Source organism: Shinella sp. (genome assembly GCF_035998705.1).
GTDB lineage: Bacteria > Pseudomonadota > Alphaproteobacteria > Rhizobiales > Rhizobiaceae > Shinella.
This window is the reverse complement of the sequence record NZ_DASYHH010000025.1, coordinates 114102-170172: the sequence shown is the minus strand read 5'-3', so window position 1 is coordinate 170172 and position 56071 is coordinate 114102. Positions and strand designations below refer to the sequence as shown.

General features: G+C 65.1%; 54 protein-coding genes (1 of these 54 running past the window's edge). 26 read left to right on the top strand and 28 right to left on the bottom strand.

Annotation, left to right across the window (positions count from 1 at the left end; translation table 11 throughout):
• Window positions 1-33 precede the first annotated feature (33 nt).
• Both VGN93_RS22165 and VGN93_RS22160 read right to left on the bottom strand, forming a co-directional pair.
• Window positions 34-684 carry an isochorismatase family cysteine hydrolase gene (locus VGN93_RS22165; protein WP_327509180.1) on the bottom strand — a complete coding sequence of 217 codons (651 nt, stop codon included), beginning with the start codon at window positions 682-684 and terminating at the stop codon, window positions 34-36.
• A complete protein-coding gene (locus VGN93_RS22160; protein ID WP_327509179.1) occupies window positions 674-1489 on the bottom strand; it encodes an N-formylglutamate amidohydrolase in 816 nt (271 codons plus the stop codon). Before VGN93_RS22160 ends, VGN93_RS22165 begins: the two co-directional genes overlap by 11 nt.
• A 146-nt stretch (window positions 1490-1635) precedes the next feature.
• Here VGN93_RS22160 and VGN93_RS22155 point away from each other — a divergent pair, with 146 nt between their 5' ends.
• The 3 genes from VGN93_RS22155 to VGN93_RS22145 all read left to right on the top strand — a co-directional run bounded on the left by VGN93_RS22155 (window position 1636) and on the right by VGN93_RS22145 (window position 4245).
• On the top strand, window positions 1636-2532 hold the full coding sequence (locus VGN93_RS22155; protein ID WP_327509178.1) for a MurR/RpiR family transcriptional regulator: 897 nt from the start codon (window positions 1636-1638) through the stop codon (window positions 2530-2532).
• The gene (locus tag VGN93_RS22150; protein WP_327509177.1) at window positions 2522-3835 is read left to right on the top strand and encodes a glutamine synthetase family protein; all 1314 of its coding nucleotides are present in this window, start codon (window positions 2522-2524) and stop codon (window positions 3833-3835) included. Before VGN93_RS22155 ends, VGN93_RS22150 begins: the two co-directional genes overlap by 11 nt.
• Window positions 3836-4011: 176 nt before the next feature.
• Entirely contained in the window at window positions 4012-4245 is a 234-nt protein-coding gene (locus VGN93_RS22145) for a DUF2171 domain-containing protein (RefSeq protein WP_319314307.1), read from the top strand.
• Between the two features lie 47 nt (window positions 4246-4292).
• On the opposite strand, the gene VGN93_RS22140 is transcribed toward VGN93_RS22145, so the two are convergent.
• A complete protein-coding gene (locus VGN93_RS22140; RefSeq protein ID WP_327509280.1) occupies window positions 4293-5054 on the bottom strand; it encodes a DeoR/GlpR family DNA-binding transcription regulator in 762 nt (253 codons plus the stop codon).
• Between the two features lie 301 nt (window positions 5055-5355).
• Here VGN93_RS22140 and VGN93_RS22135 point away from each other — a divergent pair, with 301 nt between their 5' ends.
• From VGN93_RS22135 to dmeF, 7 genes are all read left to right on the top strand, one after another.
• Window positions 5356-6255 carry an ABC transporter substrate-binding protein gene (locus tag VGN93_RS22135; RefSeq protein WP_327509176.1) on the top strand — a complete coding sequence of 300 codons (900 nt, stop codon included), beginning with the start codon at window positions 5356-5358 and terminating at the stop codon, window positions 6253-6255.
• Between the two features lie 98 nt (window positions 6256-6353).
• On the top strand, window positions 6354-7370 hold the full coding sequence (locus tag VGN93_RS22130) for a betaine/proline/choline family ABC transporter ATP-binding protein (RefSeq protein ID WP_327509175.1): 1017 nt from the start codon (window positions 6354-6356) through the stop codon (window positions 7368-7370).
• A 4-nt stretch (window positions 7371-7374) separates the two neighbouring features.
• Window positions 7375-9405, top strand: coding sequence for an ABC transporter permease (locus VGN93_RS22125; protein ID WP_327509174.1), 2031 nt, complete (start codon window positions 7375-7377; stop codon window positions 9403-9405).
• Entirely contained in the window at window positions 9405-10316 is a 912-nt protein-coding gene (locus tag VGN93_RS22120) for a choline/ethanolamine kinase family protein (RefSeq protein ID WP_327509173.1), read from the top strand. Before VGN93_RS22125 ends, VGN93_RS22120 begins: the two co-directional genes overlap by 1 nt.
• The gene (locus VGN93_RS22115; protein ID WP_327509172.1) at window positions 10313-12754 is read left to right on the top strand and encodes an FAD-dependent oxidoreductase; all 2442 of its coding nucleotides are present in this window, start codon (window positions 10313-10315) and stop codon (window positions 12752-12754) included. Before VGN93_RS22120 ends, VGN93_RS22115 begins: the two co-directional genes overlap by 4 nt.
• Before the next feature lie 84 nt (window positions 12755-12838).
• Window positions 12839-13111, top strand: coding sequence for a metal/formaldehyde-sensitive transcriptional repressor (locus VGN93_RS22110; protein ID WP_327509171.1), 273 nt, complete (start codon window positions 12839-12841; stop codon window positions 13109-13111).
• Window positions 13112-13137: 26 nt separating this feature from the next.
• Window positions 13138-14043, top strand: coding sequence for a CDF family Co(II)/Ni(II) efflux transporter DmeF (gene dmeF / locus VGN93_RS22105; RefSeq protein ID WP_327509170.1), 906 nt, complete (start codon window positions 13138-13140; stop codon window positions 14041-14043).
• A gap of 5 nt (window positions 14044-14048) precedes the next feature.
• Here dmeF and VGN93_RS22100 read toward each other — a convergent pair whose 3' ends face one another.
• Window positions 14049-14690 carry a class I SAM-dependent methyltransferase gene (locus VGN93_RS22100; protein WP_327509169.1) on the bottom strand — a complete coding sequence of 214 codons (642 nt, stop codon included), beginning with the start codon at window positions 14688-14690 and terminating at the stop codon, window positions 14049-14051.
• A gap of 80 nt (window positions 14691-14770) precedes the next feature.
• On the opposite strand from VGN93_RS22100, the gene VGN93_RS22095 reads away from it, so the two are divergent.
• The 10 genes from VGN93_RS22095 (at window position 14771) to VGN93_RS22050 (ending at window position 28022) form a co-directional block, all read left to right on the top strand.
• Complete coding sequence (locus VGN93_RS22095; protein WP_327509168.1) at window positions 14771-15676, top strand: phosphotransferase family protein; 906 nt, start codon at window positions 14771-14773, stop codon at window positions 15674-15676.
• A gap of 203 nt (window positions 15677-15879) precedes the next feature.
• Entirely contained in the window at window positions 15880-16908 is a 1029-nt protein-coding gene (locus VGN93_RS22090) for a substrate-binding domain-containing protein (protein WP_319314325.1), read from the top strand.
• A gap of 216 nt (window positions 16909-17124) precedes the next feature.
• Entirely contained in the window at window positions 17125-18651 is a 1527-nt protein-coding gene (locus tag VGN93_RS22085; RefSeq protein ID WP_327509167.1) for a sugar ABC transporter ATP-binding protein, read from the top strand.
• A 22-nt stretch (window positions 18652-18673) separates the two neighbouring features.
• Entirely contained in the window at window positions 18674-19663 is a 990-nt protein-coding gene (locus VGN93_RS22080) for an ABC transporter permease (protein ID WP_327509166.1), read from the top strand.
• 1 nt (window position 19664) lies between these two features.
• Complete coding sequence (locus VGN93_RS22075; RefSeq protein WP_327509165.1) at window positions 19665-20672, top strand: sugar-binding transcriptional regulator; 1008 nt, start codon at window positions 19665-19667, stop codon at window positions 20670-20672.
• Window positions 20669-21664, top strand: coding sequence for an aldo/keto reductase (locus VGN93_RS22070; protein ID WP_327509164.1), 996 nt, complete (start codon window positions 20669-20671; stop codon window positions 21662-21664). Before VGN93_RS22075 ends, VGN93_RS22070 begins: the two co-directional genes overlap by 4 nt.
• A gap of 12 nt (window positions 21665-21676) precedes the next feature.
• Window positions 21677-23425, top strand: a complete 1749-nt coding sequence (locus VGN93_RS22065) for a glycerol-3-phosphate dehydrogenase/oxidase (RefSeq protein ID WP_327509163.1) — start codon at window positions 21677-21679, stop codon at window positions 23423-23425.
• Window positions 23398-24240: a class I fructose-bisphosphate aldolase gene (locus VGN93_RS22060; RefSeq protein WP_327509162.1), complete on the top strand. Its 843-nt coding sequence runs from the start codon at window positions 23398-23400 to the stop codon at window positions 24238-24240. Before VGN93_RS22065 ends, VGN93_RS22060 begins: the two co-directional genes overlap by 28 nt.
• 28 nt (window positions 24241-24268) lie before the next feature.
• Window positions 24269-25798 carry an FGGY-family carbohydrate kinase gene (locus VGN93_RS22055; protein WP_327509161.1) on the top strand — a complete coding sequence of 510 codons (1530 nt, stop codon included), beginning with the start codon at window positions 24269-24271 and terminating at the stop codon, window positions 25796-25798.
• A gap of 211 nt (window positions 25799-26009) precedes the next feature.
• The gene (locus VGN93_RS22050) at window positions 26010-28022 is read left to right on the top strand and encodes a putative bifunctional diguanylate cyclase/phosphodiesterase (protein ID WP_327509160.1); all 2013 of its coding nucleotides are present in this window, start codon (window positions 26010-26012) and stop codon (window positions 28020-28022) included.
• A 77-nt stretch (window positions 28023-28099) separates the two neighbouring features.
• Here VGN93_RS22050 and VGN93_RS22045 read toward each other — a convergent pair whose 3' ends face one another.
• Complete coding sequence (locus VGN93_RS22045; protein WP_319314337.1) at window positions 28100-28762, bottom strand: GntR family transcriptional regulator; 663 nt, start codon at window positions 28760-28762, stop codon at window positions 28100-28102.
• Between the two features lie 243 nt (window positions 28763-29005).
• On the opposite strand from VGN93_RS22045, the gene VGN93_RS22040 reads away from it, so the two are divergent.
• From VGN93_RS22040 to VGN93_RS22020, 5 genes are read left to right on the top strand one after another with little or no spacing between them, the layout of a single operon-like run.
• Window positions 29006-30268, top strand: a complete 1263-nt coding sequence (locus VGN93_RS22040) for an NRAMP family divalent metal transporter (protein WP_327509159.1) — start codon at window positions 29006-29008, stop codon at window positions 30266-30268.
• Window positions 30269-30282: 14 nt separating this feature from the next.
• The gene (locus VGN93_RS22035; protein ID WP_327509158.1) at window positions 30283-31050 is read left to right on the top strand and encodes a 5-oxoprolinase subunit PxpA; all 768 of its coding nucleotides are present in this window, start codon (window positions 30283-30285) and stop codon (window positions 31048-31050) included.
• Between the two features lie 9 nt (window positions 31051-31059).
• Window positions 31060-31869, top strand: coding sequence for a putative hydro-lyase (locus VGN93_RS22030; RefSeq protein WP_327509157.1), 810 nt, complete (start codon window positions 31060-31062; stop codon window positions 31867-31869).
• A 6-nt stretch (window positions 31870-31875) separates the two neighbouring features.
• Window positions 31876-33468, top strand: a complete 1593-nt coding sequence (locus tag VGN93_RS22025; protein WP_327509156.1) for a 5-oxoprolinase/urea amidolyase family protein — start codon at window positions 31876-31878, stop codon at window positions 33466-33468.
• A gap of 17 nt (window positions 33469-33485) precedes the next feature.
• Entirely contained in the window at window positions 33486-35207 is a 1722-nt protein-coding gene (locus VGN93_RS22020; RefSeq protein WP_327509155.1) for an acetyl/propionyl/methylcrotonyl-CoA carboxylase subunit alpha, read from the top strand.
• 24 nt (window positions 35208-35231) lie between these two features.
• On the opposite strand, the gene VGN93_RS22015 is transcribed toward VGN93_RS22020, so the two are convergent.
• From VGN93_RS22015 to VGN93_RS21925, 19 genes are all read right to left on the bottom strand, one after another.
• Complete coding sequence (locus VGN93_RS22015; RefSeq protein ID WP_327509154.1) at window positions 35232-36077, bottom strand: cupin domain-containing protein; 846 nt, start codon at window positions 36075-36077, stop codon at window positions 35232-35234.
• 16 nt (window positions 36078-36093) lie between these two features.
• Window positions 36094-36657, bottom strand: coding sequence for a TetR/AcrR family transcriptional regulator (locus tag VGN93_RS22010; protein WP_327509153.1), 564 nt, complete (start codon window positions 36655-36657; stop codon window positions 36094-36096).
• 31 nt (window positions 36658-36688) lie between these two features.
• Complete coding sequence (locus VGN93_RS22005; RefSeq protein WP_327509152.1) at window positions 36689-37774, bottom strand: Gfo/Idh/MocA family oxidoreductase; 1086 nt, start codon at window positions 37772-37774, stop codon at window positions 36689-36691.
• Between the two features lie 13 nt (window positions 37775-37787).
• A complete protein-coding gene (locus VGN93_RS22000) occupies window positions 37788-38627 on the bottom strand; it encodes a carbohydrate ABC transporter permease (protein WP_327509151.1) in 840 nt (279 codons plus the stop codon).
• Between the two features lies 1 nt (window position 38628).
• The gene (locus VGN93_RS21995; RefSeq protein WP_327509279.1) at window positions 38629-39522 is read right to left on the bottom strand and encodes a sugar ABC transporter permease; all 894 of its coding nucleotides are present in this window, start codon (window positions 39520-39522) and stop codon (window positions 38629-38631) included.
• Window positions 39523-39532: 10 nt separating this feature from the next.
• A complete protein-coding gene (locus VGN93_RS21990; protein WP_327509150.1) occupies window positions 39533-40606 on the bottom strand; it encodes an ABC transporter ATP-binding protein in 1074 nt (357 codons plus the stop codon).
• Window positions 40603-41529 carry an ROK family protein gene (locus VGN93_RS21985; protein WP_327509149.1) on the bottom strand — a complete coding sequence of 309 codons (927 nt, stop codon included), beginning with the start codon at window positions 41527-41529 and terminating at the stop codon, window positions 40603-40605. The genes VGN93_RS21990 and VGN93_RS21985 overlap by 4 nt, the downstream gene beginning before the upstream one ends.
• The gene (locus tag VGN93_RS21980; protein WP_327509148.1) at window positions 41526-42311 is read right to left on the bottom strand and encodes a 6-phosphogluconolactonase; all 786 of its coding nucleotides are present in this window, start codon (window positions 42309-42311) and stop codon (window positions 41526-41528) included. Before VGN93_RS21980 ends, VGN93_RS21985 begins: the two co-directional genes overlap by 4 nt.
• Window positions 42308-43183, bottom strand: coding sequence for a sugar phosphate isomerase/epimerase (locus VGN93_RS21975; protein WP_327509147.1), 876 nt, complete (start codon window positions 43181-43183; stop codon window positions 42308-42310). The genes VGN93_RS21980 and VGN93_RS21975 overlap by 4 nt, the downstream gene beginning before the upstream one ends.
• 24 nt (window positions 43184-43207) lie before the next feature.
• The gene (locus tag VGN93_RS21970) at window positions 43208-44476 is read right to left on the bottom strand and encodes an ABC transporter substrate-binding protein (protein ID WP_327509146.1); all 1269 of its coding nucleotides are present in this window, start codon (window positions 44474-44476) and stop codon (window positions 43208-43210) included.
• A gap of 96 nt (window positions 44477-44572) precedes the next feature.
• The gene (locus tag VGN93_RS21965; RefSeq protein ID WP_327509145.1) at window positions 44573-45748 is read right to left on the bottom strand and encodes a glycerate kinase; all 1176 of its coding nucleotides are present in this window, start codon (window positions 45746-45748) and stop codon (window positions 44573-44575) included.
• Between the two features lie 143 nt (window positions 45749-45891).
• A complete protein-coding gene (locus VGN93_RS21960; protein WP_327509144.1) occupies window positions 45892-47292 on the bottom strand; it encodes an SLC13 family permease in 1401 nt (466 codons plus the stop codon).
• A gap of 111 nt (window positions 47293-47403) precedes the next feature.
• Window positions 47404-47769, bottom strand: coding sequence for a hypothetical protein (locus tag VGN93_RS21955; RefSeq protein ID WP_327509143.1), 366 nt, complete (start codon window positions 47767-47769; stop codon window positions 47404-47406).
• Window positions 47770-47947: 178 nt separating this feature from the next.
• Window positions 47948-48664 carry a DUF6065 family protein gene (locus tag VGN93_RS21950; RefSeq protein WP_327509142.1) on the bottom strand — a complete coding sequence of 239 codons (717 nt, stop codon included), beginning with the start codon at window positions 48662-48664 and terminating at the stop codon, window positions 47948-47950.
• Window positions 48665-48748: 84 nt separating this feature from the next.
• Entirely contained in the window at window positions 48749-49042 is a 294-nt protein-coding gene (locus VGN93_RS21945; RefSeq protein WP_327509141.1) for a DUF6958 family protein, read from the bottom strand.
• The gene (locus VGN93_RS21940) at window positions 49035-49571 is read right to left on the bottom strand and encodes a GFA family protein (RefSeq protein WP_327509140.1); all 537 of its coding nucleotides are present in this window, start codon (window positions 49569-49571) and stop codon (window positions 49035-49037) included. Before VGN93_RS21940 ends, VGN93_RS21945 begins: the two co-directional genes overlap by 8 nt.
• A gap of 1 nt (window position 49572) precedes the next feature.
• Window positions 49573-50205, bottom strand: coding sequence for a TetR/AcrR family transcriptional regulator (locus VGN93_RS21935; protein WP_327509139.1), 633 nt, complete (start codon window positions 50203-50205; stop codon window positions 49573-49575).
• A 138-nt stretch (window positions 50206-50343) separates the two neighbouring features.
• Window positions 50344-51069, bottom strand: coding sequence for a hypothetical protein (locus tag VGN93_RS21930; RefSeq protein WP_327509138.1), 726 nt, complete (start codon window positions 51067-51069; stop codon window positions 50344-50346).
• Complete coding sequence (locus VGN93_RS21925; RefSeq protein WP_327509137.1) at window positions 51066-51608, bottom strand: RNA polymerase sigma factor; 543 nt, start codon at window positions 51606-51608, stop codon at window positions 51066-51068. Before VGN93_RS21925 ends, VGN93_RS21930 begins: the two co-directional genes overlap by 4 nt.
• An 87-nt stretch (window positions 51609-51695) precedes the next feature.
• On the opposite strand from VGN93_RS21925, the gene VGN93_RS21920 reads away from it, so the two are divergent.
• Window positions 51696-53081 (top strand): S8 family serine peptidase, encoded by a 1386-nt coding sequence (locus VGN93_RS21920; RefSeq protein ID WP_327509136.1) that lies wholly within the window; start codon window positions 51696-51698, stop codon window positions 53079-53081.
• Between the two features lie 3 nt (window positions 53082-53084).
• Here VGN93_RS21920 and VGN93_RS21915 read toward each other — a convergent pair whose 3' ends face one another.
• The 4 genes from VGN93_RS21915 to VGN93_RS21900 form a co-directional block, all read right to left on the bottom strand.
• Window positions 53085-53951, bottom strand: a complete 867-nt coding sequence (locus VGN93_RS21915) for an ABC transporter permease (protein WP_327509135.1) — start codon at window positions 53949-53951, stop codon at window positions 53085-53087.
• Window positions 53952-53953: 2 nt separating this feature from the next.
• A complete protein-coding gene (locus VGN93_RS21910) occupies window positions 53954-54823 on the bottom strand; it encodes an ABC transporter permease (protein ID WP_327509134.1) in 870 nt (289 codons plus the stop codon).
• Between the two features lie 5 nt (window positions 54824-54828).
• A complete protein-coding gene (locus VGN93_RS21905) occupies window positions 54829-55902 on the bottom strand; it encodes an ABC transporter ATP-binding protein (protein ID WP_327509133.1) in 1074 nt (357 codons plus the stop codon).
• 95 nt (window positions 55903-55997) lie between these two features.
• Window positions 55998-56071, bottom strand: partial view of an extracellular solute-binding protein gene (locus tag VGN93_RS21900; protein WP_327509132.1) — the final stretch only. It continues 1003 nt past the right edge of the window; the window shows 74 of its 1077 coding nt (coding positions 1004-1077); its start codon lies off the right edge, out of view; the stop codon is at window positions 55998-56000.

Below are 56071 nucleotides of genomic sequence, written 5' to 3'. Positions count from 1 at the left end.
CTTGTGTCCGTCCCGTCGGTTCCGTGCGCGGGCTTACTGCCCGATTTCGTTCAGCAGCGCGTCGGTCGAGATCTGCCGGCAATAGCCCTTGATCGTGCGCAGCGAATTGTCGTGGCGCTCCTCGGAATAGGTGCCGCAGGCATCCGGCACGAGGGTCACCAGATAGTTGAGGTCGCAGGCGTCGCGCACGGCCGATTCCACGCACTGGTCCGTCAGCAGTCCACAAAGCACAAGTTGTTTGACGCCGAGATTGCGCAGCACATAGTCGATATGCGTGGAGACGAAGACGCTGGACGAGCTCTTCGGGAAGACGATCTCGTCGTCGAGCGGCGCCAGTTCGTCGATCACCTTGCCGTCGGACGAGCCCTTCGGCACGTTGAAGCCGGTGATCTTGTAGTCGAGGCCGCGGTCGCGGCCGTCCTTGGTGAGGCTTTCGATCGTCGTGTGCAGCACCTCGATGCCGGCCTTGCGGAAACCGACAAGCAGGCGCTGCATGTTCGGGATCGCCACCTCGTGGATGCGCTTGAAATAATAGCCGTACTGGCCCGCAATATCCGCGTCGGAAACGTCCTTGAACTCGCCGCCGTCGCGCCGCACGGAAAAATTCTGCACGTCGATGAAGAGGATCGCGGAGGTGGCCGGGTCGAGCGGCACGTCACGGGTGGTCAGATGGTCAGCGGCCATCGGTGGGTCCTTCGAGGGTTTCTGCGGCGAGAAGCAGGGGGCCGGCCAGTCGGTCGGCCCATTCCTGCTGCCCGCGGGCGTCGTTGATGAGGTCGTTGCGCACTTCGAGAAGCACATGCGCAATGCCGCGCCGCTCGCCGTGCACGGGGATGGTGTAGTCGGAGATGTCGTCGACGTGATAGGGCGCGTTGAGCTTGACGGTGACGTCCGGATTGTCGGCGTGGAAGGTTTCCGCCAGCCGTTCGGCAAGGCGCGCATCGTGATTGTAGAGCAGGCCCAGTTCGAAATCCCGCACCGCGCCGGTGGCACGCATCACCGGCGTGAAACTGTGCACCGAGACCAGGAGAAGCGGCTTGCCGCTTGCCTGCCGCTGGTCGAGCGCCACCGCGATCGCCTCGTGCAGCGGCTGGTGGATTTCCACGTAGCGGCGCTGGCGTTCCTTGTCGGTCACGTCGGCATTGACCGGCACCAGCGTGCCGTCGCTGACGGTGACGATGCAGTCCTTCGCCTCCAGCGGCCGGTTGCAGTCGATGACGAGCCGGCTGTAGCGTTGCAGGATGAGCGCCGCATCGAGCCGTTCGGAGAGCGCGCGAGCGACGCCTTCCGCGCCGACGTCATAGGCGATGTGGCGGTCCATCTCGTCCGCCGCAATGCCGAGATCGCCGAGGGCGGCCGGGACTGCGCGGCCGGCATGTTCGCAGGTGAGGAAAATCGCCGAACGCCCTGCGGAATTGATCCATTCCACGGGATCGGGGTCGCCCGCTTGCAGCAATCTCGTCGTGTCGCGGTCTGCGAAGCTGAGCATGAAATGGGGTCCGTCATGTCGCCCGAGGCACGGGCTTCTATGACGTTCAGTCAAAGAAATTTTCCGATCATAGTCAACCGAATTTTTCCATTTGACTAATTTTTTTCAAGGCGCGAATATTCGTTTCAACAACGGGAATGACGCCAATGAGCGATGGGAAATCGTCGACGACGATCCGCACGAGAATCCGCGATGCCGCAGCGCAGCTGACCGCCAGCGAGCGCAAGATCGCCAATGCCATCCTCGCCGACTATCCGTTCACCGGGCTTGAGAGCATCCAGGAACTGGCGGCGAAGACCGGCGTCAGCGCGCCCTCCATCACCCGCTTCGTCAGCAAGATCGGCTGTGGCGGCTTCCAGGACCTGCAACGCCAGCTGATCACCGAACTGAAGGAGGGGCAGCGCTCGCCGCTCGACCTCAAATCCAGCCAGAAGCCGGTCGGCCATTCGGAGTTCCTGTCGGAATATGTGGCGCGCGTCTCGGCCGTCATGCAGGAAATGACGGCGACTGTCTCGCAGGCGCAGTTCGACATCCTGGCCGATCTGCTCGCCGATCCGTCGCGCAACATCTTCCTGCTCGGCGGCCGCGTCAGCGACAATGTCGCTTCGTTCCTGTCGATCCATCTCCGGCAGATCCGCAGCGGCATCTACCACATGGCCGACAATCCGGAATTCTGGCCGGAGCATGTGCTGCGCATGCGCAAGAAGGACGTGGTGCTGCTGATCGATTTCCGGCGCTACCAGCTCAGCCTCTCGCGCCTTGCCGAGACGATCGCGGAAAAACGCGGCGCGACGATCGTCGTCGTCACGGACAAGTGGATGTCGCCGGCCGCCCGCAGCGCCGATCATATCGTGGCCCTGCCGATCGATGCCGGTACGGCCTGGGATACGGTCGCCGCCGCCATGGCGCTCGTCGAGGCGCTCATCGTGCGCGTCTCCGAGACCGATTGGGAAGCGACGCAGAAACGCATCAAGGATTGGGACGGCATCCGCTTTTCGATGCCGGGTTATGACCAGATCAACGGGGACGCAGATGAAACGTGAGGAAATGATGGTCGCCTGCTGCGGCGACCTTTCGGGCAAGGTGCGCGGCAAGGCCTTTCCGCTGTCGCAGATGGAAAAACGCCTGAAACGCGGCATCGGCTGGACGCCGACCAATGTGCAGATCACCTGCTTCGACAACATCGCCGAAAGCCCGTTCGGCTCGCTCGGCGACCTGGTGCTGATCCCCGATGCCGCGACGAGCGTCAGCATCGAGAGCGAGGAGGGCGCGCCGAACGAAAACTTCGTCATCGGCAACATCCGCTATACCGACGGCAGGCCTTGGGAGTTCTGCACGCGCTCGATCCTCGAGGCCGCCCTTGAACGGCTGGAAAGGGTGGCGGGCGTCACGCTCTACGGCGCTTTTGAACACGAATTCCAGATCAAGCACCTCGTTTCCGAAGTCGGCAAGGCCTTCACGCTCGGCGGTTTCCAGGAGGAGCGCCATTTCTGCGAGGCGATCGTCGCCGCCATGCGCGAGGCAGGCGTCACGCCGGATACGATCCTCAAGGAATTCGGCGCCGGCCAGTTCGAAGTGACGATGGGGCCGCAGAAGGGCGTCACCGTCGCCGACCATTCGCTGATCACCCGCGAACTCGTCCAGCTCGTCGCCCGCGAACTCGGCTACGACCCGACCTTCACGCCGATCCGCGACCCGGCAGGCGTCGGCAATGGCGTGCATGTGCATATCAGCATGCTGGATCCGGCGGGCAATCCGGTCACCTACGACCCGGAGGGCAAACACGAGCTTTCCGACGTCGCCGGCAAATTCGTCGCCGGCATCCTGAAATATCTCGACTCGATCATCGCTATTACCGCGCCCAGCGTCGTCTCCTACCTGCGCCTCACCCCGCACCGCTGGAGCGCCGCCTTCAACAATCTCGGTTTCCGCGATCGCGAGGCGTCCGTGCGCATCTGCCCGGTCTCGGACATCAGCGATATCGCGCGCGCCGCCCAGTTCAACTTCGAATTCCGCGCCGCCGATGGCGCTGCCAATCCGCACCTCGCACTCGCCGCGATCGTGCATGCCGGCGTGCAGGGTATCGAGGAGGGGCTGGCGGTGCCGGAGGCGACGCAGGAGGACCTGTCGCTGCTGAATGTCGAGGCGCTCGCCGCGCGCGGTTACGTGCGTCTGCCGCAGACGCTCGAAGCGGCGCTCCAGCGTTTCCGTGGCAATGCGACGGTCTGCGGCTGGTTCCCGGAAGGGTTTGCCGACGTCTACGTCAAGCACAAGGAAGGCGAAATCGCCTATCTTGCCGGCAAGACGCAGGCCGAGATCTGCGCCGCCTACGAGGTAGCCTATTAGAGTTTGTCAGGGAAAAGTGGGAACCGGTTTTCCCGAAAAGACAAACGAAAACAAAAGAAACTAGAGTATGTCTGGTTCAGTCTGAACCAGAGATACTCTAGGACCGCGGGCGCGGGAACCACGCGACGGTCCCCGCGTTTCTTTCGGGTGACGTTTCATCTGAGAGGAGAAATCCCATGGTCGCTGCAAGCGAAATTCGTGAACATATGGAAGTCCGGGCTGCCGACGGCGGCCATGTCGGCACCGTCGACCACATGGAAGGCGAAAGCCGCATCAAGCTGACGAAGAGCGATTCGACGGATGGCCAGCATCACCTGATCCCCCTCGACTGGGTCGATCACGTCGATGCGCATGTTCATCTGAACAAGGACGCCGAGGAAGTCGAACGGCAGTGGTCGTCGATGAATTGACGGGCATCGAGCGGTCCGGCGGGTCTCCTGCCGGGCCGTTTTTCCGTTCAGCGCGCCAGGACGACGTTGACGCCGGCGGCCTTCAGCGACGACGAGACGTCGCGGGGCGGGGCCTTGTCGGTGAAGAGGTCGGTCAGCGCGCTGAACTCGCACACCCGCACCAGCCCCTGCCGGCCGAATTTCGTATAATCCGTGACGACGATCGCGCGTTTTCCGCGTGACACCACGGCGCGGGCGAATTCCGCCTCTTCCAGGTCATAGTCCATCACGCCGATCCCGGCATCGATCGCGCCCGTGGAAATGACCGCGTGGCCGACGGTGAAATGGCTGATGAATTCGATCGCCGAGACGCCGAAGGCGGCCCCGTTGTCGCTGCGCAACTCGCCGCCCGCCATGTAGACGCGGTTGTCGTTGACCGTCGAAAGCGTGCGGGCGATGTCGGAGGAGTTGGTGACGACGGTCAGACGCCGGTGGCCGAGCAGCTCGCGGGCGAGATAGCTCGTCGTCGTTCCCGTATCGAGCATGATCGAATCACCATCGCGGATCGTGGACGCCATGGCGATGGCGATCGCCTTTTTCGCCTCGCTGTTTTCGCGCATGCGTTTTTCGAAGGGCGCTTCGCCGACCACGGAGGGCAGCGCCACCGCGCCGTGCATCTTCAGCACGGTGCCGTTGGTCGTCAGCGGCTTGATGTCCCGCCGCACGGTTTCGAGCGAAACGTCGAGCTTTTTCGCGAGGTCGGCAATCGTCACCGTGCCTTCCTGCTGGAGCAGCCGGAGAATATCGTTATGGCGCTTTGAGTGGTTCATCGTCGTCGTGTCCGGATGCATTCTCCTGCTTCATAATCCCAGACGGATGATCTGGCAAGAAAGCCGCAAAAACAGTCATAAACACATAAAAAGCCACAGTCGAGGATTGACAGGCGCTTTCATCCCGCGTGAGACTGTCGGCGTGCAAGGGTCGACAGATACAAAAGTACGGGGAACGACATCCTGCTCACGCATATGGCATCGACTTCAAAAGTGCGACCGGGAGATCACGCATATGTTTCAACCTATTCGCCTGTCAGGACTATTTGCCGCGACGGCTCTGTTGTCCGCGGTCCTCACGATGACGCCCGCTACGGCGCAGGAATCCACCGATCCCATCAAGCTCACGCTGCATGACTGGACCGGCCAGCTCATCACCACGGAAATCATGGGCGAGGTGCTGAAGAAGGCCGGTTATTCCATCGAATATGTCCAGGCCGACTATCTCGCGCAATTCGCGGGCCTCGAGACCGGCGACCTGCATGTCGCTATGGAAATGTGGGAAACGACCGGCCGCGACGCGATGGACGCGGCGACCGCGACCGGCAAGGTCGAGAATTTCGGCGAGACCGGCATGCAGGCCAAGGAAGAGTGGTGGTATCCGGACTATATGAAGGAAAAATGCCCCGGCCTGCCGAACTGGGAAGCGCTGAAGAGCGAGGCCTGCGCCGAAGCCTTCTCGATTCCGGAGACCGCGCCGAAAGGCCGGTATCTCGGCGGTCCCGTCACCTGGGGCGGTTTTGACGACGAGCGTGTCGAGGCGCTGGACCTGCCTTTCGAGGTGATCCATGCCGGCACCGACGCCGCCCTCTTCGCCGAACTCGAAAGCGCCTATCAGCGCCAGGCGCCCATCCTGCTCTGGATCTACGCACCGCATTGGGCGCCTGCCAAATACAAGGGCGAATGGGTGGAGTTCCCGCCCTATTCGAAGGAATGCTACACAGACCCGGCTGTCGGCGTGAATCCGGATGCCGCCTATGACTGCGGCAAACCCTTCGGCCCGATCTGGAAGGTCGGCTGGTCGGGCGTCAAGGACAAATGGCCGGGCGCCTATGCGGCCATCAAGGCATTCAACCTCAACAATGACGAGATGGGCGCGATGATCACCAAGGTGGACCTCGACGGCAAGAAGGTCTCGGAGGTGGTCGCCGAATGGATGGCCGCCAACGAGCCGCGCTGGTCCGGCTGGATCAAGAAGTAGAAGCGCCAGGCCCGGCTCCCGCCAGCAGGGGGCCGGGTCGTTTCCTCGAGCGTGCGGTCCGGCAGGGGCCGCGTTTCGATCACGCGACCGGAAGAACGATGGCTTCTCACGAACCGAAACTTGTCTGCCGCGGCGTCTGGAAGATTTTTGGCGCCGGCGGCAAATCCCTGATCGGCACGGCTGCGCGGCCGACGAGCGCGGACCTGCGCGCGGCCGGCGCCGTCGGCGCGGTGCGCGACGTCAATATCGAGGTGCGCGAGGGCGAGATCTTCGTCATCATGGGCCTGTCCGGCTCGGGCAAGTCGACGCTGGTGCGCTGCCTGTCGCGCCTCATCGAGCCGACCTCCGGCGACATCCTCTTCAACGGCGAGAACCTGCTGGCGGCAAGCGAAGCGCGGATGATCGAAATCCGCCGCCACCAGATGGGCATGGTGTTCCAGCATTTCGCGCTGCTGCCGCACCTGACCGTGCTGGCGAACGTCGCCTTTCCGCTCGAAATCCAGGGCATCGAGCGGGCGGCGCGCGAGGAGCGGGCGCGACGCATGATCGACCTGGTCGGCCTTGCCGGCAAGGAGACCGCCTTTCCGCGTGAACTTTCGGGTGGCCAGCAGCAGCGCGTCGGCATTGCCCGCTCGCTGGCGGTGGAGCCGGAACTCTGGTTCCTCGACGAGCCGTTTTCCGCCCTCGACCCGCTGATCCGCCGCGAAATGCAGGACGAGTTTTTGCGCCTGCAATCTGTGCTGAAGAAGACCATCGTCTTCATCACCCATGATTTCGACGAGGCGATCCGCCTTGCCGACCGCATCGCCATCATGAAGGACGGCGAGATCGTGCAGGCCGGCACGCCGGAAGACCTCGTGCTGAACCCGGCCACGCCTTATGTGGCGGAGTTCACGCGCAGCGTCGCGCGCGCCAAGGTCGTCAAGGTGGCCTCCCTCATGCGGCCGCTCAACGGCGTGCTGCCGCCGGCCTCCATCCGGGCCGCCGCACCCATCGCAGAGGCGGCGCCGCTCTTCTCCGCCGGCAACGAGGCGCTTGCCGTTCTCGACGGCGCGGGAAAACCCGTCGGCCTTATCGACCGCACCGCGGTCGTCGACGTGATGATGCGGGGTTGACGGCATGAGCGCCTCCTTCCCCTTCCTCCAGCCCGTCTCCGAACCGATCCCGGAAAACCCCACCATCGCAACGGCGCGGACGCGCTGGCTGTGGCCGGCGGCGCTCGCGGTCTTCGTCCTCTTCTGGCAATTCGGCGAGGGGCTGGCGAAATGGGCTTTCTCCTACCCGCGTGCCTTGGAAATCCCGGCCGCGCGCTGGATCGGCAAGGCAACGAAATGGCTGCTGGACGAGGCGAGTTTCGGGCTCTTCACCTTCACGGACCTCACGCGGTTCGTCGCCGAAATCATCGACCTGCCCTACCGCGTGGCGCTCGGCCTGCTTTCGACCGGGCTGCTCTCGGGGCAGGGGTCGAGCGCCGTGCAGCAGTTGCCGCCGCTCTCCTGGCTGGCGGTGCTCGCCATCGTCGCGCTGATCGGCCATCACGCCGGCGGTGTCCGGCTGGCAGCCCTCGTCACCGCCTGCTTCGGCTTCCTCGTGCTCTTCGGCCAGTGGACGAGCGCCATGGTGACGCTCGCCTCCATCGTCGTTGCCGTGCCGATCGGCGTCGTGGTCGGACTGTCCCTCGGATTGGCCGCCTGGCGCTGGCCGGTCTTCGAGCGGGTGCTGGTGCCGGTGCTCGATCTCATGCAGACCATCCCGGTCTTCGCCTATCTGGTGCCGGTGCTCGTCTTCTTCGGTTTCGGCCCGACGTCGGCAATCGTCGCGACGCTGATCTATGCCCTGCCGCCGATGGCGCGTGTGACCATCCTCGCCATGCGCTCGGTGCCGTCGGAAATCCGCGATCTCGGCAACATGGCCGGGTGCAGCCGGCGGCAGATGACGTGGAAGATCATGGTGCCGTCTGCCAAGGACAGCCTGATGGTCGGCGTCAACCAGGTCATCATGCTCTCGCTCAACATGGTCATCATCGCCTCGATGATCGGCGCCGGCGGCCTCGGCTTCGACGTGCTGGCGGCGCTGCGCCGCCTCGATATCGGTGCCGGGCTGGAGGCGGGCCTGGCGATCGTCGCGCTCGCCGTGGCACTCGACCGGCTCAGTCAGGCCTATGCGGAAAAGGCGGGAAAACCGGCGGTCGGCGTCGCGGCAGGGAGCGGCCTCGTCTCGCGCCACCCCTATCTCGTCGCGGCACTTGCGATCGTCGTCGTCACCTTCCTTGCAGGCCTCGCCGTGCCCGCGCTCCAATCCTTTCCCGAAGCCTGGCAGGTCTCCACCGGCACCTTCTGGTCCGAGGTGGTACGCTGGATCAACATCAACTTCTTCGACGCGCTGGAGGCGATCCGCAACGTCGTCCTGCTGAATATCCTCGTGCCGCTCAAGCGGCTGCTCGGCGACCTGCCCTGGGCCGGCGTCGTGGCACTGCTGGCCTTGGCCGGATACAGGCTGGGCGGGCTGCGCCTCGCCTTGCTGGTCGGCGTGCTGGCCTTCCTGATCGCGGCGACGGGCCAGTGGGAGAAGGCGACGGTCACCGTCTATCTCTGCGGCGTCTCGGTCGTCTTCGCCTGCCTGATCGGCGTGCCGCTCGGCATTCTCGCGGCGGAGCGCGACCGGCTCTGGCGCTGGCTGCAACTCGTCATCGATACGCTGCAGACGCTGCCCTCCTTCGTCTATCTCATGCCGGTCGTCATGCTGTTCCGCGTCGGCGATTTCACCGCGATGATCGCCGTCGTCGCCTATGCCGTCGTGCCGGCGATCCGCTATACGGTGCTCGGCCTCCACCGGGTCGATCCGCGCGTGGTGGAGGCCGGCCGCGCCATGGGCTGCACGCGGCGCCAGATCCTCACCAAGATCAAGCTGAAGCTGGCGCTGCCGGAAATCCTGCTCGGCCTCAACCAGACGATCATGTTCGCGCTGTCCATGCTGGTCATCACGGCGCTGGTCGGCACGCGCGATCTCGGCCAGGAGGTCTATATCGCGCTTACCAAGGCCGATACCGGCCGCGGCATCGTCGCCGGCCTCTCCATCGCCTTCATCGCCATCATCGCCGACCGGCTGATTTCCGCCGGCGCCAACCGCATCCGCGAGAGGGTGAGCTGATGGAGGGACATATCGAGATCAGCCGTGCCGTCGAGGACCGCATCCGCGCTCTGCCCTGCTGGGCGGGCCGCATCGAGATCGCCCCGCTCAAGGGCGGCATCAGCAACGAGAGTTATCTGGTCAGCGACGGGGCGGGGCGTCATGTCGTGCGCTTCGGCCGGGATTATCCCTTCCACCACGTTTTTCGCGAACGGGAGCTGATGACGGCGCGGGCGGCCCATGCGGCCGGCTTCGGCCCGGAGGTTCGCTATGCCGAGCCGGGCCTCATGATCTCCGCCTTCCTCGGCGCAAAAACCTTTGGTGCAGAAGACGTCGCCGCGGAACGCCGGCGCGTGGCGGCGCTGTTGCGCCGGTTCCACACCGAGATGCCGGCGGAGATCAGCGGCGCCGCCTTCCTCTTCTGGCCCTTCCATGTGGTGCGCGACTATGCCCGCACCCTGAAGGACGGCGGCAGCCGCATGAAGCCGCATCTGCCCGGCTACCTCGCGCTCGTCGAGGAGCTTGAGGCAGCGCAAACAGCCTTGCCGATCGTCTTCGGCCACAACGATCTCCTGCCGACCAACATCCTCGACGACGGCGACCGGCTCTGGCTGATCGATTTCGAATATGCCGGTTTCTCCACCGCCATGTTCGACCTTGCCGGCGCCACCTCCAATGCCGGGCTTTCGGCTGATGAGGTGGAGGATTTCCTCGACGCCTATTTCGGCGGTGCGCCCGACCCCGCGATCCGCCGCTCGCACGCCGCCATGCAATGCGCTTCGCTGCTGCGCGAGGCGATGTGGAGCATGGTCTCCGAACTGCATCTCAACGCGCCCGGCGCCGACTATGTCGGCTACACGGCGGACAATCTCGATCGCCTCGACAGGGCGCTCGACCACTACAGAACAAAATACGGGAAACACACCAAATGACCCTGCCATCCCATGCTGAGATCGTTGTCATCGGCGGCGGCATCATCGGCTGCTCGACGGCCTATCATCTCGCCCGCGACCACAAGGCGGATGTGATTCTCCTGGAGCAGGGCACGCTGACCTCCGGCTCGACCTGGCATGCGGCAGGCCTCGTCGGCCAGCTCCGCTCCTCCGCCTCGATCACGCGGGTGCTGAAATATTCCGTCGATCTCTACAAGGGCCTCGAAGCCGAAACGGGCCTTGCGACCGGCTGGAAGATGACGGGATGCCTGCGCCTTGCCACCAACCAGGATCGCTGGACCGAATTCCGCCGCCTCGCCACCACGGCAAAAAGCTTTGGCATGGACATGCACCTGCTGACGCCCCAGGAAGTGAAGGCAATGTGGCCGCTGATGGAGGTCGATGATCTCGTCGGCGCCAGCTGGCTGCCGACCGACGGTCAGGCGAGCCCGTCGGATATCACCCAGTCGCTCGCCCGTGGCGCGCGCATGCACGGCGCGAAGATCGTCGAAAACGTGCGCGTCACGGGTTTCGATATCGAGGACGGCCGCATCCGGCGCGTGCGCACGACGCTCGGTGATATCGCCTGCGAAAAGGTCGTCAACTGCGCCGGCCAATGGGCGCGGCAGGTGGGGGCCATGGCGGGCATCAATGTGCCGCTCCAGCCGGTCAAGCACCAATATATCATCACCGAAAAGGTGCCGGGGCTCGCCACCGACGCCCCGACGATCCGCGACCCCGACCGCCGCACCTATTTCAAGGAGGAGGTCGGCGGGCTGGTGATGGGCGGCTACGAGCCCAACCCGCAGCCCTGGACGACCGGCGACGTGCCCGACGATTTCGCCTTCCGTCTCTTCGACGACGATTTCGACCATTTCGAGCAGCATATGGAACAGGCGATCGCCCGCGTGCCGGCGCTGGAAAAGGTCGGCGTCAAGCAGATGATCAACGGGCCGGAAAGCTTTACGCCGGACGGCAACTTCATCCTCGGCGTCGCGCCGGAATGCAAAAACATGTTCGTCGGCGCGGGCTTCAATGCCTTCGGCATCGCGTCCGGCGGCGGGGCGGGCTGGGTGCTGGCGCAATGGGTCGTCGACGGCGAGGCGCCGCTCGATCTCTGGGTGGTGGATATCCGCCGCTTTTCCGGCATGCACCGCGATCGCCAATGGGTGCTCGACCGCACGCTGGAAGCCTATGGCAAACACTACACGATCGGCTTCCCGCACGAGGAATATGAAAGCGGTCGCCCGCGCATCGTCTCGCCGCTCTATGAGCGGCTGAAGGCGCATGGCGCGGTGTTCGGCTCGAAACTCGGCTGGGAACGGCCGAACTGGTTTGCCCCGAAGGGTGTCGAGCCGAAGGACATCTATTCGATGGGCCGGCAGAACTGGTTTTCCGCCGTCGGCGACGAGCATCGCCATGTGCGCGAGGCGGTCGGCATCTTCGACCAGTCCTCCTTCGCCAAATACGAGATGACCGGGCCGGACGCGCTGAAGGCGCTCGACTGGATCTGCGCCAACGATGTCGGCAAGCCGGTCGGGCGGCTCACCTATACGCAGCTTCTCAACACCCGCGGCGGCATCGAGGCGGACCTGACGGTGGCGCGGCTTGCCGACGAGACATTCTACGTCGTCACCGGCACCGGCTTCCGCACCCATGATCTCGGCTGGATCGAAGACCATATACCCGACGACCTCGATGTGACGCTCCGCGACGTCACGGAGGACTTCGGCACGCTCTCGCTGATGGGGCCGAAGGCGCGCGACGTGCTTGCCGCCGTGACGGATGCCGACGTCTCCAATGGCGGTTTCCCCTTCGGCCATGTGCGGGAAATAGAGATCGCCGGCCATATGGTGCGGGCGCTACGCGTCACCTATGTCGGCGAACTCGGCTGGGAGCTGCATGTGCCGATCGATACCATCGGCACCGTCTTCGACGCGCTGATGGCGGCGGGCGCTCCCTTCCACATCCGCCCGGTCGGCTACCGTGCGCTGGAATCGCTGCGCCTTGAAAAGGGCTATCGCGCCTGGGGCTCCGATATCACGCCGAACGATACGCCGCTCGATGCCGGCCTCGGCTGGGCGGTGAAGCTGCGCAAGAACACCGACTTCCTCGGCCGCCGGGCGCTGGAGGCCCTGCAGGGCGAAAAGCGCAAGAAGGCGCTCGCCGGGTTCACGGTCGACAATCCGGACGTCGTGCTCGTCGGCCGCGAGACGATCCTGCGCAACGGCGAGCCAGTCGGCTACCTCACCAGCGGCGGCTACGGCTACACGCTCGGCAAGAATGTCGGCTACGGCTATGTGCGCAATGCCGAAGGTCTGGACGATGACTTCCTGACGGGCGGCGACTACGAACTCGTCGTCGCCATGGAGCGCACGCCGGCGAAAATCCATCTCGAACCGCTCTACGATCCGGCAGCCGCACGCGTGAAGGCCTGAGGGTCGTCGGGAAGGCCTTCGGGCCTTTCCGGATCGCGGAACATATAGTATAGGGGGGTATACTATAAGGCCGAGGGTAATAACGTGAGCCATACCATCCAGCAGAAGGACAAGCTGATCGCCCGTGTGCGTCGCATCCGCGGCCAGCTCGACGGCATCGAGCGGGCGCTGGAGGGGGAGGCGGGCTGCGGCGAGATCATGCGCCAGCTCGCGTCCGTGCGCGGTGCGCTCGGCGGGCTGACGGCCGAGGTGATGGAGGATCACCTGCGCCACCATGTCATCGCCGCTGAAACGAAGGCCGACAGTCTTCAGGGCGGCGAAGAGCTGATCGATGTCATCCGGACCTATCTGAAATAGCCCGCTCGCGACGAAAGGGGCAAACCATGGCTACGCACGATCATGTCTTCCTCGGTTCCGACCACAGCCGCAACGAACGCAGGGTCTGGCTCGTCATCGCGCTGACGGCGAGCATGATGGTGGCGGAAATCGTCGCCGGCACGCTCTACGGCTCGATGGCGCTGGTGGCGGATGGCTGGCACATGTCCACCCATGCCGGCGCCATGCTGATCGCGGCGCTGGCCTATGCCTATGCCCGCCGCCATGCGCGCGACCCGCGCTTCACCTTCGGCACCGGGAAACTCGGCGATCTCGCGGGTTTCGCCAGCGCCATCGTGCTCGCCCTGATCGCGCTGCTCATCGGCTGGGAAAGCTTCGTGCGCCTCGCCAATCCGGTCGCGATCGGCTTCGAGCAGGCGATCGCCGTCGCCGTCGTCGGCCTCGCGGTCAATCTCGTCAGCGCCTGGCTGCTGCGGGACGATCACGCGCACCATCACCATGGCGACGATCATGACCATCACCACCACCACGCGCAGGACAACAATCTGCGTGCCGCCTATCTGCATGTTCTTGCCGATGCGCTGACCTCGATCCTCGCCATCGTCGCCCTGCTGCTCGGCCGCAGCTACGGCTGGCTCTGGGCCGATCCGCTGATGGGCATCGTCGGCGCGCTGGTGATCGTGCGCTGGTCGTGGAGCCTGATCCGCGAGACGGGTGGCGTGCTGATCGATGCGGCGCCGGAAGGGGCGGGACTCGCGGAAGAAATTCGCGCGACGCTGGAGCGCGGCGAGGAGCACATCACCGACCTGCATGTCTGGCAGGTCGGCCCCGGCCATCATGCCGCGATCGTCGCGCTGTCCTCGCCACATCCGAAAGCGCCGTCCGACTACAAGGCACGGCTTGCCCATCTCGGCGCGCTGTCGCACGTCACCGTCGAGGTCCAGCCGGCCTAAGCCGTTCAGGCGTGGCGCAGCACGTTCAACACCACGCCCCGGCTCGGCACGGTGCCGGTCTCGCCGGGCATGGAGACGTAGGGCACGGTTTCCTCCGCCCGCTCCAGAATGCCCTCCCGCTCCAGCTCGGCCAGCCGGTCGGCGAAGCCGTCGTTCCAGAGCGTGTTCTTTACCGTCAGCACGATGATGCCGCCCGGTTGCGTGATGCGCAGGAGTTCCGGCAGGCCTTCCACGCCGACATGGCCGGAGGTGAAGACGCCGGCCGAGACCACGCCGGCGAAATGCCGGTCCGGAAAGGGCAGGGGGTTGCCCAGCGCCGCGCGGCGCAGGGCGGCATAGACGTTTTTCGCCGCCGCCCGCGCCAGCATGCCTTCGGAAATGTCGAGGCCCTCGACATGGTCATAACCGAGGATCGACAGCCATTCGCCGATGAGCCCGGTGCCCGCACCGGCATCGAGCAGCGGGGTGGCGCCGCGCGGCAGGTGGCGCGCGAGAAGGCCGAGGCAGATCGACGGATGGCGATAGCCGGCGCTTGCCATGTCGGCGTCGTAGGTCTCCGCCCAGCGGTCGTAGAGGGCGGCCACTTCCTCCGTGCCGTTCGCATTGTAGACCGCGCCGAGTGCGCCCTCATGATGTCCGTTTGCCATAGCCTTCCCTCGTGTTTTGGTGATGATAGCGAAAGGCCGAAATCTGTGGAACCGTCATTGCCGGCAAAAGGAGAGTGTTTATGAGCGAAGAGCATGAGGCGCTGGAGGCAATTGCCAAAATCCCGCTGCTGGAAGGCTATGACGGCCCTGTCGAGCGGCTCGGCGGCCTCACCAATCTCGTGTTCCGCGCCGGCGAATGGTGCCTGCGTGTGCCTGGCAAGGGCACGGAGGAATATATCGACCGCGGCAACGAGGCGATCGCGGCAAAAGAGGCGGCACGCGTCGGCGTAGGCCCGGAGGTTTTTCACGCGGATGCGGCGACGGGGCTGATGGTCACCCGCTTCATTCGCGGCGCGACGACGATGACGCCTGAGGGTTTCAAGACCACCGCCGGCGCCCCGGCGCGGGCGGGGGAGGCCTTCCGGCGCTTGCACGACAGCGGCGCCGTCTTCCCGGCGCGTTTCGAACTCTTCGCGATGATCGACGACTACCTCGCCGTGCTCTCCACCAAGGACGTCGCCCTGCCGGAGGGTTATCACGACGGGCTGCGCGAGGCGGAGACGGTGCGCGCAGCACTTGCCGCCCATCCGCTGCCCGTCGTCGCCTGCCATTGCGACCCGCTCTGCGAGAATTTTCTCGATACGGGGGAACGCATGTGGATCGTCGACTGGGAATATTCCGGCATGAACGACCCGATGTGGGATCTCGGCGATCTTTCCGTCGAGGCGGAGTTCGACGCTGCCCAGGAGGAGGCGATGATCCGCGCCTATTTCGGTGGCGAGCCAAAACCCGCTGAGCGCGGCCGCATCGTCATCTACAAGGCGATGTGCGACCTGCTCTGGACGCTCTGGGGCCTTATCCAGCTTGCGAACGCCAATCCGGCCGCCGATTTTCGCGCCTATGCGGATGGCCGCTTTGCCCGCTGCCGCGCGCTGATGGCCGATCCGGTTTTCGCAGCTTCCGTGATGGCTGTTGCCAAGGGGTGAAAGATATTTCAGTCTGCGAGCTTGATTTCACCCTATGAGTATGAAATATATTTCAACTACTGAATTATATTGACATGCACTGCGCGATGCGGTTAGCTGTCCATACCGGACTTCGAGGAGGAGATCCGGATTTCAATGTGATCACCGGCGTCGTTTCGACGCCCACGGGTTTTTGGGAGGGGCTTCGGCCTCGAGGAGGACACTTGCGCACTTTTCTGAGCACGACCGCGATGGCGGTCCTTGCAGCAACGCTTTTTGCCGGTTCCGCAGCAGCCGAGACGGAAAACCCGTTCCGCTGCAAGCCGGGCGAAAAATACGTCATGAACGTCATGGTCTCGGGCGTCGAATATTGGTTCCCGGTCTATGAAATGTTCAAGCAGGCCGGCCAGCAGCTCGGCTGCGAGACGGAATATACCGGCACGCCGGAATATGACGTCAACAAGCAGATCGCGACCTTCGACCAGGCGCTCGCACAGAACCCCGCCGGCATTCTCGTTCATCCGATGAACTCCGACCCGTTCATCGAGCCGATCAACCGCGCCATCGACCAGGGCACGGCGGTCGTGACCTTTGCCGCTGACTCGCCGCTCTCCAAGCGTATTTCCTTCATCACCTCGGACAACACCCGCGAAGGCACCTATGCCGCCGACGCGATCGCCGAGAAGCTGGGCGGCAAGGGCGAATATGCGGTCCTGGAAAATCCGGGCCAGGACAACCACGACAAGCGCATCACCGCCTTCATCGCCCGCATGGAAGAGAAGTGGCCGGACATGAAGCTGGTCGGCCGCGCCGCCTCCAACCAGGATCCGACCAAGGCCTATCAGGGCCTGTCGAGCCTCATCCAGGCCAATCCGAACCTCGGTGCGGTCTTCATGCCGGAAGCCAACTCCGCCATCGGCGCGGCGCAGGCGAACAAGGAATCGGGCGGCAAGGTCCTCGTCATGTGCGCGGACGTCAACGCCAACATCCTCGACATGATCAAGGCCGGCGAAGTGTTCGGCTCGATCAACCCGAACCAGGGCATGCAGGGCTATATGGGCTTCATGCTGCTGTGGCTCGCCAAGCACCCGGAACTGATCGACCCGATGAACGACGCCAAGCGCTCGGGCTTCAACCCGATGAGCATCCCCTTCGTCGACAACGGTCTTTCGATCGTAACCGCCGAAAATGCCGACGACTTCTACTGGGACAAGTACCTGAAGCGTCGCGGCACCAAGGGCATCGAGGAGTAAGCTCCGAATACGCCATCCGCGCCTCTGGCGCGGGAGGGGGTGGGTCAGATGGCGCCACCCCCTCATCCGGCCCTTCGGGCCACCTTCTCCCCGGTGGGGAGAAGGGAAACGAGGTGTCGGCGGTCTTCCCCTTCTCCCCAACGGGGAGAAGGTCCCGGCAGGGGGATGAGGGGGCTGGTTATGGACGGCGGTCTGGTGGACAAAGGAAAAAAGACGATGGCGGAGCCGGTGCTCACCATTCACGGCGTGACCAAGCATTTCGGGGCGGTGAAGGCGTTGACGGATGTCGACTTCACGCTCGAACGCGGCGAGGTCCATGCGCTCTGCGGCGAAAACGGCGCCGGCAAGTCGACGCTGATGAACATCATCGCCGGCGTGCTGCAGCCGACCGAAGGCGAAATCCGCGTCGACGGAAAAGCGGTGCGCATCGCATCTCCTGCCGCCGCCCAGTCGCTCGGCATCGGCCTGGTGCATCAGGAAATCGCGCTCTGCCCGGATGCGACGGTCGCCGAAAACATGTTCATGGCCGCGACCAACCGCCGTCGCACACCCTTCATGAACTACCGCGCGCTGGAACGCGACGCGCAGACGGTGATGAACCGGCTTGCCGCCATCGACGTTCGCCGCAAGGTCGCAGACCTGCCGATTTCCAGCCAGCAGCTCGTCGAGATCGCCAAGGCGCTGACGCTCGACTGCCGCGTGCTGATCCTCGACGAACCGACCGCTGCCTTGACCGAAACCGAGGCCCAGCAGCTCTTCTCGATCATCCGCGACCTCAAGGCGAACGGCATATCGATCATCTATATCAGCCACCGCATGGCCGAGATCTTCAGCTTGTGTGACCGGGTCACCGTGTTCCGCGACGGCCGTTATGTCTGCACCGACCGCATTGCCGACGTGACGCCGGACGACGTGGTGCGCCGTATGGTCGGGCGCGAGATCACGCAGCTGTATCCGGACAAGCTTGCCGCGGACGAAGCGTCCGGCACCACCATCCTTGAAGTGGACCGCATCGGTGACGGCGCGCGTTTCCAGGATGTCAGCTTCAAACTGCGCAAGGGCGAAATCCTCGGCATCGGCGGCCTCATCGGCTCCGGCCGCACGGAAATCGCCGAGGGCATCTGCGGGCTGCGGCCGCGCACCGAAGGCACGGTGCGCCTGCATGGCGATACGCAGAAGATCAAGGCCTATGCCGATGCCGTGAAGGCGGGCATCGTCTACCTTTCCGAAGACCGCAAGGGGTCCGGCGTCTTTCTCGAACTGTCCATCGCGCAGAACATTTCCGTCTTGGACCTGAAGGCGCTGACCAACCCCGCCGGCCTGCTGAAACGCCGCGCGGAGACCGCATTGGCGGAGGATTTCGCCAAGCGGCTCGGCGTGCGCATGAGCGGCGTCGATGCGCCGGTCAAATCGCTCTCCGGCGGCAACCAGCAGAAGGTGGCGATCGCCAAGCAGCTCGCGGTCAAGCCGAAGGTCATCCTGATGGACGAACCGACGCGCGGTATCGATGTCGGCGCGAAGACGGAAATTCACCGCCTGCTGCGCGATCTTGCGCGCTCGGGCATCGGCATCATCGTCATCTCCTCGGAAATGCCGGAGCTGCTCGGGCTTTGCGACCGCGTGCTCGTCGTGCGCGAAGGACGCATTGCGGGCGAACTCGGTGGCGACGAGATGACGGAGGAGGCCGTGATCCGCCTGGCTTCAGGCATGGGCACGGCAAAGGCGGCAAACCATGCCGCGTGAGAAGAAACTGGGAGAGACGGGAATGGCAATCGACACGATGGCGGCAGGCGCGCCGAAGACATCGTCCTTCAAGCGCCTCGGCACGATGCGCGAGGCCGGGCTGATCGCGATCATCCTCGCGCTCTGCGTGATCATGAGCTTCGCCTCGCCACACTTCCTGACGCTCGGCAATTTCCGCGCCATGCTGATGAGCTTTTCAGTCGAAGGCATCGTCGTCGTCGGCATGACGATCCTGCTCATCGTCGGCGGCATCGATCTGGCGGTCGGCTCCGTCGTCTGCTTCGCGATGGTGCTGTCCGGCTCGCTGTTCCTCGCCGGCCTCGATCCCTGGACGGCCTCGCTGGTCGGCATCCTGGCGAGCAGCGCCATCGGCGGCATCATGGGCTTCTTCGTGACCGTCGTCGGCCTCAACCACTTCATCACGTCGCTGGCGGCCATGGTCATCGTGCGCGGCCTCTGCCTCATCATCACCAAGGGCACGCCGCTGTCGCTCTTCACGCTGCCGGCCGGTTTCAAGGCGGTGGGGCAGGGCACCTTCTACGGTGTGCCCTATGTCATCCTGATCTTCGTCGCCGTCGTCGTGCTGTTCGATTTCCTGCTGCGCCGGGCGACCGCCTTCCGCAAGGTCTTCTACACCGGCAGCAACGAGAAGGCCGCACTCTATTCCGGCATCAAGACCAACCAGGTGAAATTCTGGGTGACGGTGTTGTGCTCGACGCTCGCCGGTGTGGCAGGCGTCATCTACATGTCCCGCTTCGGTGCCGCGACCCCCACCTTCGGCGCCGGCATGGAGCTGAACATCATCGCCGCGGCCGTCATCGGCGGGGCCTCGCTCAACGGTGGCTCGGGCACCATCCTCGGCGCCATTCTCGGCATAGCACTGCTCTCTGTCGTCACCTCGTCGCTGATCCTGCTCAATGTCTCGGTTTACTGGCAGGACATGATCAAGGGCTGCATCCTGCTCGCCGCCGTCTCCATCGACCATTACATGCACAAGCGGAAGGCCGCCTGACATGCCGATCGCCAAGCTGAAACCCAAGACCACGCCGCCGCGCGAAGAGATCGTCATCGCCCGCCAGATGCACCAGGCGCTCGTGCTGCACTTCCTGGAAGGCCTGACGCAGGCGCAGATCGCCGATCAGCTCGGCCTGTCGCATGCCACCGTCAACCGCCTCATCAAGCGCGGCCGCCAGCTCGGCCTCGTCGAGATCAAGATCAAGTCGCCGGTCGAGCCGCTGGTCGATATGGAAGAGCGGCTTCTCGCACTCGGCGGCATCAGCCGCGCCGTCGTGGTGCCGACCGTCTCCGACAATCCGCAGACGGCACTTCAGGCGGTCGGCGAGGCGGCGGCCCGGCTGCTGCTCGAAGAGATCGCCGATGGCGACACGATCTGCATCACCGGCGGCAAGGGCGTCAGCGCCGTCGTCGCCGGTCTCCAGGCGCAGCGCCGCTTCGATGTCGAGGTCATTCCCGGCACGGGCTGCGTGCAGGGCAAACACTATACCGACGTCAACCACGTCTCGACGATGATGGCCGACCGGCTCGGCGGGCGCTCCTACCAGATCCACGCGCCGCTCTTCGCCGACGATGCCGCGCAGCGGGCAATGCTGATCAACATGCGCTCCGTCGCCGATGTGTTTCAGCGGGCCCGCGAGGCGAAGGTGGCGGTGGTCGGCATCGGCTCGATCCTCACGGACGATTCGAGCTATTACGACTTGCACCCGTCCTCCAGCACCGACCGCGCCGCAATCGAGCGCTCCGGTGCCAGCTGCGAACTGCTCGCCCACCTGCTCGACGATCACGGCCGGGTCTGCGACTACAGCCTCAACCGCTCGCTGGTCTCGCTGACGCTGAAGGAATTCGCGTCGATCCCGACGAAGATCGGCGTTGCGAGCGGCCCCAACAAAGCCGGGCCGATCCTCAGCGTGCTGCGCGGCAATCATCTCGACACGCTCGTCACCGACGAGGCGACCGGCGCACGCATTCTAGACATGGCATCCCAGGAAGGATTTTCCGCATGAGCGGCGAACAATTGACCCGTGACATCGGACGCTCCGGCGTCAAGGCATCCGCCGTCGGCCTCGGCACCTGGGCGATCGGCGGCTGGATGTGGGGCGGCACGGACGAGGCGGAATCGATTGCCGCAATCCAGGCCTCGCTCGATGCCGGCGTGACGCTCATCGATACGGCGCCGGCCTATGGCCTCGGCCGCTCGGAAGAGATCGTCGGCAAGGCGCTGGCCGGCCGCCGCGACAAGGCGGTGATCGCCACGAAATGCGGCCTCGTCTGGCATACTGAGAAGGGCAATCATTTCTTCGATCAGGACGGCAAGCCGGTGCACCGTTATCTGGGGCGGGACGGGATCATCCACGAGGTCGAGGAAAGCCTGCGGCGTCTCGGCACGGATTATATCGACCTCTACATTACCCACTGGCAGGACCCGACGACTCCCATCGAAGAAACCGTCGCGGCGCTGGAGGAGTTGAAAAAGGCCGGCAAGATTCGCGCGATCGGCGCGAGCAACGTCAACCGCTCGGAACTCGAACAATATATTGCCACCGGGTCGCTCGATGCGATCCAGGAGCGGTTCAGCATGATCGATCGCGAGATCGAGGCGGACCTGCTGCCGCTCACTATTAAGAACGGCGTGTCGACGCTCAGCTATTCCTCGCTGGCGCTCGGCCTGCTGTCGGGCACGATCGGGCCGGACCGGGTGTTCTCCGGTGACGACCAGCGCAAGGACAATCCGCGCTTCTCCGTCGCCAATCGCCAGAAGGCCAGGGACTTCTCCGAGGCGATCCGGCCGGTCGCGGAGCGCCACGGCGCCAGCATCGCGCAAACGGTAATCGCCTGGACGCTGGCGCAGGAAGGCGTGACCTTTGCCCTGTGTGGCGCGCGAAACCCGGCGCAGGCGATCGACAATGCGCGGGCCGGCACGCTCAGGCTTTCGCGTGACGATCTTGCGGCCATCAATGCCGCCATATCGGCGCAACTCGCCACCATGGACGGATAACGGGCTGCCATCATGAACCGGAGAGAGACAATGGACGGGCTTCGCCGGAGCCCGAAGGTGGACGTGTGCGTCCTCGGCGGCGGCATCAACGGGCTCAGCGTCTTCCGCGAGCTGGCATTGCAGGGCGTCGACGTGCTGGTCGTCGAGAAGGATGACTACTGCTCCGGCGCCAGTGCTGCGCTTTCGCGCATGGTTCACGGTGGTTTGCGTTATCTGGAGAACGGCGAGTTCAGCCTGGTGCAGGAATCGCTCGTTGAGCGCGACCGGCTGCTGCGCAACGCCCCCCACTACGTCGCGCCGCTGCCGACGACGGTGCCGATCTTCGACGTCTTTTCCGGTCTCGCCAATGGCATCGTGCGTTTCCTCGGCCTCACCCGCCGCCCCAGCCGCCGCGGCGCCATTGCCATCAAGACGGGCCTCGGCATCTATGATTTCCTGACGCGCAAACGCGCCCTGATGCCGAAACACCAGTTCCGCGGCCGCAAGGCGACGCTGGAGAAATGGCCGGCGCTCAATCCGGCGATCCGCAACTCCGCGACCTATTACGACGCCTGGGTCAGCCACCCGGAGCGTATCGGCATCGAGCTTCTGCGCGATGGCCTCTCCGCCGGGTCGAATGCCAAGGCGCTGAACTATGCGACGATAGAGCAGGCCGGTGCGGGGGAGTTTCTGCTGCGCGATGGCGTGTCCGGCGAGACGCTGTCCATCCAGCCAAGGCTGGTCATCAACGCGACCGGCGGCTGGATCGACATCGCGAACGGCACGCTGTTTCCGGAGGATGCCCGGCCCGCACCGCTGGTGGGCGGTACGAAGGGCTCGCACCTGATCATCGACAATGCCGGTCTGCGCGACATGCTCGACGGGCACATGATCTACTACGAGAACGAGGACGGGCGTATCTGCATCCTGTTCCCCTATCTCGGCAAGGTGCTGGTCGGTTCGACGGATATCCGCGTCGACGATCCCGGCACGGTGCGCTGCGAGGCGGACGAGCGGGACTATATCCTGCAATCGCTCGCGTTCGTGCTGCCGGGCGTCAAAATCCGGCCGGAAGAGATCGTCTTCCAGTTCGCCGGCGTGCGCCCGCTGCCGGCGAGCAACGACAGCTTCACCGGCCGCATCCCACGCGACCACTTTTGTACCGTGCTCGAAGGCCAGGACGGCGGGCCGCCGGTGCTCTGCATGATCGGCGGCAAATGGACGACGTTCCGCTCCTTCGGCGAGATGGCCGCGGACATGGCGCTGGAACGGCTTGGAAAGTCGCGCAAGGTCGATACGGCCGAGCGCACCATCGGCGGCGGCCGGGCGTTTCCGAAGGACGGCAGCGGCTGGGTTCGCGACCTCGCGGCCTCGACCGGGATTTCCGCGGATCGAGCCGCATCGCTATTCGAGCGCTACGGCACGGATGCCGCCGATGTCGCCCGATTCATCGCCGCGGCGCCGGATCAGCCTTTGCCACATGCCGGCTACAGCATCCGCGAACTCATCCATCTCATCCGCTGCGAAGCGGTCGAGCATCTGGACGACCTGCTGACGCGCCGCACGACGCTTGCCATTACCGGCGAACTTTCGCTGGCCATGACTGATGCCGCCCTCGCCGTGCTGGCCACTGAGAAAGGCTGGTCCGCCCAGCGCGCCGCCGACGAGCGGTCCCGTTTTCTAACCCTCATGGGTGAGCGCCATGGCGTCACCGAAAAAAGCCTTTCCGCAAGGAACGAACCAAGGAGTGAATTATGCGAGACTACCGCAAGGTCCGGATGAACCGGCTGTTCGGCAACGGCCGTTGCCTGGATGTGGCGATCGACCACGGCGTGTGCAACGAGCCGTCCTTCCTCGACGGGCTGGAGAACGTGCCCGCCGTGGTGAAGGCGCTGGTCGATGCGAAGCCCGACGCGATCCAGATGAACTACGGCCAGGCCGACCTGTTGCAGGACATCCCCGGCAAGGACAAGCCGGCGCTCGTCATGCGCATCGACATGGGCAACCCCTATAACCGCATCCGCCATCGCGACATGTGGGCCGTGTTGCAGAACGAGGCGGAGCCGCTGATCGGCGCCTTGCAGATGGATGCCGCCTGCGTCGTGGTCAACCTCTTCATGCTGCCGGACGAACCCGACCTCTTCCGCCAATGCGTGCAGAACATTTCCCGTGTTCGGGCCGACTGCGAGAAATACGGCATGCCGCTGATGATCGAGCCCCTCGTCATGCAGCCCGTGACGGAGCGCGGCGGCTATATGGTCGACGGCGATGCGGAAAAGATCGTGACCCTGACGCGGCTTGCCCGCGAGATGGGCGCCGACATCGTCAAGGCTGATCCGACGACCAATGCGGAGGATTTCCACCGTGTCGTGGAAGCGGCGCGCTGCCCGGTTCTGGTGCGCGGCGGCGGCAAGGAGGATCTTCGCGCCGTGTTCGACAAGTCGGCGGCCTTGATGCGGCAGGGCGCAGTGGGCATGGTCTATGGGCGCAACATCTACCAGCATGCCAATCCGAATGCCGTGGTGCGCGGGCTGATGGCGATCATCCACCAGGATGCGAGCGGCGAGGAAGCCTTCGCCCTTTACCAGCGGGCTTGATGGCCACGAACCTTGGGAGGGGTTCCGAATGGAAAAATATCTGCTGGGGCTCGACGCCGGCAACACCGTCATCAAGGCAGTGATTTTTGATCTGACGGGCAGGGAAGTGGCCTATGCGGGCGAGGAAGGCCATAGCCGCATGCCGCAGCCCGGCCACGTCGAGCGCGATCTCGGCGAACTCTGGGCGAATGCCAAGCGCGTCATCCGTACCTGCCTCGACAAGGCGGGCATCGCGGCGAGCGACATCGCCGCGATCGGTTGCGCCGGCCACGGCAACGGGCTTTATGCGCTCGACCGGGCCGGCGAGCCGCTCGTCGGCATCCAGTCGCTCGACACGCGCGCGACCGGCCTTGTCGAGCAATGGGCGGCGGACGGCGTCGGCAACCGGACCTATGCGATCGCCCGCCAGCGCCCCTGGCCCTCGCAGACGCCGACCCTGCTTGCCTGGTTGAAGCGCCACCGGCCGGAGCTCTTCCAGCGCATCGGCACGGTGTTCTTCTCCAAGGATTTCGTGGTCAACCGGTTGACCGGAAAGCGCGTCAGCGAGGTCTCGGACATGTCCGGCGCCGGGCTGCTCGACGTTGCCGCGCGCCGCTACGACAGGGCGCTGATGGAGGCCTATGGCCTTGGTGACTGCATGGACCTGCTGCCTCCGCTCATCGAAAGCGCCGACATTGCCGGCACGGTGACGGAGGAGGTGGCGCGGGAGACCGGGCTTGCCGCCGGCACGCCCGTTATCGGCGGGCTGTTCGATGTCGTCGCCTCGGCGCTGGGCTCCGGCGTCTCGCGCACCGGCAGCGCCTCGATCATCGCCGGCACCTGGAGCATCAACCAGGTCATCATCGATGGCCCCGATCTCGATGGGCCGGTCTTCATGTCCTCGACCTTCGATCGCACGCGCTACATGGCGATGGAAAACAGCGCCACCTCGGCCGCCAATCTCGAATGGCTGGTGCGGGAGTTCTTCGAGGGCGAACACGAGGAGGGCGTCTCGCCTTTCGACGCCTGCTGTGCCTTTGCCGCGGCGGTGGAGCCGGCGGCGGACGACCCACTTTACCACCCCTATCTCTATGGCGCCCAGCAGGACGGCCATGCACGGGCCGGTTTTTACGGCATTGCCGGCTGGCACACCAAGGGGCATCTCGTGCGCGCGCTGCTCGAAGGTGTCGCCTTCGGCCATCGCCACCATATCGAGACTATCCGCAAGGCGGGCGCCACCTTCGACGAAGCGGTATTGTCCGGCGGCGGGTCGCGCAGCAAGCTCTGGCCGCAGATCTTTGCCGATGTGCTCGGCGTGCCCGTGACCGTCGCCGTGTCGCGCGAGACGGGTGCGCTCGGCGCGGCGATTGCGGCGGGCACGGGTGTCGGCCTCTTTGCCGACTTCACGGAAGGGGCCAATGCCATGGTGCGGGTCGAGCGGCACTATAGGCCGGACGGCGCGCTTGCCGCGCATTACGAGCGCCGTTACACGCTCTACAAGGACATCACCGAGGCCATGACGCCGCTCTGGCGGCGGCTTTCGGCGAGCGAGCCGAGGGCGACGGAAGCCGCGGCCTGACCATTGCAGGCACCGGCGATATCATCGTCGGTGCCTGCCTGGCTGTGCCAAATAATGCCCGATAGAATGCAATCTCAAGGTTGTATTAGTATTTTCATCACTCTCTTGTGTTCCAATCGCCTGTACCGAAGCTATGGCATGGAATGAACGTGGTGAGACGGGTACGGCCTTTGAACGGGACGACAGCGACCGCTAACGCCAGAGGGCGGCCATGAAGCGATCCCCCAGGAGCACACTTCGCCTGCTTTCCGTCGCCTGGCCATTCGTGCTGATCGTGCTTTTGCAGACGGCGCTTGCGACGTTCAGCCTTCAGATCACCTCTTCGCTGCGTGCCTTCGTGACCGGCGAAAGCCTGTGGTCCAAGGGCCAGCACGATGCCCTCTACTACCTCAATCGCTACGCCGAATCCGGCAACCTCTCCTTCGTCGATCGCTACCATAACGCGATCGCGATACCGATGGGCGATCGCGCGGCGCGGCTCGCTCTGGAGGCCGATCCGCCGGATGTCGACGCCGCATATGAGGGCTTCCTCAAGGGCGGCAACCACCCCGACGACATACCGAGCGTCATCTGGCTTTTCCGCTATTTCCGCTGGCTGCCGGTGATGGAGGCGTGCATCCGCGACTGGCGCACGGCGGAAGGGGTCTTGATGCAGCTGCTGCCGATCGGCGAGGCGATCGACAGGTCGAAACACACCGCCGAGGTCGATCGCCGCGATATCACGCGTCAGCTCGACGAGATCAATGCGCTGGTGACGCCGCTCACCAAACGTTTCTCCGACCGTCTCGGCGAAGGCACGCGCCAGGTGCAGACCGTGCTCCTCGCCAGCAATGTGGTGATGGCGCTCATCTTCATCGTGCTCACCGTCTGGCGGCTGAACAGCTTTCTCATGCATCGGCGCAGGATCGAGGACCAGCTATCCTTCAGCGCCAATCACGATGACCTCACCGGCCTGCCCAACCGGCGGCTCTTCGAGGACGAACTCGGCCGCATGTTGAACGGGCCGCAGACCCGCCATGCGCTGATGTTCATCGATCTCGACCAGTTCAAGGCGGTCAACGACCATGGCGGCCATGCGGCGGGCGACGAGCTTCTGCGCCGGGTGGCGCGCGATCTCGTCAAGGCGATCCGCGGCACGGACCTGCTCGCAAGGCTCGGCGGCGACGAGTTCGGCATCGTGCTGCCGAACTGTTCGCCGGAAGACGCGCTTCGCATCGCCATGCGGCTTCGCGAACTCACCGAGGCGATCGATTTCGTCTGGAACGGGCATCGTTATTCGATCAGCGCCTCGGTCGGCGTGGTTCATCTCGACGAGCGCAGTTATACGCTGCAAGAGGCGCTGCGCGCCGCCGATATCGCCTGCTACATGGCGAAGGAGAAGGGGCGCAACCGCGTGCACGTCTTCGAGACGACCGACGCCGCGCAAACCCAGTTCACCGCCAATCTGCACTGGGTGCAGCGCCTGCACCGCGCGCTGGAGGAAGACAGCTTTCGACTGTTCTCCCAGGCGATCGCGCCCGTCGACGAGGCGGGCGAGGCGGAGGAACATTGCGAAATCCTGCTTCGACTGGAAGAGAACGGCAAGTTGCTGGCGCCCGGAGCCTTCATTCCGGCGGCCGAACGTTTCGGCCTGATGCCGTCGCTCGACCGCTGGGTGGTGCGCAATGCGCTCGATATCATCGGCCGGCGCCGGCGCGTGGTCTCCGGCACCTATTCCATCAATCTCAGCGGGCTGACGCTGAAGGACGACACCTTCCTGCCGTTCCTGCGCGATGCGCTGCGCCGCAGCCGCGTGCCGGCCGACGTGCTGTGCTTCGAGATCACCGAAACGAGCGCCATCGAAAACCTCGACGAGGCCATTGCCTTCATGAACGCCATGCGCGCCATGGGCTGCCGCTTCGCGCTCGACGATTTCGGCGTCGGCATGTCGTCCTTGACCTATCTGAAGCGACTGCCGGTCGATTACGTCAAGATCGACGGCAGCTTCGTGCGCGACATGCTGACGGACAAGGCGGACTGGATGACAGTCGAGATGATCAACCAGATCTCGCATCTCGCCGGGCGCAAGACGATTGCGGAATTCGTTGAAAATGCGGAGATTTTTGCCGCCTTGCGCACGATCGGCGTGGACTATGCGCAGGGCTATTCGATCGGCCGTCCGGAGCCGTTTCGCGCGGAAACGCCCGGTCTCGTCGTGCTGCCGCGCCGCGCCGACGTCGCCTAGAGCATTTCCAGGCGAAGCGGCATCGCTTCGGCGTCGGATAATGCGGCAAAAACAAATGCTCTAGCGCAGGATGTCCGCTACGCCTTTTCGGAGGCTCGCTCCAGTGCCTTCAGCATCGTGCGTTCGGCGAGGTTGAGATAGGTCTCCATCTGGGCCGCGGCCTCATGCGGCTTGTCGTTCTCGACCAGCGTGGTGATGGCGTCGTTCATCTCGACGAAGGGCGAATGCAGGTGCTCCGGGTCGTTCAACAGCCCGAAGCACAGGCGAAGCTCGGCGGCGATGCGCTCGTAGAATTCGTTGAGCCGCACGCTGTCGGAGAGGTCGATGATGGCGGCGTGAAATTTCATGTTGGCGCTGCCGACGCCGATCCAGTTCGCCGCGTCGCGCTCCCGCCGCGCCATAGTGACCGCTTCCCGCATGGCCCTGATCGCCGGATGCTGTTGCCAGGCCTGGCGCAGCGCGCCGCATTCCAGCATGCGCCGCACGCGGTAGATGTCGATGATCGAGGACATGCTGGGCACGGCAACGAAGACGCCGCGGTTCGCCTCGTGGCGCAGCAGTCCATCCTTGGTGAGCAGGCGGAAGGCCTCGCGCAGCGAATTGCGCGAGACGTCGAACCGCTCGCTGAAGGCGGCCTCCGACAGGCGCTGGCCGGGCGCGAGTTCGCCCGAGATCAGCAGCGTGCGAATGCGCCGCGCCAGTCGATCCGCAAGCGGCAGGCCATCTCCGTCGTCCGTCATTCCACTCTCCCCCGGCCCGGCATTCCCACGCCCGTAACCCTCTTTCAGAGCTGCCATTAGCACGAATGCGGGGGCGATGGAGCCGGAAATTGTGACGAATCTCGCGCTATGTGGTTGGTAAAAAGGCATAAATAAGGAACGATACAGAAATATTGTTGAACAATATTGACATTTTTGTGTAGCAGTTCATCATTCGGTCATGAAATCCGCGAGGGGCGGATGGAGTGAGAGCGGAGAAATCTCATGGAACAGAGTTCAGCTGTGCCTGCCGGCCAAGGTGTGGTCGCGCAAGGCATTCATACGGTCAAATCCCGTCGGTCGGCGCTCGTCGCCGCGATCTTCCTGATGGCGACGTCCGCCATCGGCCCAGGCTTCATCACGCAGACGGCGACCTTCACCACCCAGCTGGGTGCCGCCTTCGCCTTCGGCATCCTCGCCTCGATCATCATCGACTTCGTCGTGCAGCTCAACATCTGGCGCATCGTCACATTAACGCGCATGCGCGCCTCCGATGTCGCCAATGCCGCTATTCCCGGTTCCGGCCACCTGCTGGCCGTGCTCGTCATCGTCGGCGGGCTGTTCTTCAACATTGGCAATATCGGCGGCACGGGCCTCGGCCTCAACGCCATCTTCGGCCTCGATCCGAAGATCGGTGGCGCCATCAGCGCCGTCTTCTCGATCGGCATTTTCCTGTCGAAGCGCGCCGGCCTTGCCGTCGACCGCTTCATCATCTTCGCCGGCATCCTGATGATCGTGCTGACGCTCTACGTCGCCTTCGTCTCCGGCCCGCCGGTCGGTGATGCGCTCTTCCAGACGGTCCTGCCGGACACGATCGATTTTGCCACTATTACGACGATCGTCGGCGGCACGGTCGGCGGCTACATCACCTATTCCGGTGCGCATCGCCTGCTCGACCGCGGCATGGTCGGCGTCGAGAACCTGCCCGCCGTCAACCGCGCGGCACTGACCGGCATCGCCGTCACCGGCCTGATGCGCTACGTGCTGTTCCTCGCCATCCTCGGCGTTGTTGCCAGCGGCGTCGTCATCGACACGTCCGGTGCCAGTGCGAACCCGGCCGCGCAGGCCTTCCAGGCGGCTGCCGGCGATGTCGGCCTTCGCCTCTTCGGCATCATCTTCTGGGCTGCCGCCATCACCAGCGTCATCGGTGCTGCCTACACGTCGGTGTCCTTCATCACCGTCTTCAAGCAGGATATCACCGAACGCGCCCGCAACCTGGCGACGGTGATCTTCATCGCCATCTCGCTCGTCTGCTACCTGCTGATGACGACGCCGCCGGCCGCGATGCTGGTCTTCGTCGGCGGCCTCAACGGCCTAATCCTGCCGATCGGCCTTTCCATCTTCCTCTTCGCCGCGTGGAAGCGCGAGGACCTGATGGGCGGCTATCGTTACCCGCGCTGGCTGCTGGTGCTCGGCGTCCTGGTCTGCGCGCTGACATGGTATATGGGCTACAAGTCGGCCGGCACGATCTTCAGCCTGCTCGGTTAATGGGGAGAAAGACCATGGTAGCGATCGATCTCAACAGCGATCTCGGCGAAAGCTACGGCGCCTGGCGCATGGGCGACGACGCCGCGATGCTCGCCGTCGTCTCCAGTGCCAACATCGCCTGCGGTTTCCACGCCGGCGACCCGGCCGGCATTTTTCGCACGGTGAAAGCTGCTGCCGAGAACGGCGTCGTGATCGGCGCCCATGTCTCCTATCCGGATCGCGTCGGCTTCGGCCGGCGCGACCTGGATGCGACCTCTGAAGAACTTATCGCCGACGTGATCTACCAGATCGGCGCGCTGAAGGGCATCGCCGCCGCGGCGGGAACCACCGTGCGCTACGTCAAGCCGCATGGCGCGCTCTACAACCGCATCGCCCATGACGCCAGGCAGGGCCAGGCGGTGATCGACGGCATCAAGGCGGTCGATCCGTCGCTTGTCCTGATGGGTCTCGCGAATGCCCCGATCCTCGATCTCGCGCGCCGCGCGGGCCTTTCCGTCGTCGCCGAAGCCTTTGCCGACCGGGCCTATACGCCGAAGGGCGAGCTCGTCTCGCGCCGCGAGGCCGGCGCCGTGCTGCACGACGAGGCGAAGATTGCCGACCGCATGGTGCAACTCGCCCGTGAGGGCACGCTCGAAGCAATCGACGGCAGCATCATCCGCATCGAGGCGCAGTCGATCTGCGTGCATGGCGACAGCCCCGGCGCCGTCGCCATCGCCCAGGAAATCCGCCGTCGCTTCGAGGCGGAGGGCATCGCCATCCGCTCCTTCGCCGACAAGAACTGAGGGGCGGCCATGACGATCCCCACAGCCTATCTCGACCACACCGATGCCACGGCCGCCCGCAATGCGCGAAAGGCCTATCGCGACGGCCGCATCGGGCCGACCTCCGGCGTGGCACCCGGCTTCACCCAGGCCAACATGATCGTGTTGCCGCGCGACTGGGCCTTCGATTTCCTGCTCTACGCGCAGCGCAACCCGAAGCCGTGCCCGGTGCTGGACGTTTCCGATCCGGGCGTGCCGACGACGCTGCTGGCACCGGGCGCGGACCTGCGCACCGATCTGCCGCTCTACCGCATCTGGCGGGACGGCAAGCTTGCCGAGGAAACCCCGGACGCGACCGCGGCCTGGGCGGAGCGCGACGACCTCGTCGCCTTTCTGATCGGCTGCTCCTTCACCTTCGAGACGCCGATGGTGGAGGCTGGCATCGAAATTCGCCATATGACGGACAAGAGCAACGTGCCGATGTACCTCACCAACAAGGCCTGCCGCCCCGCCGGGCGCCTCAAGGGCAACATGGTGGTCTCCATGCGGCCGATCCCGGCCGCGCGGGTGGCGGATGCGGCGACGATCTCCGGTCGCTTCCCGGCCGTGCACGGTGCGCCGGTGCATGTCGGATCGCCTGCGGACATCGGCATCGCGGATCTCGCAAAGCCGGATTTCGGCGATGCGGTGCGCATCGAGCCCGGCGAAGTGCCGGTGTTCTGGGCGTGCGGCGTCACCCCGCAGGCGGCCGTGATGGCCTCCGGCGTGCCCTTCGCCATCACGCATGCACCGGGCTACATGTTCATCACCGACATCCCCGATTCCGCCTATCATGCGTGAGGGCCCATGCGCTTTCTTCCCGTCAGCCTGACCACGATCCTCGTCGAGCTCGCCGATCTCGACGAGACGCTCGCCCTCTTCGCGTCCTTGCAGGCCGAGCCCATCGACGGCATCGAGGAAATGGTGCCGGCCGCCCGCACGCTGATGATCCGCTTCCGCCCGGAAAAGGTTTCATCCGCGGCGCTTGCGGCCCGCATCGGCACGCGCGACCTGTCGGCAAAGATCGCGCCGTCGGAACATCTGGTCGAAATCCCGGTGCGTTATGACGGCGAAGACCTTGCCGATGTTGCAGACCTGACGGGCCTCAGCGTCGCGGAGGTCATTCGCCGCCACACCGAGAGCGAATTCACCGTCGCCTTCTGTGGCTTTGCGCCCGGCTTCGGCTATCTCGTCGGCGGAGATCCGGCGCTCACCGTGCCGCGCCGCAAGAGCCCGCGCACCCGCATTCCTGCCGGTTCCGTGGCGCTCGCCGGCGCCTTCAGCGGCGTCTATCCGCAAAACAGTCCCGGCGGCTGGCAGATCATCGGCACGACACCGGTCAAGATGTGGGATATCGATCGCGATCCCGGTGCGCTGTTCCAGCCCGGCTACCGCGTCCGCTTCTTCGACCTCGAAAAATCCGGCAAGACGGTCAGCGTGCCTGCATCGGTGCCTCCGGGGGAGCACAGCATCGCCGCAGATGCACCGCAGTTCAAGGTGCTCGCCGCCCCGATGCCGGTACTGTTCCAGGATCTCGGCCGCTTCGGCCAGACGGGGCAGGGGGTGTCCGCCTCCGGCGCGCTCGACCGCAGCGCCTTCAATGCCGCGGGCCGCATCGTCGGCAATCCGGCGAACACGCCGGCCCTCGAACTCACCCTCGGCGGCTTCTCCTTCGAGAGCAATGTTCGCGCCGTGATCGGTCTTGCCGGTGCATCCTGTCCGGTGACGGTGCGCGATGCTTCCGGCCGCGAAAATGCGTTCGAGACCTATATGCCCATCGCGCTGGAGCCCGGCGATGTCGTGACGATCGGCCACCCTCGCAAGGGCATGCGCGCCTATCTCGCCGTCCGCGGTGGCTTCGATGTCGCGCCGGTCCTCGGCAGCGCCGCCACCGACACGCTGGCGGTGGTCGGCCCCGAGCCGGTGACGGCCGGGACCGTGCTCGCGCTGAAAGACCGCAAGGACGGCCTCACGAGCGTTTCCACCCACGAAATCCCCGCCTTCGACCTGCCCGCCGCCGGCGATGTGGTGACGCTCGACGTGGTGCTCGGCCCACGTACGGACTGGTTCACCGACAAGGGCATCGAGACGCTGACCGCGCAGCTCTGGCAGGTGACGCCGCAATCGAGCCGCGTCGGTATCCGCCTTGCCGGCGAGACTCCGCTCGAGCGCAAGGACAGCGCCGAATTGCCAAGCGAGGGCACCGCGACCGGCGCGATCCAGGTGCCGCACAGCGGCCAGCCGGTGCTGTTTCTCGCCGATCATCCGCTGACCGGCGGTTATCCCGTCATTGGCGCGGTCGCGGAATATCATCTGGATCTCGCCGGCCAGATCCCCATCAACGCCAAAATCCGCTTCCGCCCGATCGGCCCCTTCGCCGACATCGACGCGCCCCGATAATTCCGAGGAGGAGTGCCATGAAGAAAGTGCTGATTGCCAATCGTGGCGAAATCGCCGTCCGCATCCTGCGCGCCTGCCGCGACCATGGTCTCCAGTCGGTGGCGGTTTACGCCGATCCGGATGCGGATGCGCTCTTCGTGCGCCTTGCCGACGAAGCCTACGGGCTCGGCGGCGTGCGCCCGGCCGAAACCTATCTCGACATCGAAAAGCTGATCGCCATCGCCAAACGCGCCGGCGCGGATGCCGTGCATCCGGGCTACGGCTTCCTCTCCGAACGCGCGGAATTCGCCAAGGCCGTGCAGGATGCCGGCCTCATCTGGATCGGGCCGGACCCGCATGTGATCGAGGCACTCGGCGACAAGGTCGAGGCGCGGCGAATCGCGCAGAGTGTCGGTGCCCCGCTTGTTGCCGGCAGCGACGGCCCGGTTTCCACCGCGGCCGAAGTCATCGCCTTTGCGGAAGAACATGGCCTGCCGGTGGCCATCAAGGCCGCCCATGGCGGTGGCGGGCGCGGCATCAAGGTGGCCTGGAAGATGGAGGAGGTCGCCGATCTCTACGAATCCGCCGTGCGCGAGGCGACCGCCGCGTTTGGCCGCGGCGAATGTTTCCTCGAACGCTTCCTCGACCGGCCGCGCCATATCGAGGCACAGGTCATCGCCGACAAACACGGCAACGTGCTGGTGCTCGGCACCCGCGACTGCTCGGCCCAGCGCCGCAACCAGAAGCTCATCGAAGAGGCGCCCGCGCCCTTCCTCTCGACCGAACAGCGCGAGAAGATCCATGCCGCGGCAAAGGCGATCTGTGCTGCCGCCGGCTATTCCGGTACCGGCACGGTGGAGTTCCTGCTCGGTGCCGACGGCACGATCTCCTTCCTCGAGGTCAATACCCGTCTTCAGGTCGAGCATCCGGTGACGGAAGAAACCACCGGCATCGACCTCGTCATCGAACAGTTCCGCATCGCCGAAGGCCTGCCGCTACGCGTGCTCGAAACGCCCGCACCGCGCGGTCATTCCATCGAGTTCCGCATCAATGCGGAAGACCCGGGCCGCGGCTTCCTGCCGACGCCGGGCACGATCACCGTCTTCGATCCGCCGTCCGGTCCCGGTGTGCGCGTCGACAGTGGTGTCGTCAGCGGCTCCAGCATTCCGGGCGTGTTCGATTCGCTGATGGCGAAACTGATCGTCACCGGCGCAACGCGTGACGAGGCGCTGCGCCGCGCCCGCCGTGCGCTGAAGGAATTCCGCATCGAGGGCGTGGCGACGGTGCTGCCGTTCCACCGCGCGGCGATCGACACCGAGGATTTCATCGGCACCGACGGTTTCAAGGTGCACACCCGCTGGATCGAGACCGATTTCGCCGCCATGCCGGACGCCATGGTGCGGCCGGCGCCGGCGGCCGATCCGTCGCTGATCCGCACCCACCTGGAAATCGACGGCAAACGCGTCGCACTGGCGCTGCCGAGCCTGCTTCTCGCCGGTCTCGGCACGGCGGCTCAGGGCGCGGCACCCGCCAGCGGCAAGCCGGCCGAGGATGGCATCGCCGCCCCGGTTTCCGGCACGCTGCAGAGCTTCAAGATCGCCGATTGCGCCACCGTCGCCGAGGGCGAACTGGTGGCGGTGATGGAGGCGATGAAGATGGAAACGCAGGTTCTCGCCCCGAAGGCCGGAAAACTGCGCCTCCGCGTCAAGGAAGGCGAGTACCTGCAAGCCGGCGACACGCTGATGGTGTTCGAAGGCTGATGTCTTTGGATTTACCGTCCCGGATCAATAATCCGGGGCGGTGCCGAAGACGAATTCGCAGGGCGTGTGCGCCATGTTGAAATATTGGTGGTCGAAGCCGGCGGGGATGTAGAAACCGTCGCGCGGGTTGAGCTCGAACCAAGCCTGGCCCTCGGCATCCGGGATATGGATGTTGAGCACGCCGGAGACGACGTAGAGGCATTCGTCGCCCTTGTGACGCTCGATGCGCGTGCGCTTGCCGCCGAGCACCGTCGTCTTGCCGACGGTCAGCTGGTCCGTCGCGCAGTAGAAGCCGGTATAGGCGCCCTGCGTTTCCGCATCGAGGCTGAACAGGATTTCGGAGTCCCGCATCGGATGGATCGTGCGAGCCTTCTCGCGTGCCGCGGCCTCCATCGGCCAGCTCCCCAGATATTCCTGCTGGATGTAACGGTTTTCAGATAGAAGCGGCTTGGTGCGGGCATAGGGGCCGGACGTGCCCTTGGCCGGCGGCGGGGCGAAGAATTCGAGCACGCGCACCTGCTCCTCGCCGAGATTGAAGCCGTGGTGCCAGGTGTCCTTGCGGAAAAACAGCGCCTCGCCCTGCTTGGCGACGCAGACTTCGCCGGTTTCGGGATTGGCGAGGCCGAGCGTGCCGCTGATCACATAGAGCAGTTCGTCCGCGCCAAAAATCGTGCGGAAGGCGTCGGTGTGCTTGAAGCAGCCGCCCGGCTGCATGCCGAAGACGATCTGGTGGATGTTTTCCGTCGAGGCATAGATCCAGTCGTCGACGAGGCCGGCATTTTCCTCGCCCCACAGATGGCGCGTGACGCCGGCATAGGGAATGTGGCTCGGCCGGTCGAAGACGGGACGGGGGGAAGGCTTGTAGCCCATGGAAAACTCCTTTGTTTCAAGGCGATGAAGCGGGACGGGTGCGGGCGATCAGCCGCTCGATGACGGCCTGCTTCATGGCGGGGTCGAGATGCATGACGTTGAAGACCTCCGCCATCCACATGCCTTCCATGGCAAGCCGGATGATCGTGGCTTCGACCGGGTCGAGGCCGTCCTTTTCGACGGCGGCCTGGCAGCGGATGTTCTGCTGGTGGACGATTTCGAGAAGATCGGGAAAGTTCGACAGTGCCGCGGTGATGCTGGCGCCGAGGCGGTCGTACTGGTCGCCGGTGCTGGCGGCGTCGCCCATGGTGGCGGCGACATAGGCGCGGGTATAGCGGCCGTGCGGCTCGGCATCCGTGCCCTCAAGCCCGGCAAGGCCGGTCTCGAAGCGGTAGACGAAGCGCTCGACCATGGCGCGCACCAAGGCATCCTTGCTGGCGAAGTGGTAGAGGATGCCGCCCTTGGAGAGCCCGGTCACCTCCGCCACCTTGTCGAAGGTCAGCGTCGAGACGCCGTCCTTGACGACGATCTCCTCGGCGGCGGTGAGGATGCGTTCGCGCGCGGAGCCACGTTTTGCCATGTCGATACCCATGCTGTTGCCAATCTTCCCGCTATAGCTGCGAACTCTCGCGCAGGCGACCGACGATATCCGCCATCAGGGCGAGGTCCTGGCGGGAATCGTCGAGCGTCGTCTTCGGCGTCGTGCCGCTCACGAGATGATCATGGAAGGCGCGCAGCTCGATGGCGAAGGGATCGGTGTAGTTCGGGCCAAAAACCCGCGTTTCGGTCTCGGTGTCGGTTGAGTCAGTCACTTCCAGCGAGGTCGGCAGGTTGCGGATATAGGGCGTGTCATAGCCGAAGCTGAGGCGGCGGCGGTCGGAATACACCTCGATGCGGGCGTCGAAGCGCGCGACATTGTCGATCAGCGCCTCGTAGATGGCGGTGAAGTGGCCGTAGTCGAAGAGGGCCACGATCTGCTCGCCATTCTGCTTGTGGTGGGCGGCGATGACGCGCTGCGGCAGGCCGATCAGCTCGCGCATGGCCGAGAGGCTGTGCGAGGAAAGGCCCGTCAGCACCTGGTAGGCGCGCATCAGGCTGGGGGAGGCGTCCTTGCCGGCGACATCGCGCAGCAGCGCCTCGGTTTCCGATCGCGACTGCGCGAGGAAGGTGGCGTCGAGATCGCGGGGATAGAAGATGTTGCGGGTCTGGCGGATGAAGAACGGGCCTTCACAGATAAGGTCGCGCACGCGGACGTAGCGCAGCTCCTCGCGTGCCGGCATCATCTCCTTGGCTTTCAGGAAGCTCGGCGAATAGCGCCGCATATAGGCGACGAAGACGAGGCGGCCGGACGCGTTCGCCAGCGGTGCCACGTCGTCGATCTCGCCAAGTGTCAGGCAGGCGGGCTTTTCGAGGAAGACATGTTTGCCGGCCTTCAGCGCCAGGTCGAGATAGTGGCGATGCGTCTGGTCGGGCGTCAGGATGAAGACGGCGTCTATATCGGGTGATGCGACCAGCGCCTCGGCGCTGTCATAGGCGCGGGCGGTCGAATAGCGCTCGGCGCAATGGGCCGTCAGGCTCGGCGAGACGTCGAAGACGCCGGCAACCTCGAACAGATGGCGGTGATCGGCGAGGATCGGCAGGTGCATCAACTGGCTCACCTCGCCAAGACCGATGAGACCGACACGGACGATACGCATGAAAGAACCTTTCCTAACCCTTTACCGCCCCGGCCGTGAGGCCGGAGACGATGTATTTCTGGAAGAGCAATGCCAGCACGATCAGCGGCACCGTGACGATGGTCGAGGCGGCCATGATGGCGCCATAGGGGAACTCGTAGCGGCTGGAGCCGGAGATCAGCGCGATTGCGACCGGAACCGTGCGGTTCTCATCCGTCAGGATGAAGGTCAGCGCGAACATGAACTCGTTCCACGAGGCGATGAAGGCGAGCAGGCCCGTCGACATCAGCGCCGGCCCCATCATCGGCAGGAAGATGCAGCGCACGATCCTGAGCGGCGAGCAGCCGTCCATGATGGCGGCCTCCTCGATCTGGCGCGGCAGGCTGCGCATGAAGGTGGTCAGCACCCAGATGTTGAAGGGCAGCGTGAAGATCATATAGGCGAAGATCAGCGAGCCCAGCGTGTTGTAGAGCCCGAGCCAGCGGATCATCTCGAAGAGGCCGGAGAGCAGCGCGATCTGCGGGAACATCGAGACCGCGAGGAACAGGAACATGATGGGCGAGCGGCCGCGGAAATCGATGCGGCCGAGCGCATAGGCCGCCGCAATGGCGAGCCCGAGCGACAACGCCACGACGGAAGCGGCGACGATGAACGAGTTCATCAGGCTGCGCAGGAACACGCCGTCCGACAGGATCGCCGTGTAATTGTTGAACTTCAGGTCCGGCAGGAAGGTGACGTCGAAGATCGCCTGGCCGGATTTCAGCGAGGAGGCGATCATCCAGTAGAAGGGAAACAGCGTGTAGAGCGCGACCACGCTGAAGAGCGAATAGATCGCGATGCGGTGAAGGCGTCTGTTGGCTCTGCTGCGCACCATGTCACACCCCCAGGAGCCGGCGGTTGAGCCGGAAGACGGTCACGTAGATCGCGGTGACGATGGCGATCATCAGGAAGATCGCCGCACTTGCCGCGGAGCCGACGCCCATGTCCTGGAAATTGACCAGCACCTCGCGGGCATAGATCGACACGGTCTTCGTGTCGTCGCTGTTCGAGGAGAGCACGAAACTCAGGTCGAACATGCGCAGCGCATCGAGCAGGCGGAAGAGCACGGCGACGGCAATGCTGGGTGCCAGCAGCGGCAGGGTAAGGGCGGTGAACTGCCGCCATTCCGACACGCCATCGATCGACGCGGCCTCGTAGATGCTCCTCGGCAGCATCTGCAGCCCGGCGAGGATGAGCAGCACCATGAAGGGTGTGGTGATCCAGACGTCGACGGCGATGATGACCGGCATGACGAGGTCCGGATTGGCCGTCCAGGCGATGCCGTTGTCGATGAGGCCCATAAGCTTCAGCACATGGTTGAGGATGCCGAACTGGTCGTGCAGCATCCATTGCCACATGCGCGCGCTGACGACGACCGGAATGGACCACGGAATGAGGATGACCGCGCGCATCAGGCCGCGGCCGCCGATGTGGGCGTTCAGCAGGAGCGCGATGGCGAGCCCCAGCACCGTCTCGATCGACACCGAGATGATGGTGAAAAACAGCGTGTTGCGGACCGACTGCCACCAGAGCGGGTCCTCGAACAGCGTGAAATAGTTCTCGAAGCCGATATAGTCGTAGATATCGGGCTCGGTGAGATAGGCATCGGTGAAGGAGAACAGGAACGTCCGCCCGAGCGGCCAGAGCGCCACGGCGAAAAGCACGACGAGGCTGGGTGCCAGGAACAGCCAGGCCGTTCGCGCCCGCATCGCATTGAGGCCGATGCGCATCGTCGTCATGTCAGGCCCTCCCCGGAAGAAGCGCGCGGTCGTCCTTGCCGAACAGATGTGCGCGCTCGTGTTTCCAGCCGACGAGGGTCGCGGCGCCGGGCCGGATATCCGGCTTGCCCTGCGCCTTGACGACGATCGACCGGCCATCACCGACATTGAGATGGACGAGGGATTCCCCGCCGAGCGGCTCGACGAGCAGCACCTCGGCCTCCAGTGTGGCATCGCCGCCGCCGAGCATCAGGTCCTCCGGCCGGATGCCGAGCGTGACGTCGCCGGCATAGTCGTGCGCCGCAAGGTGGTGGCGTCCGCCGGAAAGCGACAGCACGCTCTCCTCGCCTTCGCGGGCCAGCAGGCCCGGCAGAAAATTCATGCGCGGCGAGCCGATGAAGCTGGCGACGAAGCGGTTGGCCGGGCGCTCGTAGAGTTCCATCGGCGTGCCGATCTGGGCGATGAAGCCATCCTTCAGCACGACGATACGGTCGGCGAGCGTCATCGCCTCCATCTGGTCGTGCGTGACGTAGACGGTGGTGGCCTTCACCTCGCGGTGGATGCGGGCGATTTCGACGCGCATCTCCATGCGCAGGTCGGCGTCGAGGTTGGACAGCGGTTCGTCGAAGAGGAAGAGCTTCTGCTGGCGCACGAGGGCGCGGCCGATGGCGACGCGCTGCTGCTGGCCGCCGGAAAGCTGTGCCGGCCGGCGCTCCAGCAGGTGGTCGATCTTGAGGAATTTCGCGGCCTTGGTGACGCGTTCGCGGATTTCGGCAGCAGGAAGCCGGGCGGTCTCCAGCGCGAAGCCGAGATTGCGCTTGACATTCATATGCGGATAGAGCGCGTAGGACTGGAAGACCATGGCGATGTTGCGCCTGGCCGGCGGCGTCTCGTTCATGCGGTTGCCGGCAATGCGCAGCTCGCCGTCGGAAATTTCCTCCAGCCCGGCGATCATGCGCAGCAGCGTGGACTTGCCGCAGCCGGACGGGCCGACGAAGACGACGAACTCGCCCTCGGCGATCGCGAGGTTGAGCTTGTCGATGATGGTCAGCGCGCCGAAACGTTTGACGACGTTGATGAGATCTATACCGCTCATGGCCGTTCCATCTTGCTGATTGTCCTGTGGGCCAGCGCCGCCACGCCGATAGCGCAGGCCGTGTCGCCGATGAGGCTCGGCACGATCGGCGTTTTTCGCGCGCCCTCGGCCCAGATGAAGTCGCGCGTCAGCGCCGCGAGCCGCGGCGTCACCTTCGGATCGCTGCCGATGCCGCCGCCGAGCACGAGCACGGCGGGGTCCAGCGTGTTGATGAGCTGGCCGAGATAGGAGGCGAGCGAGAGCAGCGCGTTCGCCACCATCTCCGCCGCCCGTGGATCCGCGGCCTCCGCTTCGAAAAGCGAAAGCGCCGTAGCGCCCGGGCTGCCGGTCAGTGCGCCGTAACGCTCACCGAGTGCCTTGCCGCCGGCGAAGAGTTCCAGATTGTGCCGCACCGCGCGGTCGCGCGCCGGGCCGTCGAAGGCGACGAGATCGCTGCCGGAAAAATGGATGGCGAAGCCGCGGGCACCCTCATAGGGCGCGCCGCCGATCACCAGCGAATGGGAAAGGCCCGTGGAAATGGTGACGTAGACGAAGGGATCGATGCCCCGGCCCGCACCCATCCAGCCCTCCGCAAACGCCGCGGCCCGCACATCGCTGTCGATGTGCAAAGCGCCGAAGCGGCCGAGGCGGGCGCGATAGTCGAGGCCGCGCCAATCGAAGTTCCAGGCCGAGGCCGGCTCGCCGTCGCGCGTCACCAGTTCCGGCAGGCAGATGCCGAGTGCCGCGGCGTCGAGCGCTTCGCTATCCGCACGCGCCCGCATGGCCGCCGCGAGGTCGCAGACGAGATCGAGTACCGCGCCGCCGCCATCCTGGCAGGGCGTCGCCTCCGTGCGCTCGGCGACGACGGCGCCGTCCGAAAGGCGCACGATGCAGGCCTTCGTCTTGGTGCCGCCGACATCGATGCCGATCGCGTGGCGTGTCATGGGTTTCCCCCGGCGGCCGCGTCTGCATGCAGTTCGGCGTTTCGGCATTCGACGGCGATGGTCGCCGGCCAGTGGGGATCGTAAGCCGATGCCGTCGAAAGCCGCCGGAAGGCTTCGCGTTTTCCCGCGCCCCAGACGATCATCGCGACCGCCTTCGAGAGCGTGGCGATGGAGCCCGTGCCGATGGTGAGGCCGTGGGTCGGCACCTCTTCGAGCCCGCGGAATTCCGGGAAGGTCGCGAGATTGTCGCGCCGTGTCTGTTCGGCAAGCGCGACTATGCGCGAGCGGCTGTCGCGGGCCGAGCCCGGCGGGTTGAAGGCGATATGGCCGTCGCCGGCACCGGAAGCGAGCAGGAAGAGATCGATGCCGCCGAGGCTTTCAATCTCGGCGTCATAAGCTTCCGGTTCGGCGAGGGAGGGCATGCGGAAGTTCGCGTCCGGCATCCGAAACGCCGCGGGCAGTGCCCGGTTGATCCGCCCGACGATCTCCCGCTCGCCAAAACCGCGGCAGGAATAGTGGGCGGAAGCGAGCGGCGGGGAGAGGCCGGCGGGGCCGGACAGCAGATATTCGTCCATCATCGCGACGATCAACCCGGAGCAGTCGACGGGATTGGCAGCAAGCTGGCGTTCCAGCGCCTGATAGACCGGCATCGGGCTGCGCCCGCCCGGGCAGCCGAGCACATAGGGCCGGCCAACCGCGTTGGCAGCGCGCAGTTCCGTAAGAATGCGGGCGGCGAGATGCTCGCCGATCGTCTCGGGATTGTCGTGGATCACAACGTTCATCGACCGGCCCGCCCCTGAAGCAGAGAAGAGACGAAGGCGTAGTTCCTGGCGGCGATCGCCTCCGGCGTCTCGGGATGTTTCGGCGCAAGGTCCTGCTCGATGACCAGCGGGCCATCGTAGCCGTGCGCCAGCAGGGTCGCCATGAAATCGGCGATGTCGACCACGCCGCGGTCGAGATCGGTCATGATGCCGTCCTCGAAGGCGCGGTCGCAGTGGATGTTTTCCGCCAGGACCTTCTCGCGGAACGCACCGTCGACATTCTTCAGGTGGATGGAATTGATGCGCGACTGGTGACGCAGGAAGAAGCTCTTGGGATCGGCCTTCCAATAGGCGTGGTGGCCGGTGTCCAGGCAAAGGCCGACCAGCGCCGGGTCCGTCTCGGCCAGCAGCCGCTCGATCTGGTTTTCATGCTCCACGCAGGTGCCGACATGCGGGTGGAAGCTGAATTGTAGGCCGTGTTCGCGGGCGATGCCGGCAGAGAGCATGGTGAGCTCGACGACGGTGCGCCAGCCGCTCTCATCGACGACGCCCATCCGGTCTTTCGGATAGAATTCCGACTCGTCCATCAGGATGAAATGCGTGCCACCGATGGCGGACAGCAGGGCGCAGATCTGGTGCGTCCTGTCTGCCAGCGCCGCAGCCGTATCGGCGTCGGCCAGCGTGTGGACATGGGCCGCCGCGACCACGGAGAGGCCGCGGCGGTCGAGTTCGTGCGAAAGCACCTGCGGGTCGGTCGGGAAATAGCCGTAGGGGCCAAGTTCGGTGTGGCGGTATCCGGCCGCGACGATGCGGTCGAGATAATCGGTCCAGCCGAGGTCGTTGCCGGTGGGCCAATAGACCCCCCAGCAGCATGGTGCGATCGCGATATTCACTGTCTTTTCCTTGACCTGTTAAGCTTACCAGCCGCGCTTCTTCAGCCGCTCCAGATCGCTGCTGACCTTGGCCAGCGCCTCTTCAGCACCCTCCTTGCCGCTCAGCACATTGTGAACGCCGTTGAAGATGCGCTGCGACACGCGGTTGTAGGAGGCACCGGTCACCTGCGAGGGGCGGGAGGCGCTTTCGGCGTAGGCCTTTTCGGCAAAACGCAGCGCCGGGTTCGCCTTCAGGATTTCCTCGTCCTGGTAGAGCGCCTTCAGCGTCGGGCTATAGGCCTGCAGCGCGCGGCGCTTCTGCTCCTTGGCACCCGTGAGGTAGCGCACGAGGCTGACGGCCGCGTCGGTATCCCCGGCATATTTGGAAACGCCGAGCAGGCCCGCACCGTAGCAGCCGCTCGATTTTTCACCTTCCGCGCCGACCGGCAGCGCCATCACGCCGACCTTGCCGGCAAGCGTCGAGCCTTCGGCCTGGCTGGTGCCCCAGACATAACCCCAGTTGCGGTGGAAGACGGACGTGCCGGCCTCGAAGACCCCGCGCGAACCTTCCTCGTCGTAGTTCAGCACGCCTTCCGGGCTGATGCCGCCGATCCAGGACCGGGCGAGGTCGAGGGCCGCGACGGCCTTGGGATTGTTGGCGGTAATCGTGCCGTCCGGCGCGATGAACGTGCCGCCGCCATAGGAGGCGACCCATTCGAGCGCGTCGCAGGTCAGGCCCTCATAGGCGCGGCCCTGCCAGACATATCCCCACATGTCCTTGGTGCCGGCGGCGCGTTCCTGTTCCTGGATGAATTTTGCCGTCTCGGTCAGTTCCGCCCAAGTCTTCGGTTCGGCCTTGCCGTATTTTTCCAAGAGGTCCTTGCGGTAGAACATCAGGCCGGCATCGACGAACCACGGCATGGCGAGCAGCTTGCCATCGATGGTGCTATCGGCGAGCGCGGATTCGAAATGCGCCGAAAGCTCTTCCGCCGGCACCTTTTCCTTGAGGTCTATGAGATGGGCGGCGAGCGCGCCGACCCAGATATTGTCGAGCGTCAGGACGTCGATGTCGCCGGATTTTCCGGCAAGAAGCTGTTGGTAGAGCGGCAGCGCCTCGCCCCAGTTCGCCGGCATCTTGTTGATCTTGACCGTGTTGCCGGTCTCCTTCGCCCAGGCCTCGGAGGCCGATTGGCAAAGTTCCAGCTCGGCGCCGGCCGAACTGCAGAAGATCGACACTTCCGCCGCAGCCGCAGAGCCGCCCCACAGGACGGCGCCAGCGAGCGCCGTCGTTCTCAGAAATCCATCCCAATGCACTGTGCTTCCTCCCACACCGCGTTAAGTTCGCAAAATTACTATACCGTCTGGTCGGTAAAGTAAAGCGGGTGAAATTGCCCTGTGGAAACCCGGCGCTCAGGCCGCGTCGCCCAGCCGGTGCCGCAGGCTCATGCCCACCATCACCATGCGTGCTGCATCCTCCGCCGCGCGGGAAAGCAGTTTTGGCGCGGAGGAAATGGCGTCTTCCAGCGAGCAGGGCCGGGTGAGGATCGAGGCGAAGGCGTCGATGCCGTGCGCGAAATTGAGCCGCACACCCTTGCCGATGGTGCCGGCAAGCGCGATGACCGGAACGCCGGCGCGTTTGGCGCGCTGCGCCACCTCCGCCGGCACCTTGCCGAACGGCGTCTGGCCATCGAGGCTGCCTTCCGCGGTGATGATGAGATCGGCCTCCGCGATGAACCGGTCGAGCTCCAGATATTGCATGACGATGTCGTAACGAGGGTGCAACCTGCCGCCGATGAGGCCGAGAATAGCCGCACCGAGCCCGCCGGATGCGCCGGAACCGGGCGCCATGCCGATGTCGAGGCCGGTGGTGCGCAGGATCGCGGCCGCGTAGGTCTCCATGGCGGTGGCCAGGACCTCCACCTGCGCCGGCGTGGCGCCCTTCTGCGGCCCGAAGATGCGGGCGACGCCGCGCTCGCCCAGCAGCACATTGTGCCAGTTGACGGCGGCATCGATGCGCACGCCGGCAAGGCGCGAATCGCGGCCGCTGATATCGATGGTGGCGAGACGGGCCAGCGCCGCGCCGCCGCGGGGCAGGAGATCGCCCTCTTCGTCGAGCAGCCGGATGCCGAGCGCTTCGGCCATGCCGGCGCCACCATCGTTGATGCCGCTGTCGCCGCAGCCGAGCAGGATGCGGCGGGCACCCTGGTCGAGCGCTGCGCGCACCAGTTCGCCGACGCCGTAGCTCGTCGTCAGGCAGGGATTGCGCCGGTCGCGCGGTACCAGGCTGAGGCCCGCAGCGGCGGCCATCTCGATGACGGCGGTCGGTTCGCTGCAACCGCCGAGGAAGCCGAAATGCGCTTCGACCGGGTCATTGACCGGGCCGGTCACCGTCAGGTGGTGAAGGGTGCCGCCGGTGGCCTTGACGAGGGCCTTGGTAAAGCCCTCCCCGCCATCGACCATCGGCGCCTTCAAAATGGTGGCGCCGGGAATGGCGCGCAGGACGCCGCTTTCGATGCAGTCGGCAGCCTGATCGGCCGACAGGCTTTCCTTGAAACCGGAGGGGGCGACGAGAACCGTGAAAGACATGGGGACGTTCCTTTTACTATGACAATCCTGTGACAGGGGAGGAACGGGACGGTCCGGGATCTATTCCGGCAGAACGGAAATAAATTTAGCCGACTAAATAAAAAGGCCGCACGTGGCGGCCTTTTCCTGTCTGTCTGCGCGGCTCAGCGCAGCGGCATGCCTTGCAGCGGCCAGACGATCGTTGCGAAGATGATGAGCAGTGCCACAAAGGGCACGACAAGCAGACCGGCGAGGCGGAACAGGTCGGCCTGTCCGAAGGGCGGCGGGTCCATTGCGCCGAACAACGCCACCGGTTTGGCGGAGACCATCAGCGTCTGGCAGAAGCCGCTCGCCAGCGTCACGACCATCACCAGATTGAGCGGATCGACGCCGAGGGCGGCGAGCGGCAGCGCGAGGGCCGGAATGAGCACGGTCGCCCGCGCCGTGCGCGAGGTGATGACGAGGTGGGAGAGCGTCGCCACGACGGCCGCGAAGCCGATGACGAGCACCGGCCAGGCCGCGATGCTTTTGCCCGCAAGGCCGACGACCCGCTCGGCCAGCACCTGCGCCGTGCCGGTCTGGAGCAGCGCCTCGCCGATGACGAGCGTGCCGGCGAGGAAGAGCAGGAGGTTCCATTCCACGCCCTTGAGGGCCGCCTTAAGCGACAGGCCGGACACCCGTTCGTTCGCCAGCAAAAGGGCGGCGGCGATGCCGATGAGCGGCATGCCGATGCCGTGCAGGGGCTGGGCGGCGAAGAGCAGGATCATTGCGCCGGTGATGGCAAGCACGCTCCATTGCTGGCGCGTCAGCGGGGTCGGGGCCTCGTCGGCGCCGCGCTCGGCGATCGTCATCGCCCGCTCGTCGCCGGTGAGGAAAAAGCGCAACAGCACGGCGCAGGCGAAGAGCGAGCACAGCAGCGAGAAGGGGCCGGCAAGCGCGATCCAGCCAAGGAAATCGGGGCTCTGGCCGCGCAGGCGCTCCATCATGCCGGCCGCGACGAGATGGGCGCCGGCGCCGATCAGCGATGCGCCGGCCGAAAGCAGGATGACCGAGGGGAAAAGCAGCGCCAGCGCCCGGTTGACCCGTGCATTGCCGATTGCCGCCGCAAGGCCGATATAGACCGGCGCCAGCATGGCGGCGCGCGCCGAGGTCGACGGAATGATGAAGGCGGTGGCGAAGATCAGCAGCGTCAGCGTCCAGAACAGGCCCTGCACGGTGGCGAGCCGGGCGAGCAGCCGGCGGATGACCTGCTCGATCACGCCGACCTGCCGCAGCACGCCGGCCACCACGAAGGCCGCCAGCATCAGCCAGACGATATCATTGCCGAGCGAGCGGTAGAGCACATCCTCATCGATCGCGCCGACGACCGGCAGGAGGGCCGCACCCGCCAGTGCCACGGGCGTATCCGGCAGGTCGAGGATGGTCCAGGCGGTAATCGTCGCGACGAAGACTGCAAGTGTGAGCCGCATGTTCAGGGTGAGGCCGTCGATCGCCAGGAAGATCAGCATGGCGCTGAAAGCGAGCACGATCGCCGCGACGATCTGTTTGACGCGGGCGAGCGGCATGCTCGGCTCGGTGATCGGAGACGGTTCCCCACGCCGGTCGGCGTGGGGTCCGGGAGGAACGATTGCATATAGGGCCACGATCGCCCTCCTTTCGGTCATTCAGGCTGCGGCTCAATCGTCGTCGGACGACGAGTTCGAGGAACCGTTCGAGTTCGAATTCGAGTTGCTGTTCGAATTGGAGTTCGAGTTGGAATTGCTGTTGCTGTTGCTGTTGGAATTCGAATTCGAATTGGAGTTGGAGTTGCGGTTCGAGTTGGAATTCCGCGAGGAATTCGACGAGCTGTTGGAATTGCGGTTCGAACTCCAGCCGCCGCGGCGATCGTCGTCGCGGTCGCGGCCGTAGCGGGCCTGGCTCGCCTTGCTGGTGCGCGTCATCTTCTGCAGGAAGCGGTAGACCGGGTCGTCGGCGACGGCCGGTGCGGGTGCCGCGGCACCGACCACCAGGAACGCGCTCAGAATTGCGATGACCTTCTTCATGACGTTTCTCCTTTGAGTGGCAGCCTCGTTGGCTGCGATGGAGAAACGGCGGCGGGCGATGCTTATTCCCGATAAAATGAAAATAATTTCAATGGGGTAGGATGTTTCCATGGCGCACGCGGCATCGCCGCCGCTACGAGGAGCAGCGACGGTCAAGGCGGTTTGTCGGGGTTGAAAACTATCGCTGGGCGCGGGCGAACTTGCGATACCAGCCGTCGGCGGCGAGCGTCTTGCGCAGGATCGTCTGGCGCACGTTGCCCTCCGGCGCGCTTTCGGCGCGGATGTCCGCGTCGAGGTCGGAGGCATCGCGGCGGAAGGGGATGACCTGGACGATCGGCGTGCCGCGTTCCAGCATATGCAGGCCGTCCTCGCCGGTGGCGAAGAAGGGGAAGTGGATTTCCGACTGGTAGGTATCGGTATCGACGACGCCGGCGACGACCTCGAAGACGCCGTTCGGCCGGTTGAGCGGCGGCACGAAGAGGCAGCTCCAGCCGGGCGGCGTGCGGATGGTCCAGTAATTGTGGAACTTGCAGGGCGGCAGCGGTTCGCGCGGATTGCCGGCGACCTGGTGGCTGGCATGGTTGCTGACGAGCGTGCGGTCGAAATCCCAGCCGCAATCGACCGTCTTGCCACCATCGGAGATTTCCATGCGCACGCTTGCCGCAAGCCCGATCACCCAGCCCGTCGCCATGGCGTCGAGGAAGGGCATGCAGCGCTTTACGGTGATGCCGCTGTTTGTGGGCGAGACCTGCGTCTCGTCGATAGCGGGCAGTTTGCGGAACCAGTCGGGCAGCGCCGTCTTGGCGCGCACGGGGGCGGGGATCACGCCCTCGTCCTCCTTGCGGCAGAGAAAGGTCAAGCGGGGCTGCGGTTTCTTCAGAAAGGCCAGGGCCATTGCTGTTCTCCTCGTCAATCGATGGGAGAAAAACGGCGATGGACGAAGCCTATTCCCGGTGCGCGCAAAAATTTTGGCCGGGCGTCAGGTCACGCGGTAGAGCTGGACCGGCCGCTTCGGCGCGCGCTTGATGATGCCCTTGGCTTCGAGATCGAGCTGCACGGCCTTCATCCACCAGCCGGCCTTCTGCCGCTCGGGGAAATCCGTCTCCGAGAGGTGCGGCAGCAGCGCTTCCTGCGCCTGGGCGACCGTCATGCCCGGTGCCATGTCCGGCAGGGCGGCGAGAAGGGCCGCGCGCATCGCCATGTATTTCGTGCGGTCGAGCCGTTCGGTGCGGCCGGGCGTGTTGATGTTTTCGACTTCGATCTTGTCAGACATCGATTGTCCCTCCGACAGCGATTTTCGGATTGCGGAAGCCCATGGCGATCCAGGCTGCAAGGAGTTTTCCATAGAAGGCGACCGTGTGGGTCTTGAGGTTGGGAATGTCGGCCGGCAGGCCGGAGCGGTCGGCGAGGTCGCCCGTCATGGTGCGCAGCTCCGCCTTCGGCCGCTCTTCGTCCTGCCAGAGATGCAGGTAGAGGCTCAGCCAGTGCGCGCCCTTCATTTCCAGGAACAGGGGCGTGTTGCAGCAGGTGGCGACGATGCGGCGCGAGCCGGCGGTGGGGGAAAGGCGGAATTCCTTGAGGTTTTCCGTGCCGGAGAGGATGCGCACCCGGTCCTTGCGATATTCCGCGGCGGGCGTGGCGCGATAGGCGGTCAGCGTGTTCTTCGCGCCGGGAAGCGTCGCGAGCCGGCCGGCGGCGGCCCGGCAGCTGTTGCACAGGCATTCGGAAACCAGGATCGGGTCTCCCTGCACCTCAAGGCGTGTCTGGCCGCAGGCGCAGCCGATATGGGTTGTTCTGCGCATCTCAGTCATCCTCCGTGACGTTGAACAGGTGTCGAATGTAGCGCTCCAGATGGTCGAGGCTTTCGCGGGCGAGCGCAGGATCGTTGCCTGCCTTCGCCAGGATGAAGCCGCCCTGGAGAACGGCCTGCGTGTGGCGCGCGAGGCTCTCGGCCGTCCAGCCGGTCGCCGTGATGCCGTGCTCGCGCCGCGCCATCTCGATATCCGCCTCCAGCGTTGCCGTGTGCCCGAACATGCTGCGCCCGCAGGCATCGCGAATGTCGGGCGCGCTCGCAAAAACCTCCTGCGCCATCGTGCCGACGAGGCAGGTGAATTCCTGCAATTCGCCCGCGATGATCGCCTTGCGGAAGACGACATAGGCGAGGACCCGCGCCAACGGCTCGCTCGGGCCGTGATAGGGGGCGGCGGCGAAATAGGCCGATGTCGTCTCCGCCCAGAAATCCGCCGCCGCCACCCCGAGCGCCTCCTTGCTTCCGAAGTGGTGGAAGAAGGCCCCCTTGGTGACATCGGCGGCCTTGCACAGGTCATCGACGCTGGTCGCCGCAAAACCCTTCGTGCGGATGATGTCGCGTGCCGCCTCCAGGAGGCGGATCCGGGCGTTGCCGCGTTCGGGCGATTGTTTGGTCGGTCTGGACATGAGAAAGACATACCATACGGTCGGTATGTGTCAAGTATTAATTGATATCAACCTATTTTCTTGAATAAGAGACAAACAGCGACGAACCGGCTTCGAGCGAAGCCGGTTCAGCCTATCGGGAGTAGGGGTCGGAACATCCTAGGGTGCGAGCGCCTTGCGCTCCTCTTCGGCGGAAAGCGGGGCGCCGGCCTGGATCGAGGTCAGATAGGCGTCGATCGTCTCCTGCGAGGAGGCGGGCACATAGCCTTCGGCCTGCGGCGTCGTCAGCGCCAGCCGCGTCGCCCAGGCGCCATCCTGGCGGCAGGCGACGGTCAGCGTGCTGCTGGCCTGCTGTTTCAGCTCGTATTCGCGGCAGAGTTCGCCGCGCTCGTCGCGGAAGGAGGCGACGACATGCAGGACCGCGCCCGGGAGCGTCACGTCCCGGCCGGACGCCTCGCGGTCAAGGGCGGCCGCGATCTCGGCGCCGGCATCCGTTGCCGACGACCCCATGCGGCCGAGCGTGAAACCGATGACACCTGTCACCACCGCCACGAGACTGGCCGCAACCGGCATGAGCCAGCGCCGCACCGTCGGCTGTGCCGCCTGCTGCGGTTTCGGGCGGAAAGAAACGACATTGTCCCGAGTTGCCTGAGCGTCCTCGGCCATCTTGCGCACAGAAGCCAGCAGCGCTTCCGGCACCGGCTCGTCGATCAGCGGTTTCAGCGCGTCGCCCACCAGCCGGCGGCTGTCGAGGAAGACGGCGAGCCGCTCGGCCAGCGCCTCGTCGTTCGCAAGTGCTTCTTCCAGCGCGAGGCTTCGCGCCTCGTCCAGCTCGCCATCGGCAAAGGCCATCAATGTCTCGTCGTCGAAATCGTCTTTGCTCATGAAACGCCGCCTTTCGTATCGGGCGAACGTCTCTCGCCAAAACTTATTCCCGTCAGCTCCATCAGATTTTTTCGCGCACGGGCGAGACGGCTCATCACGGTGCCGATCGGGATGGAAAGAACCTCGGCCGCGTCGCGGTAGCTGAATTCCTCGACGCAGACCAGCACCAGCACTTCGCGCTGCTCGTCCGGCAGCTTTTGCAGGGCGATGGTCACCTCGGCGAGATCCATGCGGGCATGGGCGGCGGCCTCGCCGGAGGGCACGGAGACCTCGCGCGCCTCGTCGATGTCGTCATGCGGGCCGGCGGTCTTCAGCCGGCGCAGGTGGTCGATCCACAGGTTGCGCAGGATGCGGAACATCCAGGCGTCGAAGCGGCTGTCCGGTGCAAAACTGTCGGCCGCGACGATGGCGCGTTCGCAGGCGGCTTGCACCAGATCGTCAGCCAGTTCGCGCGGCCGGCAGAGCGAGATCGCGAAGCGTCTGAGGTTCGGCAGGAAGGCCACGAGCCTTTCAGGAACGGTCGGCATGTCATTCGTCATGCGATTTCTTTGGCACGCCATGGAATAAGCTGTCGAGTCAAACGTATGCCAGGGAGACGATCCACAGACCCGCAATGGAGACGGACCATGTCGAGCCGCCTTGCAGCCCTATCCGGACGCCTTTGCCTTCTCACGGCCATGACCATGGCGGGGGTGATCGCGCTGCCCGCGCTGCAGGGCAATTTTGCCCCCGGCATTGCCGTGGCGCTTGCGGACGATGACGATGACGGCGACGACGACGATGGCGGCAGCAGCCGCGGCGGACGCGGAGGCGAGTGGCAGCCGAAAGCGCGGGGCGACCTGCGCTCGCTGTTCCGCTGGCCCTCGCGCGAGGTGCGGCGTGCGCCCGTGCGCCGTGCCGTGGTGGCGGTGCCGGAGCGGGCGCCGAACGAGATCGTCGCGACCGGTCTCGATGACGACGCGATTGCCGGCTTGACGCAGGATGGCTTTGTCGTAGACGACCGCATCGAAATCGCGCTCATCGGCGGCGAAATGGTCCGCCTCATCGTCCCGCAAGGCATGACGCTCGATGCGGCACGTGCCGCAGTCTCCGCCCGCAGCGCCTCGGCCACGGTGGATTTCAACCACTTCTACCAGCCGCAGGCCGGGGACAAAGCCGCCTGCGTGCGGGAAGGCTGTGCGCTGGTGCGCCATATGGTGGGCTGGCCGACCGGCGAGGCGGGCAGTGGCTTCGCCTGCCTCAAGCCGCAGCGCATCGGCCTCATCGACACGGCGATTAACGCCAAGCACACGGTTCTGGCCAATGCCCGGCTGGAGGTTCTCGACCTCGGCGATGGAGACGGCGCACCCTCGGGCGAACAGCACGGCACGGCCGTGGCGGCGCTGCTGGTCGGCGCGCCCGGCAGCCGTGTGCCAGGCCTGCTGCCGGGAGCGGAGCTTGTCGCCGTCGATGCGTTCCAGCGTTTCCGCAAATCCACCGACATCGCCAATGTCTACGACCTCGTGCGCGCGCTCGACCTGTTGATCAAGCGTGACATCAAGGTCGTCAACCTGAGCCTGACGGGGCCGGAAAACCAGATCCTGGAGCGCGCCGTCGAGGCCGCCGCCGACCGGGGGACGATCCTCGTCGCGGCCGCCGGCAATGACGGGCCCAATGCCAAGCCGGTCTACCCCGCCGCCTACGAGGACGTGATCGCGGTGACCGCAGTCGACAAGGCGCGCAACCCCTATCGCCGGGCGGTGCGCGGCAATCATATCGATATCGCCGCGCCCGGTGTCGGCGTGTGGACCGCGGCGTCGATCTCCGGCGCGCGGCAGAAGAGCGGCACATCCTTCGCCGCCCCCTTCGTGACGGCGGCCGTGTCCATCCTGCTTGCGGAAAAACCCGGCCTCTCGCCACAGGAGGTCGAGGCCGAGCTGATGAAATCCGCCGAGGATATCGGCAAGCCCGGCAAGGACGCCATCTATGGCTGGGGGCTGCTCAATGCGCGAACACTCTGCGGCAGCGGCTGACGCTCAGGCTTCCTTGTTGCCGCCGCGCTGCACGACGACGCTGAGCAGCGCGAGCAGGCCCGATCCCACCATCAGGAAGAACGACACGGCGTTCAGCACCGGCGTCGAGCCGACCTTTACCATGCGGTCGTACATGGTGATGGTGAGCGGCGCATCCGAGCCGACCAGCATCAGCGTCGTGTTGAAATTCTCGAAGGACACGAGGAAGGCGACGACGAAGGCGGAGAACAGCGCTGGCATGAGATAGGGCAGCGTCACCGTCATCAATACGCGCAGCCGCGTGGCGCCGAGATTGAGGGCGGCTTCCTCCAGCGAGATATCGAATTTCCGCAGACGGGCGCCGATCACCAGTGAGGTGATCGTCGTCAGGAACGAGAACTGGCCGAGGATGACGAGGAAGATGCCGGGGCGCAGGAAGTACCATTCGATGCCGAAAGTTTCTTCGAGGCCGTTGGCGATCATGCTGGCGAAGACCAGGATCGAGATGCCGAGGATGACGCCGGGAATGACCAGCGGCACGATCATCAGGATGTAGAAGATGTTCTTGCCGGGGAACTGCTTGCGCTCGAACAGGAAGGCGTTGCAGGTGCCTGCGGCGACTGCAAGGGCGGAGACGGCGACGCCGATGGTCAGCGAATTCTGCAGGCCGCGCAGCAGGCGGCGATCATGGAACATGCCGATCTTCGGCTCGGTGCTGCTGAAGAACCAGTCGAGCGTGAAGCCGTTCCAGGGCAGGGCCGGGAACATCGAATCGTTGAAGGCGAACATGCCGGCGGCAAAAAGCGGTGCCGCCAGATAGATAAGGAACGCCAGCATATAGAAGCGATAGACCCAGCGAAGGAACGACGATTGGGGAGCCGCGACGTTCATGCTCAGTCCTTTGCGACGGTGGAGGCGAGGTTCTGGCCGGTCAGCCGCAGGCCGAGCCAGACGACGAACGAGGTGAAGACGAGCAGCAGCACGCCGAAGGTCGCGCCGGATTCCCAGTTGTAGCGCGTCACGAACTGCTCATAGATCTGCTCGGTGAACCACATGCTGTTCTTGCCGCCGAGCAGGATCGGCGTCAGGTAGCTGCCCGCCGTCAGCATGAAGACGATGATGCAGCCGGCGACGATGCCCGGCATCGCATAGGGCACGACGATGCGGCGGAAGACCGTGAGCCGGCTGCCGCCGAGATTGTAGCCGGCCTCGATCAGCGAATTGTCCATGCCGTCGAGCGTCGAGACGAGCGGCACGATCATGAACAGCACGACCGTATAAACGAGGCCCATCACCACGGTGGCGTCGTTATAGAGAAATTCCACCGGGCCGCTGATCAGGCCGATCTTCTGCAGGAAGGACGAGACAAGGCCGGTTTCGCGCAGGATGACAATCCAGCCGAAGGCGCGCACCAGGTCGCTCACCCAGAGCGGGATGAGGCACATCAGGAAGAGCGCGGCGCGCGAGCGGCGCTGCGCGATCTTGGCAATGTAGTAGGCGACGGGAAAGCCGATGATGAGCGCCATGATAGTGACGAGGATCGACATCCAGGCGGTGCGCAGCAGCGTGTTCCAGTAGATCGGCTCGCTGACGAAGGCGGCGTAGTTGGCGAACCCGAAGGTATATTCGCCCGGCCCCACCTTTTCCCTGAGCGAGATGTAGCCGATGCCGAGCTGCGGCAGGATGATCAAAAGCACGATCCACAGCGCGAAGGGGGCGAAAAGCAGGATGAAGGAGAGTTTTCCGATGTCCGTGCGTGGCATCGCCGTTACCTCGACACGCTGAAGCAGCGGCCATGGCCGTGGCTCCAGCCGATATCGACGGCCGCACCCGGCACGATGCGGCCGCTGCCGTCCATCACGGCCTGGCCGACCTCGACGAGGTTGCCGCCCCGGCTGCGCACGAGAATGCGGCTGCTGGCGCCGTTGAAGAGCAGGCTTTCGACGGTGCCCGCCAGCCGGTTTTCGCTGCCCGTGCCGACGACAAGCACTTCTGGTCGCACGAAAAGCTCGACAGCGCTGCCGGCCGCAATCCGGTCGTCGCCGGCTTGCGCGATCGCCTCGCCGCCGCCGTCGAGCGCCACGCGCACCTTGCCGTCCGAAACGGAAAGCGCACTGCCCGGCCAGCGGTTGCTGTCGCCGACGAATCCGGCGACGAAGCCGGTCTTCGGATCGTTGTAGAGTTCCTGCGGCGAGCCGATCTGCTCGAACCGGCCGGCATTCATCACCGCCACATTGTCCGACATCAAGAGGGCTTCCGACTGGTCGTGGGTAATGTAGAGGAAGGTCGTCTCGAACTGGTGCTGCAATTGCTTCAGCTCGATCTTCATGCGCTCGCGCAGTTTCAGGTCCAGCGCGCCGAGCGGTTCGTCGAGCAGCAGCACGTCCGGCTCGAGCACCATGCAGCGGGCGATCGCGATGCGCTGCTTCTGGCCGCCGGAAAGCTGGGCGACCTGCTTCTCCTCCGTGCCCGGCAGGCCGACGCGGTCGAGCACGGCCGCCACCTTGCGGGTGATATCGGCCTTGTTCTCGCCGCGGCAGCGCAGGCCATAGGCGATGTTCTCGCCGACATTCATCATCGGGAAGAGCGCGAGATGCTGGAACACCATCTTGACGGGACGCCTGTTCGGCGGCGTCGAGAGCACGGATTTGCCCTTGATGCGGATATCGCCGCTCGTCGGCTCCTCGAAGCCGGCGATCATGCGCATCAGCGTGGTCTTGCCGCAGCCCGACGGCCCGAGAATGGAGAAGAACGAACCGCGCGGGACGTTGAAGGACACGCTGTTGACGGCGGTATAGGCCCCGAAGCGCTTGCTCAGGCTTTCGCATTGAAGGTCGTGCATGGAGTGCTCGCAAATCAGAGCCGCAGGGCGGCTTATTCTGACGCCAGCCGGCGGAGGGAAGGCCCCGACCGGCTGGCGTCATGTCCTGGGACGGATCAGTTCGACGTGGCGGCCTTGATGCGCTCAAGCGCCTTGCCTTCCATGTCTTCAAGCCCTGCCGGGATGTTGG

What these genes read in the sequence shown, in the direction of transcription:
- VGN93_RS22165 (WP_327509180.1), bottom strand. Translation starts at nt 684, where the DNA reads ATGGCCGCTGACCATCTGACCACCCGTGACGTGCCGCTCGACCCGGCC.
- VGN93_RS22160 (WP_327509179.1), bottom strand. Translation starts at nt 1,489, where the DNA reads ATGCTCAGCTTCGCAGACCGCGACACGACGAGATTGCTGCAAGCGGGC.
- VGN93_RS22155 (WP_327509178.1), top strand. Translation starts at nt 1,636, where the DNA reads ATGAGCGATGGGAAATCGTCGACGACGATCCGCACGAGAATCCGCGAT.
- VGN93_RS22150 (WP_327509177.1), top strand. Translation starts at nt 2,522, where the DNA reads ATGAAACGTGAGGAAATGATGGTCGCCTGCTGCGGCGACCTTTCGGGC.
- VGN93_RS22145 (WP_319314307.1), top strand. Translation starts at nt 4,012, where the DNA reads ATGGTCGCTGCAAGCGAAATTCGTGAACATATGGAAGTCCGGGCTGCC.
- VGN93_RS22140 (WP_327509280.1), bottom strand. Translation starts at nt 5,054, where the DNA reads ATGAACCACTCAAAGCGCCATAACGATATTCTCCGGCTGCTCCAGCAG.
- VGN93_RS22135 (WP_327509176.1), top strand. Translation starts at nt 5,356, where the DNA reads ATGACGCCCGCTACGGCGCAGGAATCCACCGATCCCATCAAGCTCACG.
- VGN93_RS22130 (WP_327509175.1), top strand. Translation starts at nt 6,354, where the DNA reads ATGGCTTCTCACGAACCGAAACTTGTCTGCCGCGGCGTCTGGAAGATT.
- VGN93_RS22125 (WP_327509174.1), top strand. Translation starts at nt 7,375, where the DNA reads ATGAGCGCCTCCTTCCCCTTCCTCCAGCCCGTCTCCGAACCGATCCCG.
- VGN93_RS22120 (WP_327509173.1), top strand. Translation starts at nt 9,405, where the DNA reads ATGGAGGGACATATCGAGATCAGCCGTGCCGTCGAGGACCGCATCCGC.
- VGN93_RS22115 (WP_327509172.1), top strand. Translation starts at nt 10,313, where the DNA reads ATGACCCTGCCATCCCATGCTGAGATCGTTGTCATCGGCGGCGGCATC.
- dmeF (WP_327509170.1), top strand. Translation starts at nt 13,138, where the DNA reads ATGGCTACGCACGATCATGTCTTCCTCGGTTCCGACCACAGCCGCAAC.
- VGN93_RS22100 (WP_327509169.1), bottom strand. Translation starts at nt 14,690, where the DNA reads ATGGCAAACGGACATCATGAGGGCGCACTCGGCGCGGTCTACAATGCG.
- VGN93_RS22095 (WP_327509168.1), top strand. Translation starts at nt 14,771, where the DNA reads ATGAGCGAAGAGCATGAGGCGCTGGAGGCAATTGCCAAAATCCCGCTG.
- VGN93_RS22085 (WP_327509167.1), top strand. Translation starts at nt 17,125, where the DNA reads ATGGCGGAGCCGGTGCTCACCATTCACGGCGTGACCAAGCATTTCGGG.
- VGN93_RS22080 (WP_327509166.1), top strand. Translation starts at nt 18,674, where the DNA reads ATGGCAATCGACACGATGGCGGCAGGCGCGCCGAAGACATCGTCCTTC.
- VGN93_RS22075 (WP_327509165.1), top strand. Translation starts at nt 19,665, where the DNA reads ATGCCGATCGCCAAGCTGAAACCCAAGACCACGCCGCCGCGCGAAGAG.
- VGN93_RS22070 (WP_327509164.1), top strand. Translation starts at nt 20,669, where the DNA reads ATGAGCGGCGAACAATTGACCCGTGACATCGGACGCTCCGGCGTCAAG.
- VGN93_RS22065 (WP_327509163.1), top strand. Translation starts at nt 21,677, where the DNA reads ATGAACCGGAGAGAGACAATGGACGGGCTTCGCCGGAGCCCGAAGGTG.
- VGN93_RS22060 (WP_327509162.1), top strand. Translation starts at nt 23,398, where the DNA reads ATGCGAGACTACCGCAAGGTCCGGATGAACCGGCTGTTCGGCAACGGC.
- VGN93_RS22055 (WP_327509161.1), top strand. Translation starts at nt 24,269, where the DNA reads ATGGAAAAATATCTGCTGGGGCTCGACGCCGGCAACACCGTCATCAAG.
- VGN93_RS22050 (WP_327509160.1), top strand. Translation starts at nt 26,010, where the DNA reads ATGAAGCGATCCCCCAGGAGCACACTTCGCCTGCTTTCCGTCGCCTGG.
- VGN93_RS22045 (WP_319314337.1), bottom strand. Translation starts at nt 28,762, where the DNA reads ATGACGGACGACGGAGATGGCCTGCCGCTTGCGGATCGACTGGCGCGG.
- VGN93_RS22040 (WP_327509159.1), top strand. Translation starts at nt 29,006, where the DNA reads ATGGAACAGAGTTCAGCTGTGCCTGCCGGCCAAGGTGTGGTCGCGCAA.
- VGN93_RS22035 (WP_327509158.1), top strand. Translation starts at nt 30,283, where the DNA reads ATGGTAGCGATCGATCTCAACAGCGATCTCGGCGAAAGCTACGGCGCC.
- VGN93_RS22030 (WP_327509157.1), top strand. Translation starts at nt 31,060, where the DNA reads ATGACGATCCCCACAGCCTATCTCGACCACACCGATGCCACGGCCGCC.
- VGN93_RS22025 (WP_327509156.1), top strand. Translation starts at nt 31,876, where the DNA reads ATGCGCTTTCTTCCCGTCAGCCTGACCACGATCCTCGTCGAGCTCGCC.
- VGN93_RS22020 (WP_327509155.1), top strand. Translation starts at nt 33,486, where the DNA reads ATGAAGAAAGTGCTGATTGCCAATCGTGGCGAAATCGCCGTCCGCATC.
- VGN93_RS22015 (WP_327509154.1), bottom strand. Translation starts at nt 36,077, where the DNA reads ATGGGCTACAAGCCTTCCCCCCGTCCCGTCTTCGACCGGCCGAGCCAC.
- VGN93_RS22010 (WP_327509153.1), bottom strand. Translation starts at nt 36,657, where the DNA reads ATGGCAAAACGTGGCTCCGCGCGCGAACGCATCCTCACCGCCGCCGAG.
- VGN93_RS22005 (WP_327509152.1), bottom strand. Translation starts at nt 37,774, where the DNA reads ATGCGTATCGTCCGTGTCGGTCTCATCGGTCTTGGCGAGGTGAGCCAG.
- VGN93_RS22000 (WP_327509151.1), bottom strand. Translation starts at nt 38,627, where the DNA reads ATGGTGCGCAGCAGAGCCAACAGACGCCTTCACCGCATCGCGATCTAT.
- VGN93_RS21995 (WP_327509279.1), bottom strand. Translation starts at nt 39,522, where the DNA reads ATGCGCATCGGCCTCAATGCGATGCGGGCGCGAACGGCCTGGCTGTTC.
- VGN93_RS21990 (WP_327509150.1), bottom strand. Translation starts at nt 40,606, where the DNA reads ATGAGCGGTATAGATCTCATCAACGTCGTCAAACGTTTCGGCGCGCTG.
- VGN93_RS21985 (WP_327509149.1), bottom strand. Translation starts at nt 41,529, where the DNA reads ATGACACGCCACGCGATCGGCATCGATGTCGGCGGCACCAAGACGAAG.
- VGN93_RS21980 (WP_327509148.1), bottom strand. Translation starts at nt 42,311, where the DNA reads ATGAACGTTGTGATCCACGACAATCCCGAGACGATCGGCGAGCATCTC.
- VGN93_RS21965 (WP_327509145.1), bottom strand. Translation starts at nt 45,748, where the DNA reads ATGTCTTTCACGGTTCTCGTCGCCCCCTCCGGTTTCAAGGAAAGCCTG.
- VGN93_RS21960 (WP_327509144.1), bottom strand. Translation starts at nt 47,292, where the DNA reads ATGCCGCTCGCCCGCGTCAAACAGATCGTCGCGGCGATCGTGCTCGCT.
- VGN93_RS21955 (WP_327509143.1), bottom strand. Translation starts at nt 47,769, where the DNA reads ATGAAGAAGGTCATCGCAATTCTGAGCGCGTTCCTGGTGGTCGGTGCC.
- VGN93_RS21950 (WP_327509142.1), bottom strand. Translation starts at nt 48,664, where the DNA reads ATGGCCCTGGCCTTTCTGAAGAAACCGCAGCCCCGCTTGACCTTTCTC.
- VGN93_RS21945 (WP_327509141.1), bottom strand. Translation starts at nt 49,042, where the DNA reads ATGTCTGACAAGATCGAAGTCGAAAACATCAACACGCCCGGCCGCACC.
- VGN93_RS21940 (WP_327509140.1), bottom strand. Translation starts at nt 49,571, where the DNA reads ATGCGCAGAACAACCCATATCGGCTGCGCCTGCGGCCAGACACGCCTT.
- VGN93_RS21935 (WP_327509139.1), bottom strand. Translation starts at nt 50,205, where the DNA reads ATGTCCAGACCGACCAAACAATCGCCCGAACGCGGCAACGCCCGGATC.
- VGN93_RS21930 (WP_327509138.1), bottom strand. Translation starts at nt 51,069, where the DNA reads ATGAGCAAAGACGATTTCGACGACGAGACATTGATGGCCTTTGCCGAT.
- VGN93_RS21925 (WP_327509137.1), bottom strand. Translation starts at nt 51,608, where the DNA reads ATGACGAATGACATGCCGACCGTTCCTGAAAGGCTCGTGGCCTTCCTG.
- VGN93_RS21920 (WP_327509136.1), top strand. Translation starts at nt 51,696, where the DNA reads ATGTCGAGCCGCCTTGCAGCCCTATCCGGACGCCTTTGCCTTCTCACG.
- VGN93_RS21915 (WP_327509135.1), bottom strand. Translation starts at nt 53,951, where the DNA reads ATGAACGTCGCGGCTCCCCAATCGTCGTTCCTTCGCTGGGTCTATCGC.
- VGN93_RS21910 (WP_327509134.1), bottom strand. Translation starts at nt 54,823, where the DNA reads ATGCCACGCACGGACATCGGAAAACTCTCCTTCATCCTGCTTTTCGCC.
- VGN93_RS21905 (WP_327509133.1), bottom strand. Translation starts at nt 55,902, where the DNA reads ATGCACGACCTTCAATGCGAAAGCCTGAGCAAGCGCTTCGGGGCCTAT.